The following is a 57,671-nucleotide window of genomic DNA, read 5'->3' as shown; positions in this document are numbered from 1 at the left end:
GAACCCGCGCCTACTGGGCGCCATGGGCAGGTATTTCCCGCGTACTCACGCCTTGGCGGCTGGAGTGGCAAGTTTCGCACTGGCTCTGGCACTGTTTGTCTCCCCGCCGGAAGTGGAAGCCAAGCGCACCGCGCTCCCGGTCACCTTGAGCCTGCCAGAATCCTCCGAACAGCCCCTGCCGGCGGCACCTGCCGAGACAGTAGCCGCGCCATCCGAGAGCCCTAGCGTGATGGAGGGGCTGCGCGTAGTTCAGGAGACTGTACGCAACGGCGACACACTTTCCGACCTATTCCAGCGCGCCGGTATAAGTAGCGCCGAAATGTATCAGCTGCTTGCCAGTGGCAAAGAGGCCAAACAGCTGGCCAAGCTGGTACCAGGGGAAGAGCTCACCTTTCAAATCGATGGCGACGGCAGCCTGCAAACCCTCGAACTCCACCGCGACCGCCTGAGCAAGGTCGAGTTCAGTCGCGACAGCTCCGATGAGTACAAGTACGCACTCCACCAGCGCGATCCAGAGCGCTACACCGCATTTCGCCAGGCGGAGATTCAGAGTTCCCTGTTTGTTGACGGCAGCAAGGCGGGCCTGAGCAACAACCTGATAATGGAGATGGCCGACATTTTCGGTTCGGATATCGATTTCGCACTGGATATTCGCAAGGGCGACAAGTTCAGCGTGATATTTGATGAGGAATTTCTCGACGGTGAAAAGATCGGTAACGGCGCCATCCAGGCAGTGACCTTCACCAATCAGGGGAAAACCTTCAGCGCGGTGCGCTATATCGACAGCAACGGCGATATCAATTACTACACGCCAGATGGCAAGAGCATGCGCAAGGCGTTTATCCGCACCCCTGTGGATATTGGCCGGATCAGCTCTCATTTCAATCCACGCCGCCTACACCCGATTTTCAAGACCCGACGCCCGCACAACGGCACCGATTACGCAGCTCCTCGAGGCACCCCGGTTTATTCCGCCGGTGACGGCCGTGTGATCAAGGCGGGCTACAGCAAGGCCAACGGCAATTATGTATTTATCCAGCACGGCGAGCGCTACATTACCCGCTACCTGCATCTGCACAAGCGCGCGGTCAAGCGTGGACAACGGGTCAAACAGCGCCAGGTGATCGGCACCGTGGGCTCCACCGGTTACGCTACCGGACCGCACTTGCACTATGAATTCCTTGTAGATGGTCATCACCGCAATCCGGCCACTATCGTGCGCAAGCTACCCAAAGCCAAAGCGGTGGCCGCTGCAGAAATGGATCGTTTCCTGGCACAGACTCAACCCCTGATCGCCCAGCTCGAGCGCTTTGAGCAGCCCGCGCTGGCACAGACCGACGAAGAAAAGGACTCCGTAAACTGAATGACGGACCTTTATATTGGCCTGATGTCCGGCACCAGCGTCGACTGTATCGATGCGGTGCTGGTGGAATTTACCCAGGCCGGAGACGGCCTGCAGTGCAATACCCGCGCCGCGATTGGGCATCCGATTTCCGCAGAAATGCGCGAAGCGATTCTGGCACTCTGCGCACCGGGCCCTTCGGAGCTGGACCGCGCCGGCCAGCTGGATCGGCAACTGGGTGAGGAGTTTGCCGCCGCGACCCTCGAGGTGCTGCGCGAAGCCAACGTCAAACCGGAGGCGGTGCGCGCCATTGGCAGCCACGGCCAGACCGTGCGTCACCGTCCGCCGGGCTCAGTCTCTACTCCATTCTCCCTCCAACTCGGTGATCCCAACACAATCGCAGCCATTACCGGAATCACGACCGTCGCGGATTTCCGCCGTCGCGATATGGCCCTCGGCGGACAGGGTGCTCCGCTGATGCCCGCATTTCACAATGCCGTGTTCCGCACCGATCGCGACCGAGCGGTGGTAAATATCGGCGGAATGGCGAATATCACCGAATTGGCCGCAGCAGGCGGCGTACGGGGATACGATACGGGGCCGGGAAATGCACTATTGGATTACTGGGTAAAGCTGCACAAGGGTGAAGCCTACGACGCCAATGGCGCCTGGGCCGCTAGCGGCAACCCTCAGCCGGAGCTGCTCAATCGCCTGCTGAACGATCCCTTTTTTACCGCGCCTGCCCCGAAGAGCACCGGCCGGGAGGCTTTCAACCCAAGCTGGCTGGAACGCGCCAGCGCCGGCCTCGAAGTAACTCCAGCGGATGTTCAGGCCACGCTCGCGGAAGTGACAGCGGCAACTATCGCCAACGGTGTGCACGAATTTGCCCGCGGCGGTGAACTGCTGGTCTGTGGCGGGGGAGCGCGCAATAGTGACCTCATGGATCGAATACGTCGGCGGCTACCCACCTGGACGGTATCACCAACGGATCACTACGGAATTGACGCGGACTGGGTGGAGGGAGCCGGCTTCGCCTGGCTGGCACACCAGACTATACAGGGCCTCACGGGGAACTGCCCCGCTGTGACCGGGGCAGCCAAAGAAACGATTCTCGGGGGTATATTCCCGGCCTGAGTAGCCTGGGAAGGGGTAACCGGCGATGACATCAAATGGAAAAAGAGGAGCCGCAGCCACAGGTGGATGATGCATTCGGATTCTGCACGACAAAGCGGGAACCGGACAGCCCCTCTTCGTAATCCACGCTGGCCCCCACCAGATACGGGTAGCTCATGGCGTCGACCAGTACCTGAATCCCGTCTTTCTCGACGATCGCGTCGTCTTCCGCCACCAGCTCGTCAAAGGTAAAACCGTACTGGAAGCCAGAACAGCCGCCACCGGTCACGAATACCCGTAGCTTCAGTTCCGGATTGCCTTCCTCTTCCAGCAGCCCCTTGACCTTGGCAACGGCCTGCTCGGTCACCTGGATAGGTTCGGGTGAAAAGGAAACAGCTTCAGACATAGACTTTCTCGACACAGTTTGCAGCACCTACCCTATTGTGGGCGCTGACGGAGCGCATTATGGATAAAACCCAGCAAATGGGTCAAGTATTGTCCCAATTCCCGGGCTTCACCAGCAGGGCCGCTCAGGTCACTCTGCGTCAGTAATCACTTCGTCCGAATTGTAACCCAGCATGCGGGTCTCGCCGGCAGTGTCCACTTCGACGTTGGATACCAGAGAGCCATTCACTTGGGCACCCTTGACCATTTCAATCAGTTTGTAATGCACGTTGCCCTCTACCATTGCCTTGGAGGCCAGCTCCAGATGACCACTGGCATGGACATCGCCTTTCACGTTGCCGTTGACCACTACGTTGGGAACTCGGATTTCACCCTCGATGGTGCCGCCATCCACGATCTGCAGGCGCGCGTCGGTGTCACTGTGCGCACTGATATTGCCCTTCACCTTGCCTTCAACCACCAGGTTGCCGCGAAAATGCAGGTCGCCGGTCACCTCAGTGTGACGGGCGATCAGAGTTGTGCTGTTGCCACCAGTGCTAGCCATAGTTTTCTCTTTCTTTTTCAACATAATTCAACCGAAACCTCATGAATTGGATGGAGGCTGGTACCTCCACCAGCGCCAGAGCGCCATCAGCAAATCAACTTTGCTGCACCAGCCAGCCATAGCGCTGATCAATACTGAAACCTTTGCGCTTACTGGATTTGAGCGACAATTCCACACCTTCCGGCACAAAGCCCTCCGGCAACTGTAGCTCTCCCTCAATGTTCTGGAAATATTTGAATCGCAGCGGAATCGATTCGCTTTCCACTTGCGGTGAAAGATCTGCCAGGGCGTAGCGCCGGGCTTCCCCTCCCACCTGTCCGACAATGGTGAAACGCACCGCCCCGGTGACCAACTGGTGGCGGGCAGCGGACTGCTGAACCAGCAGCTTATACTGATAGCGACGATCACCGGATTCAGAGATGCTGAAGCGGCCGATGGACACTCCGTCACTCCCCTCAGTGGGAGCCATGATGCCGCGATAGAACGAAATTTCCTGCCGCAGCTCCGCGATCTGGTTATCTTTCGCCACCAACTCAGCGCGCACCGATTCACTGGCCTGTTCACCGATGGCTACCGACTGCTCCGCGGTTGTGGCGCGCACGCGCAGGGTCTCATTTTCCGCACGCAGGCGATCCACCTCGTCGAGCACCCGAGCATGGGCCCGGGTCTTTTCATCCAGGCTTTTGCTCAGCTGATACTGGCCGGCGAAGAACGCGCCTGCACTGGTGGACAACACCAGCAGGCTCACCCCCAGCGCGGAAAAAACGCCGTGGATGGGCCGGTGAGGCACAACCTTCATGCGGTACTGCTTGCTGCCTTTAACTTTGCGGGCCATGGGTTCTATTCGTGTTTTCGCTATGTAGTATTCGCTGCTGTCGCGTGTTTTATTGTTTGTGCTCTGCCTTTGATTCTAAGGCAGCAGTGCCGGGCTCTCTAGCCCCTGGTTCTCATTTAAGCCAAACATGATATTCATGTTCTGAATCGCCTGTGCTGACGCCCCCTTGGCCAGGTTATCGATGACCGACAGCACCACTACGGTATCGCGCCCTTGAGGACGCATTACCGACATGCGGCACACATTGGTCCCCTTTACACTGCGGGTCTGCGGGTGACTGCCGGCAGGCATCACATCGACAAACGGCTCGGCAGCATAGCGCTGCTCAAACTGTGCCTGCAGCGCCTCCTGCGCGGAAGCGGCAGCAGAGGCATCCTTGAGCCTTGCGTAAAGCGTGGCGTGAATACCCCGCACCATGGGTAACAGGTGGGGCACAAAGGTCAGCTCCACTGGACCACCCGCTGCCCGCCCGAGCCCCTGCTCGATTTCCGGCAGGTGGCGGTGCCCCGCGGCCGCATAAGCCCGGAAGCTGTCATTATTCTCCGCAAAAAGCAGATCGGTTTTACCCTGCCGGCCCGCGCCACTGGCACCGCTGGCCGCATTGGCGATCAGACCCGTAGTCTCCACCAGCCCCTCTTCCAGCAACGGCAGGAAGCCGAGCTGGATCGCAGTGGGATAGCACCCGGGGCAGGCGATCAGTTGTGCTCCGACAATTTGCGCGCGGTTGGTTTCGGGCAATCCGTACACTGCCTCAGCCGCCAACTCGGGACAGGCATGCTGCTGTCCATACCACTTCTCCCAGGTGGGGATATCCTGTAGCCGAAAATCCGCGGAAAGGTCGATCACCCGCACTCCACGTGCGATCAGCTGGGGCACCTGAGCCTGGGCAACGCCGTGGGGGGTAGCAAAAAACACCACATCGCAGGCCGCAAGCTCCTCCACATCGGGGGCGGTGAACTTCAGGTCATAGTGACCGCGCAGGCTGGGAAACAGTTCCGCCACTGGCGTGCCCGACTCGGCTCGGGAGGTAATCGCTCTCACTTCCACCCCGTTATGGCCAGACAGCAGACGCAACAGCTCTACACCGGTATATCCAGTTCCGCCCACAATTGCCGCTTTGATGACACTCACAACTCCGCTCCTTTCTAGCTGCCTGCGGTTTTCTATCCTTGCGGAGACGCCTGTTGTCCACTGGCACCCCCTGTATACTGAGCCGTGCACTCTACCATAAGCCAACCAGATTAAAGGATTAACCGTGCGGCGCCGAACGCAGTCGAACGCTCCTGCCAGCCCATCCCCGTCACCGCTCCATCCCCGCCGCCCGCGACTGCTGGACCGACTGCAGCTGGACCTGTCTGCGCAAAAAGCCCTGTCGCTCCTGGTACTACTGGCACTGGTCATAGGAATCTGTGCAGGACTTGTGGTGATTGGCTTCCGGCAATTGAGTGAAGGGCCGGCGATTCTGTACCTGCCACGCCTGGAGGATTTCGAATCCCTGCCACCGCTTTGGCGATTCCTGCTGCCCTTCAGTGGCGCCATTCTGCTGGGACTCATTTTTCACTGGGTAACGCCTTCGGTGCGTTCGGTAGGGGTACTGCACGTGCTCGACCGGCTGCACAGCCACCAGGGCAGAATGCCGATGAAAAACGCGCTACTGCAGTTCTTCGCCGGCTCCCTGGCTCTGTTGAGCGGCCAGTCGATCGGTCGCGAAGGGCCATCGGTACACCTCGGGGCCGCCAGCGGCTCCTGGGTCGCACACCGTTTGCGATTGCCAAACAATGCATTGCGCACCCTCCTCGCCTGTGGTGTCGCTGCGGCGATTGCCGCCTCCTTCAATACCCCCCTGGCCGGCGTGATCTTCGCCATGGAGGTGGTCATGCTGGAGTACACGGTGGCCGGTTTCTTACCGGTGATGATCGCCGCGGTCAGTGGCAGCGCCGCCACCCGTCTGGCCTTTGGTCATCAGGCGGCATTCAGTGTACCCGCATCACAACTGCAATCTCTGGCGGAGCTGCCCATCCTGTTCGTGTGCGCGCTGGCGGTCGGGGCTCTCGCCGCCCTGTTTATTATCAGTCAGCGTCGGCTGCTGCCTCTGCAATTACGCTTTCACCCCCTGTTGCGCTTTGCACTCGCCGGCGCGGCCACCGGCATCCTGGCACTGTGGGTGCCACAGATATTGGGCACCGGTTACGACACTCTGGAAATGGCCATGCTCGGGCAACTGGGTATCGCCACCCTCTCGGCCATTGTGCTGGCAAAGCTCGTGGCAACGGCTCTGGCCACAGGCCTCGGCATCCCCGGCGGGGTGATTGGCCCCAGTCTGATACTCGGCGCCTGTATCGGCGGCGCCGCCGGCCATCTGGCCAATCTCTGGCTGGGGGCGGCCACTGCCAGCCCCGGGCTCTATGCCATGGTGGGGATGGCAGCCATGATGGCGGCTCTGTTGAACGCACCACTTGCTGCGCTGCTGGCCATTCTCGAGCTCACTTATAATCCGAACGTGCTGTTTCCCGCGATGATGACCATCGTGGTGGCCTGTCTGGTGAGCCGTCAACTGTTCTCGACCCAGGGAATTTACCAGGAATCCCTGCGCGCACTGGGGAAAAGCGGCACCCCGTCATGGCGAGCGCAAATGCTCAGCCGTGTGGGCGTCGCCGGCGCGATGGAGAGGGCAGTTGCTGTCGCCCCACAACAACTGGACGCAGCCCAGGCGCAGCGACTGATTGAGCAGCAGCCGGCCTGGCTGCTGGTGGAAGGGGAGAACGGCACCCAGGCCCTGCGCACCGCGGACCTGGCGAATTTTCTGCAGCGCCCAAAAAAAGAAGCCGACGGCGAAGAGGCGGAACCGGAAGACAGCGAGAAAATCGACCTGCTGAGGCTGCCGGGGGAACGCCTGCAGGTTGCCCCCTTGAGCTGGCGCGCCACCCTGCTGGAAGCGTATCAGGAGCTGGAGCAACACGGCGCAGACGCCCTGTATATCGGGCGAGATTACGATCAGGGCAACCCGGGTGTACTGAACAGCGATGTGGCGGGTATCATCCTGCCGCAGCACATAGAACATTATTATCGCCAGTGACCCTCTGCGAGGACCGCAGGCAGTAATTTGCACCACCGAATAAACCGGTTTTCCTCCGGATAAGGAGCTTCGATGCTTTGGGTAAAAGCCTTCCACATCATCTCAATGGTCTGCTGGTTTGCCGCATTGTTTTATCTGCCGCGACTGTTCGTCTATCACATCGACGCTACCGACTCGGTGAGTAAAGATCGATTCAAGATTATGGAGCGGCGTCTGTATCGGGGTATCGCCACGCCCTCCATGCTCGCCACTCTGATATTCGGTATCTGGCTGATCACCTTCAATCCCGAGTACTACAAATCCGCCGGCTGGCTGCATGCCAAACTGACCCTAGTGGTGCTGCTGATCGGCTACCACCATATCTGCGGCAGTTACGTGAAAAAGTTTGCCACCGGCACCGTCACCAAAAGCGGTCGCTATTTCCGAATTTTCAATGAGTTGCCGGTGCTGGCCCTGCTGGCCATTGTGATTCTCGCCGTGGTGAAGCCCTTCTAAACCAGTACGTCACCGGTCAATCCACCGCGACAGGGGCGCCCCAGGCCACCCGGTCGCGGTCGCCCCGGCTAGAATTAGGAAATCTGCGAGGAGTTCCCAAACGCCCATGGATACACGCCAACCGATTGTCCTCACCGTAACCCACCACGACCCCAGCGGGAGTGCCGGCATAGCGGCCGACACGGAAACTGCCGCCAGTCTCGGTTGCCATTGCGCTTCCGTGGTATCCGCAATCACCGTTGGCGACACCAGCGAACTGGCAGGTGTGGCACCGGTGGATGACAGTCTGCTGGTAGAGCAGGCCCGGGCGGTACTTGAGGACATGCCGATCGCCGCCATCAAAATCGGTTACCTGGGCTCGGTGGAGAACGTCCACGCGCTGCACAGCGTTCTGCGGGACTACCCGGATGTCCCGCTGATTATTGACCCGGATGCCACCCTCGCCGACAAGGAAAGCGTTCTCGCCCCCCCGCTGTGGAAGGCCATGACCGACCTGCTGTTGCCACTGGCCACACTGGTGGCGCCAAACCGCCGCGAAGCACGCGCCATGGCGGGCGAAGCGGACGTTCACGATGCCCAGGCTCAGGAGCTGCTGGAAACCGGTTGCCGCTACCTGCTACTGACCGGCGTACCCGCCTGTGAGCAGCAGCTGGAGAATCGGCTTTACGATGCGCGCGGCCTGGTGCGGGAATTCCGCTGGCAACGCCTGCCCCCGGCTGCTTACGGCGCCTGCGGCACCCTTACCACCGCCATTGCCTGCCATATCGCCCACGGGCTTACCATGCTCGAGGCGGTCAATCGCGGCCAGCAGTTCACCTGGAGCGCCATTGCCGGCAGTCGCCGCCTGGGGATGGGGCGGCCGGTTCCCAACCGCCTGTTCTGGACCTGTAAGGACTGAGCGCACATCACGCCCGGCCTCCGCCGCCGCAGATAAATCTGCCATCCGGTTTGCGACCGGTGGCGGTGCCGCCGATAATACCGCGCAATTTCCAATCCCGAATTCCCTTCACCCTCTCAAATCCGGTGTCCGTATCTCTATGAGCAAATCCGAATCCCTTTTTGCCGAAGCCCAGAAAGTCATCCCCGGCGGCGTCAATTCGCCGGTGCGCGCCTTCCGCGCGGTGGGCGGCACTCCGGTGTTTATCGAGCGCGCCGAGGGCGCCTACCTGTACGATGCCGACGAAAAACGCTACATCGATTACGTGCAGTCCTGGGGCCCGATGGTGCTGGGCCACGCGCACCCCGATGTGATTGATGCCGTTGTCGAACAGGCCCAGTCCGGTCTGAGTTTCGGCGCCCCCACCGAACTGGAAACCGAGCTGGCGGAAGAGCTGTGCCGCCTATGGCCGGACATGGACCTGGTGCGCTTCGTCAACTCCGGTACCGAGGCCACTATGAGCGCCATTCGCCTGGCCCGCGGCCACACCGGGCGCGACAAGATCGTGAAGTTTGAAGGTTGCTACCACGGCCACTCCGACTCGCTGCTGGTCAAAGCCGGCTCCGGCGCCCTCACCATGGGTGTGCCGTCCTCCCCCGGTGTCCCAGCAGCACTTGCCGACCACACCATCACCCTCACCTACAACGATATCGAGGGCGTGAAAAAGTGTTTCGCCGAAATTGGCGACCAGATTGCCTGCATCATCGTCGAGCCGGTGGCGGGCAACATGAACTGCATTCCGCCGCTGCCGGGCTTTCTGGAAACCCTGCGCGAGGTCTGCGACCAGTCCGGTGCGGTGCTGATTCTGGACGAGGTGATGACCGGTTTCCGCGTCAGCCTGACCGGTGCCCAGGGCCACTACGGTATCGAAGCCGACATCACCACCCTCGGCAAGGTGATCGGTGGCGGTATGCCGGTGGGCGCCTTCGGTGGCAAACGTGAAATCATGGAAAAGATTGCCCCGCTGGGGCCGGTGTATCAGGCGGGCACCCTGTCCGGGAACCCTATGGCCATGGTGGCGGGCCTCGAGACCCTGCAACTGATCCAGGAGGAGGGTCTCTACGACGCACTGAGCGCAAAAACCGACCGCCTGGTAGACGGCGTTCTGACCGCGGCCAGGGATGCCGGCATCCCGCTTACTGCAAACAAGGTCGGCAGCATGTTCGGGTTCTTCTTCACCGACGCAGAGCAGGTAAGCAATTACCAGCAGGTCATGGCCTGTAACACCGAGCGTTTCAACCGCTTCTTCCACGGTATGCTGGAAGAGGGCGTGTACCTGGCGCCGGCTTCCTACGAAGCCGGGTTTATGTCCGCCGCCCACAGCGATGAGGATATCGACAACACCATTGCCGCCGCGCGACGGGTGTTCGCCCGCCTCGACTGAACGCACTGCAACTCCGCCACCGGACTCCAGCGGTGGCGGTCAATCTAGGATCCCCCCCACAGGCCCCCATTGCGCCCGATCCTTACCTGGCTGAAAATGTATACATTTTTAGCCAGGTATACATTTTATGGAGCAGGTCGCACAGCGTTCTCTCAGTAGCGATACCACCCTGTCTGCCATCAGTGCGGGCTTTGCCGCGGTGCTGGTGGGTTTTGCCAGCTCGGTTGCGATCGTGCTGCAGGCAGCGGACGCCGCCGGCGCCAGTGAGGCGCAAATGGTCTCGTGGATCGGGGCCCTCGGCCTCGGCATGGGCCTCACCTGCATCGGCTTTTCCTGGTACTACCGCGCGCCGGTGGTTACCGCCTGGTCCACCCCCGGGGCCGCACTGCTGATCACCAGCCTGCACGGGGTTTCCCTGTCCGAAGCAGTCGGAGCTTTCCTGTTCAGCGCCCTGCTCACCCTGGTTCTGGGAGTCTCCGGCGCTTTCGAGCGGATTGCGGCGCGGGTGCCACTACCCCTGGCCAGTGCCATGCTCGCGGGCATTCTGCTGCAGTTTGGGCTCTCGATCTTCACCTCCCTACAGACCAGCCCCACACTGGTGGGCGCGATGCTGTTAACTTACCTGCTGGGGCGGCGCTGGCTGCCGCGCTACTGTATCCCGCTGGTGCTGGGGGTAGGCTTTGGCGCCAGCTGGCTGCTCGGGGCAGTCCACACAGAGCAGCTGGCCTGGTCCGTTGGCCGGCTGCAGTGGGTGGCGCCCGCGTTCAACCCGGCGGTACTGCTGGGTGTGGGCCTGCCGCTGTTTATCGTCACCATGACCTCACAGAACCTGCCTGGGGCTGCGATACTGCGCGCCAGCGGCTACGGCAAAGTGCCGATTTCGCCGGTGGTGGGCGGCACCGGGCTGGCCGGCCTCGCGCTGGCCCCTTTTGGCGGCTTTGCGTTTAACTTTGCGGCCATTTCCGCTGCTATATGCACGGGCCCTGAGGCCCACCCCGACCCCACACGGCGCTATATCGCCGGTATCGCCGCAGGTGTGTTTTATCTGCTGACGGGGCTGTTTGGGGCCAGCCTGGTGATGCTGTTTAAAGCGCTCCCCGAGGCCATGATTGCCGGCGTCGCCGGGCTGGCGCTGATCGGTGTGATCGGGACCAGCCTCGCCGGTGCCACCGCCGAGGCCGACAGCCGCGAGGCCGCACTCTTCACATTACTGATCACCGCCTCCGGGGTCAGCTTTTTTGGGATCGGCTCGGCTTTCTGGGGACTCACAGCGGGTCTGGCCTGCCACGGGCTGCTGCAACGGAGGTGATAATGGATCTCTACCACCAACTCAAGCTGGACCTGCAACGGGGACACTTTGCCCCGGGAACTCCTCTAAAGCAGGCTGAAATCGCCAAGCGCTACGGCGTCAGCCGCATTCCGGTGCGGGACGCCCTGGCGCGACTGAAAGCCGAGGGCTGGCTGTGCACTCACGGCAAACGGGGCCTGGCCGTGCCGGCTCTCGCACCCCAGGAAGCGGAAGACCTCTATCTGATGCGTATGCATCTGGAGCCACTGCTGCTAGAGCGCGCAGCACCAAACCTCAACGGCGAGATCATCGGGCGGGCGCGGGATATTCTCGATGCGATGGATAAGAACCCGGTGCTGGACGCGTCAGCCCTTGGCCAGCACAACTGGCAGTTCCACACCACCCTGTACCGGGCCGCCGAGAGGCCCGCGCTATTCCACACTGTTGAACAACTGCAGCGACAGTGCGAGCGCTACATTGGCTATCAGAATCGTACGCTCGACTATCAGAGCACCAGCCAGGAAGAGCATCACCGGCTGCTGGATCTTCTGCAACAGGGCGATTGTGCACCGGCGTGTGCACTGCTCGAGCAACATATCGCTGCCGCAGGGCGCCTGCTGGTGCAGCACCTGAGCGATCGGCAGGGGTAAAACCCGCGCTCCGGGGTTTGCTATCATGCGCGCCTGTCGAGCAGGCGCTCACCGAACCGTAGCCTGCCCATCCAATTTTCGGAGTGCCCACACCATGAGTTTCACTTCCCATCGCGGCCCATTCCCCCATTCCCGGCCACGCCGCCTGCGCGCCAGTGAGTTCTCCCGCCGCCTGGTGCGGGAAAATCGCCTGAGCACCGACGACCTGATCCTGCCGCTATTTGTGATTGAAGGCCGTAGTGAAATCCAGCAGGTCGCCTCTATGCCGGGGGTGGAACGGCTCACCGTGGACCTGCTCACCGCCAAGGTCAAAGAGCTGGTGAAGCTGGGTATTCCCGCGGTGGCGCTGTTCCCTGTGGTAGACCCGTCGGCAAAATCTGACGACGCACGTGCCGCCTACGACAAGGACGGATTGGCCCAACGCGCGGTGCGCGCGCTCAAAGATACCGCCCCGGAGCTCGGCGTCATCACCGACGTAGCCCTGGACCCGTTCACCAGTCACGGCCAGGACGGGCTGATGAACGACGCCGGCTACATCGTCAATGACGACACGGTGGAAGTGCTGGTGCAGCAGGCGCTGTCCCATGCGGAAGCGGGCGCCGATGTGGTGGCACCCTCCGACATGATGGACGGGCGCATCGGTGCGGTACGCGCCGCGCTGGAACGCGATGGTCATGTGAATACCCAGATCATGTCCTACGCCGCCAAGTACGCATCAAGCTATTACGGACCGTTTCGCGATGCGGTGGGTTCTGCGGGCAACCTGAAAGGCGCCAACAAGTTCAGCTACCAGATGGATCCTGCCAATGGTGAGGAGGCCCTGCACGAGTGCGCACTGGATCTGGCGGAAGGGGCAGACATGATCATGGTGAAGCCCGGGATGCCCTACCTGGACGTGGTCAGGCGGGTCAAAGACGAACTGAAGGTCCCCACCTTTGCCTACCAGGTGAGCGGAGAGTACGCCATGCACTGTGCGGCATTTGAGAACGGATGGCTCAACCGAGAGGGAGTCATTCTTGAATCCCTGCTCGCGTTCAAGCGCGCCGGGGCTGACGGAGTGCTGACCTACTTTGCGGAAGAAGCCGCGAAATTACTACAGCGCTGACGGGCTGAAGTGACAGAGGGCCGCCCGGTGCGGCGCCCTTCTCGCTGCAGCTGCCCCGTTTTAGGCGGATCAGATCAATCCAAGCGCTGCACAGCGGGAAACCAGCTGACCGGAGTTGCGGCAGCCGGCCTTGCGCAGAATGCTTTTACGGTGATTTTTTACCGTGTGGATGGAGATGTGCAATCGCTCGGCGATTTCCGCGCTGGTTGCTCCGGCGGCAACCTGCTCAAGCACCTGGCGCTCACGGCGACTGAAAGGCGCTCCACCACCGGACACCACCGTGTCAACGCGAGCCTCCACCGACGCCACTTCAACCTCAGCAGCATCAACCGTCACCGGCTGTCGCTTCTGCACCTGCGGTAACTCACTTTCAGCTTCCGCAGTCTTCAGTAGCGCCGCACCCAGTCCTGCCCCCAACATGACTCCCCCATTCAACAGTACCCGGAAGCCCGCTTTCGAATCCGGCTTCCCGCGTTCAACACCCCCCCGGGGTCGGTCTTGGCCAGTTAGCCCCACCCCACTGGGGTGGCTCCCGGGGATCAACGGAGCCAATGTAGCCAGTAGCGCGGCGCAAGGTCTTTGAAAGCTTGTGAATACTTGTGAAAGCCAGTGATAGCAGGAAATTCAGGGGCTCGGGACAAGAGAGGAAGAGAGGGGACACCCCAGAAAAGTCCCTGCCGAGGGGCTGTTCTGGCAGTCGTCTGAACCAATCAGGGGGGGCTGGAAGAAGCCGGGGACGACGCATTCTCAAACAGAGGCAGCACCATCCTGTAGAGCTCCTCTGGCGTCACTGCCACTCCGTTACCACCCCGTTGCACAACCAGCTGGCGCTGGGTTTCCGACGGCATGATGGTGTACAGGAAATAGGGGGTACGGTCACGCTTGCTGCGAATGCGCTCCATCAATTTGAAGCCCGCCAGGGGCTCGCCACCGCGCCCCATATCCGAGATCACCGCATCATAGCGGTACATGGACAGTAGGGTCATGGCATCTTCGGTATTGGTCGCCAGGTAAATCGCGATATTTTTCGATTCGAAGTGGCTGCGCTCACTGAGATTGTTATCCGGGTTGTCATCCACCCACAGGATGCGGCCGCGCACCCCCGGAGCCTCGCCGATGACCAGCGGAGCCCCGTCTCCGGGAATACGCCGTGCGGTTACCATGGAAACTACCAACCCAGTCACCACCACCGCCACGGCCACCGCCGAAAACAACCGCCAGAAACTGCGATCGCGGGTGTGCGAGAGCGGGTCCGGGGTATGTGCCGGGTCACTTCCCGGGGCGGTATCACGAGGGGGGAAGGAGTCAACCGAGTGTGGGTGAGTAGAGCCGGGGCTTACCGCAGACTCCGTCGCAGGTTCGACCCGCTGCAGCTTTTCTGCGACCTCGGGCGAGAGCCGGTAGCCGCGCCCATGCTGGGTCTGGATCAGCTCACCGGCATAGCCCAGCTCGCGAAACTGCTTGCGTGTATCAGAAACCAGCCGCCCCAGCGACCACTGGGAAACCACGGTGTTGGGCCAAAGCTGATCCAGTAGGGATTGACGGGTGACGCACTCCGGGTAGGCGGCAATCAGCAGCCCCAGCAATTGCAGCTGACGGGCATCAGAATCTACAACCTGGGCATTTGCCGCCAGGCGCAGGTGCGTCATATCCAGAAAAAAGCTGTCGAATCGATACTGCATCGTCTGACCGAATAAGAATCGCGATCGGCGGAAGATTATGAACGATCGTCAGTACAAAAGGCCAGCACGAAATCCTGCAGGTCACCAGTTTCAGGGGATCATATCGCCGGTATCATGGCCATTGGTCGTCCTCTTCCTGCGGTGGCCAGGGCTGTGCGTCCTCCACCGGAGCACCCCGGCGACGCTCCTGCTCCTGGATGCGCTGCTCGAGCTGACGCCGCTCTTCCTGTGCGCGACGCTCTTCCTCCAGGTAGCGCTGCTCCTGCTGGCGACCGGACTCTTCGAGACGCTGCAAACGCTCGGCTTCGGTCTGCGGGATACGCTGCTGCGGATACTGTTGCGGCTGCTGGGGCACCGGTTGCCCTTCAAGGTCCAGTTGCTCACGCAGTTGACGTTCCCGCTCCTGTTGTTCTTTCTGCTGGCGCTCGCGGCGCTGCTGTTCCGGGTCTATTCCCCAGCCAGGGGTCATATCCTCCCGCGGCGCAACATTTTCGTCGTCGCGGTCAAACCAGTTGCGGAACCAACCACGGCGCTCACAGCGCGGGTCGGTCACCAGCCGGCTCTCTGTGGAAATCGGCACCTCGCGCCCGCCCTGGCAGTAGCGCGGGTCCATGTACTCACCCTTTTCGTTGATGGGCTTCCACTCCACCCCCCTTGGCGCCTGAATACGGCCGTGGCGGTGGGGCAACTGTCGCATAATTTCGGTCCAGATACTCAGCGCACCGGTAGCGCCGGTGAGGCTGGTGCGTTCGTTGTCATCCCGGCCCAGCCATACCACCGCTGTCACTCCCGGGCTGAAGCCGGCAAACCAGCTGTCCCGATAGTTGTTGGTGGTACCGGTCTTGCCGGCGAAGGGCACACTGTTGGGCAGGCGGCGGTAGGCACTTTTGCCGGTTCCCTCACGCATGACCTGTTCCAGCCCGTAGCGCAGCAGGTAGATGGGCACCTCATCCACCCCCCGATTGGTCTTGGGGCGAAAACGTTGAACCTGGGCACCTTCGGCATCCGATACCGCCAACAGTGTGCGCGGCTCTACATGTTCACCGCCATTCGCCATGGTCTGGTACATGCCCGCCACTTCGTAGGGCGTCAATTCCACTGCACCCAGAAACAGGGAGGGCACCCGCGGAAGGTTCGCCTGCACGCCTAGTCGACGAATGGTCTGGCGCACACTCTCGATCCCGAGATCCAGCCCCAGGCGCGCCGTCGCCTGGTTGTAGGAACGGGACAGTGCCACGTACAGGGGCACCTGACCGTGGCTGCGGTTGTTGAAGTTGGCCGGCATCCACACCTGGCCATCCTCACTGACCTCGCGAATCGGCGCATCATCGATCAGGGTTCCCAGATTGTACTCATGGGCGCGCTCCAGGGCGGTCAGATACACCGCCGGCTTGATCAGAGAGCCGATCTGACGGCGCGCTTCCAGAGCGCGGTTAAAGCCCGGGTAGTGAGGGCGGCGGTCACCCACCATGGCGAGCACATTACCACTGTGGTTTTCCAGGATCACCGTGGCGCCCTGCAGGGAATCCGCCTTGATCCCGCGATCCTTCTCCAGCTTGGTCGCCCCATCGCTAATGGCATCTTCCGCGAGCTGTTGCACCGACGGCGCGAGGGTGGTGTAGACCCGCAGACCAGCGGTCCGCAGCTCCTCTACGGAGTAATAGGGGCGCAACTCCTCAAGCAGGCGCTCGGTAAACGCCGGGTAGGGATTCTGGGCCGCGGCACCGACGGTGGCCACCTCCAGCGGCTTTTTCTTCAGCCGCGCGAGATCTTCCTCACTAATCAACCCCTGCTCCTGCATCACATCCAGCACCGTGTTGCGACGTTCCAGCGCGCGCTTGGGATGCCGCCAGGGGTTGTAATAGGACGCGCCCTTGGCCAGCCCCACCAGCAGAGCGATCTGATGAGGCTCCAGTTGGTTCAGGGGTTTGTGGAAATAGAACTCGGCCGCGAGACCGAAGCCGTAGATAGCACGACTACCCTGCTGCCCCAACCAGACCTCGTTGATGTACTCCTGGAGGATGTAAGCCTTGTCGTAATGGATCTCCATCAGGATCGCCATCAACGCTTCGTTAAACTTCCGCCACAGGCTGGGCTTGTGATCGAAAAAGATGTTCTTTACCAGCTGCTGGGTGATAGTGGAGCCACCCTGTACCACGCCGCCGGCCTTGAAATTGGCGACCATGGCACGGGCAATCCCTCGGGGCGAAACGCCGAAGTGATGAGCAAAATCCTGGTCCTCCACCGCGATCAGGGTTGCCCCCAACAACGGCGGAATTTCTTCAATACGCACCGGAGTGCGGTCGTCTCCGCCGCCCAGCAATGTACCAATGGGGGCTGCGTCCAGACGGAACTCCTTGATCCCCGTACCGGCTTCATCACGCAGGCCGCTCAACTCATCGTTGCGCAGACGAAAGCGTACCTTGGCGGCCTGTTCGCGCTTGTCGGCGTGGATAAAGTCCCTTCGCCACACCAGATATTCCATGCCGTCCCGCTGCCACTGGCCCGGTTCATCGACCGCCGCTACCTTTTTGTAATTGAGTGCTGCAAATTCCGCCTCCAGCTCATCCGGGCGCATCACCATGCCTTCTTTCAGCACGAGCGGGCGCGCAAACACCCGCGCTGGCAGCTGATACTGGCGACTATCGAGACGCTCGCGCAACTGCATGTCCAGCCATACCATATAGCCCGCCAGCACCAGCACACCGAGCAGGGCAAGCAGGCTGAGGCGCTTGATCCAGCGACCGAGGCGCCCCTCGCTGCGATGGGAACGTTTGGTGGTAGAGCGGCGTTTTTTCGCTGGCATAGAAATCCGGATAACAATCAGAAAAAGAACTGGGTAACGGGTACATCGAGCCTGGGCAACTCCGCCCGTTTCGGGCACGCCTCAAGCTGTTATAGCGGGCATTTATAAGGTCGGCCGCGCACAAGTCAAACCCGGCGGGTCACGGCGCGCCAACCATAGTCCCGCCGTCGCCACCTCCCCTCCTCCCGACGGCAGGTGCCCAAAACTTGCACTGCACCGGTGGGCCGCCATAATGCGCCCATTCAAGAATACTCAGGCTCGTTTTACGGACGCACTACCCCATGCACAACCCCACACACAAATACGAACTCTACGGCATCGGCGCTGCCCTGCTCGACACGGAAATCGAAGTCACCGACAGCGACCTGCAGACTCTCGGGGTAGACAAGGGGGTAATGACCCTGGTGGATGACAGCCGCCAGCAGCAGCTGGTGGGCGACCTCAAAAACCACCTGGTCACCGCCAGCCACGCCTGCGGCGGCTCCGGCGCCAACACCATCATCGGCGCCAGCTATTTCGGTCTCAGGACTTTCTACTCCTGCAAGGTTGCCAATGACGACAATGGCGCCTTCTACCGCGACAACCTCGCCGCCGCCGGCGTCGCCTACCCACAGGTATTAAACAGTGCCGACAGCGGCACCACCGGCAAATGCCTCGTGCTCATCACCCCCGACGCCGAGCGCAGCATGAATACTTACCTCGGCATCAGTGCCGACCTATCAGTCAGCGAACTCGACTGCGAGGCCCTGGCACAATCCAAGTGGGCTTACATCGAAGGCTACCTCGTCTCCTCCCCCACCGGCCGCGCCGCCGCCATCGCCCTGCGTGAGCAGGCCGAAGCAGGGGGCGTAAAAACCGCCCTGAGCCTATCCGACCCCATGATGGTGCAACTGTTCCACGACGGCCTCAAAGAAATGATCGGCGGTGGCGTCGACCTGCTGTTCTGCAACCGCGAAGAAGCCCTCAAGTACTGCAACACCGATTCCCTGGAAGAGGCCGCCCAGGCCCTGCGCAACCACTGCGACGCCTTCGCCATCACCCTCGGCGCCGACGGCGCACTGCTGTGGGACGGCGAACAGGAAATTCGCGTCGCCAGCCCCAGGGTAAAAGCCATCGATACCAATGGCGCCGGCGACATGTTCGCAGGCGCCTTCCTGTTCGGGATCAACCGTGGAAAAAGTTTTGCCGAAGCCGGCGAACTGGCGTGCCGCGCGGCGGCCCAGGTGGTGAGCCAGTATGGACCGAGACTGCGCCCGGAGCAGCATCAGGAGCTGCTGGAACAGACGGCAAACGCGTAAAAGAAGAAAACGATCGGCGAACGAAGCAAAAAAAGCCGATGCGAAGGCCGAGTGCCGGGTGAGGGTTTTCAGGAGCGTCGCAAACAGGGCCGAAGGCGCCGCGCTGAAGCGGCCGGGTACTTTGCGACGCAGCGCCCAAGGATGGGTTAACAGGGGGGCGCCTAGCTCGGTCCTGAAAACCCTTACCCGGTGCTCGGCCGCCACCAGAGGAAATTCAAAACCACCCGAAGGCCCGAAGGAATCAATTCACAGAAGAAGGACGCGGCCCACTAATCTCAGGCAGGCAGGCAGCAGCGGCGATCCCGAACCCCTGCGCATAATCCACCCCCATCATCCGCAGCTTCTCCAAAAGCTCCGGCGTCTCCGCAAACTCTGCAATGGTACTGATCCCCATCCGCTTCGCCAGATGATCCACGGTACTCACCATCGCACTGTCGATCTCATCCTCCAGCATATTGCGCACAAAGGACCCATCGATTTTCAGATAATCCACCGGCAACTGACGCAGATACGCCAGCGAAGAGGCACCGCGACCAAAATCATCCAACGCAAAGCTGCAACCCGCCGCCCGCAGCTTGTGGATAAACATCAGCGCCCGATCGAGATTATTGATCGCACTCGTCTCGGTAATCTCAAACTGCACCCGGGACGGAGCCACGCCAGCCTCCGTCAACTCGCGCAGCACAAAATCCGCAAAGTACTCGTCCCCGAGACTGATCCCGGAAATATTGATCGCATAGTGGAAACCACCGGAACCACTGCTCTGCTCCAGCGCCATATAGTGGAAGATCTTGCGGATCACCCAGCGATCCACATCATCAATGATGCCGTAGCGCTCCGCCGCCGGTAAAAACAGTCCCGGAGAAATCACGTCACCATCGCGCCCGCGCATGCGCACCAGCACCTCGTAATGGTGCACCCGGTTTTTTTCCTGCAGCGCCACTACCGGCTGGCGGTACAGCATCAAGCGGTCCTCGCGAATCGCCGCGTGGATCTCCGCAAGCCAGGTACTCTCGCGACGCTTCTCCAGCGCCTTGCGGGAATCCCCGAAAAATTTTACCCGGTTGCGCCCCTGATCCCGCGCCGCGCTACAGGCATCATTGGCCGACGCCAGCAATTGGCTGGCAGGGGGCGCATGGGTATCCACGCTCACCGCTCCGATCGACAACGCCGGGCGGGTCTCACTGCTCTCCCACTCGAAGACAAACTCGTTCACCGCTTCCCGCAAGCGGGTCACGATACGTTTGGCCTCTTCCAGAGTGCAGTCGCGCAACAGCAGCGCAAACTCGTCACTCCCCACGCGCCCCAACAAATCTCCCTTACCCAGACAACGGGTCAGAATACCGGCAAGGGCAATCAGTAACGCATCTCCGGCGCTGTAACCGAGAGTGTCGTTGACCACCTTGAACTGGTACACATCGAGATACAGGAGGATATGATGCTGACGGGGACCAGCCTCGCTATTGAGCAGCTGTTGCAGTGAGTGCTCAAAGGTCTGCCGGTTGGGCAGGCGGGTTAGTGCATCGTGGCTGCTGTGCCAACTGAGGCGGGAAGATATTCGGCGAGCTTCCGATGTGTGGCGCAACACCAGCACATAGCCCTCGAGATTGACACCCTCTTTCAGGCTGTTCACCTGGATGCTGATTTCCACCAGCTCACCACCCGCACTGCGGTGCCCCTCCCGGTAAATGTATGCCTGAATCTCACGACGGCTGGGCACCTCTTCGCCATCAGCACAGGCCAATGACAGGTCGAGTGGCGCACCCGACGCATCCTGCAATGACAGGCTCTCGGCGAGCAGTTGCCCCGGCAGTAACCCCATCAGATTACCGCACAGCTCACCCGCCAGCGGGTTGCTGTAGCGGATACGGCCGTGGCGATCAGTGATCACCACGCCATCAGCCACCTCACCCAGCGCCAACTCCGCAGCGGCCGTCGTCAGCTGCCCTTCGGGTAGCGGGTCCGGCTCCACGTTATCCAGCTGGCCATGATAGCGAGCATTTTGGGGGTCGAATTCAGTCAAGGGACATCCAGTTCAATGGGCCTTCACAATCAAACGCCTAATCTGAGCATGACACTCACTCGTCTCAGCCAGCTTATCACAGGTGCTGACGGAGGAATGCTTTCAACTTTTCATCTTCGAATGCCCGCTGCAGGGTAGCGCTGAGCAGCTGATTGATGGTGCTCTCCACCTCTTCCTGGCTAGGCTTGATCAGATTGCGGTCTTTACCGCTGGTGCTGTAATTTCCAAAAAACGTTGCACCCTTGACGGTCACCTGCAACTGAATTGCCGCACCGGAATTTACTTTGGTGGTGTATAGCTTGTTTGGGCTGCTGTAAGTGAGCTCGGTCAGGTTCGCGACCACTTGTACATCGCCGCCACCCTCAACGCCGCGGAACGACCAGGATTCAAAGCCCTGATAAAGCGCATCAGACATGGCCCGCTCGATATTATTGGCCAGGGTCACATTGGAAGAATCGGCGTAGACGCCACCGAGCGAACCCAACCCCTCACCGCCCAACTGGTTAGTACCGCGTGCGGAGAGTGTGTACCCACTACCGATGGTGTCTGCTGCCACCGCAACCTGAGGCTTGATTTCTACCTGCACAGGACTGTGAGCACAGGCACCAAGCATGACTGCAAAACCTGTTACCAGAATTGCGGCCAGTAATTTCATAGCGTTCTCCATTTAATACATTGTGTGGCGTTCATCTGCAGTGCCGCCGACATCCCATGTTGACAGCCCGTTGGTTCGAGGGCCGGAGCTAAATGACAACAGAAAGATACGGGAAATTCCGTTACCACTTCACCTTTCTCAACCAACAGGCCCGATTTAATCGCCAGTGGGCTCAACCGTGTCCGTGGTGGTGATGGTGGTGGTGAGCGTCTTGTGGCTTGCCCGCGCGCATGCCCGCGGGAGGCGACTCAGTCAGTCCCAATACCGGCAGTTCCAGCTGCTGAATACCGCCGTCAGCGAAAACCAGCCTTAACGCAAGAGTGTCGCCCGCTTTCAGCCGAACACCGTGCACCATCAGGTGGGTCGCACCGGGGCCCATTTCAAGTACACCCTGCGCGGGAACCGCCAATTTTTCCACCGGCCGCATCCGGCTCACTCCATCCACCTGTTGAGTGGTGTGCAGCTCGATTTTCGCCGCGGGGTGGGCGGGCGCCTCGATACGCTTCAGCACCCGTGCGGCATTTGCGGGATTACGCAGCTGAAGATATGCAGCCCCCACCGGCGCGCCGGAGGGCATTTCCCGTGCATAACCAAGCGCATCCACCCTTTTACCGGCTTCGGGGTCCGGGGCTGGCTCATCCGCCGTGACTGCCAGGGGCAGACAAGCGGTTATGCACAGCGCAAACAGAACGTGAAGTTTGATCATTATCATTGTTTCCGTATTGCCACCGTTCACTGGCTCTTTTGTAACAGTAAACGGGGCGGATTGCCGAGCTTTATATCACCCCGAACGCGATAACCGGGCACTGCCTTACGCAGCTGCCCATATATCCAGCGACCCTCGCTGTCATCCCGGGCCACGATAACCACGCGCAACTGGTGCTGGCGGATACGCAAGGCAAGGTCACCCAGCATCTGCACCATGGTCGCGGAGCGCGCGGACAGCTCCGCGGGGGGCAGCGGCACCGTCTGCGCTCCGGGCCCCTCCAGGAGAACATCCTCGCGGGCACGCTGCTGCTCACGCTGAGCCTGCTTGCGAACCTCTGCCGACAGCGGGTTACCCGGCGCAATTTCATCGGCGGTATTCAGCAGGCTGTTCACCCGCCCGAACGAACGCTGTCGCAGCGCATCCCGGGCCTGATCCACCAAATGCATCACCAGTGTCTGGATACCGGCCGCGGCCTGGGCGTTGCCCGGATCTAACTGCAGTACCTGCAAATAGAAGTCGTAAGCGCTGCCCCCCGCGGGCATGGTGATAAACCCTTCTCGCTGTGCCTCTTCCGCGCGCCCAAGAAAATGGCGAACGGTGCGCTGGCGAATCTCTTCCGGGCTTGGCCCCGATGGCGGCGGTGGCTCAATCACCGGAGGAGGTGGCTCAGGCGGCGGCGTGGTACATCCCGAGAGCAAAGCGAGCGCAAAGTACGCCGGGATTGGAGACAGCACAGGCAAACGGCGAGCGCGGCTAATCCGCCGGACTGGTCCATCCGGAGCTCGAAATGCGACCGAAATCAACTTTCTGATAACCACCTCCATGCAGCAGCGGCCACGACAGCCACTGTTGTTTTTTTGTACCAAGACCACCGTTATACTGCCCGCACACCTACCCAACACTGCGAGCGTTGCTGCGGATGGCACCAGCCACACTTTAGGCCGCCCCGCTTTGCAGGGAACACCAGCTGACCACGACAGTCCTATTCAGCTCGACTATAAAGAATTTTATTGCCAATGACTGCGAAGACATACAACGCGGGAGAATACTTCCCGCACCAAAGACCGGACCGGCCATACCTGCCATCTAGCCTGCTGGCCGCAGCCACCGCCATGCTCATGGCAACCCTGCTGGGCCTGCTCCTGCCGGCCTCCGCGCGGGCTCAGTCCGACAGTCCTTTTGCAGCCCTGAGCAGTGGCCAGGATGAATTCCTGCCGGTAGATCAGGCCTATCAACTGGACTTCCTTATCTCCGACGACAGCGCCAGTGCAATGTTCCAGATCGCACCGGAATACTATCTCTATAGAGATAAGCTCTCGGTGTACTTGGTAGACGGCGACAACAAGAGCCCTCTGCCACTCAACCTTGAGGCTGGCGAAGTCATCTGGGATGACTATTTCGAAAAAGAAACCGAGGTGTATCGATGGCAGCTGGAGGTCCCCCTCGCACTGAAGAACGATACCAGCAAAGCCCGGATACAGGTGCATTATCAGGGCTGTGCCGATGCCGGGCTCTGTTATCCGCCCCAAATTCGCAACTTCGAACTGGACCTGGCGCAGAAGACTGCGGCACTCATTGAAGGCGACGGCGGATTTGGCTCCGGTGGCAGCACGGAGACAATCGTCTCTCCGCCCGGGCCGCTGCAAAGTGGCGGCGCCAGTGACGGCAGCCTGCTGCTGGCCATGGCCCTGGCGTTCGGTGGCGGCCTACTGCTCAACCTGATGCCTTGCGTTTTTCCGGTGCTGTCCATCAAGGCGCTGGCCATCACCCACAGCGGTGACCGCCAGCATCTCCACGGCTGGTCCTATACCGCCGGCGTGGTGGCCACCTTCCTGCTGATTGCGGCACTGATGCTGGCCCTGCGCACCGCCGGTGAAGCGGTAGGCTGGGGCTTCCAGCTGCAGTCGCCGGTGGTGGTCGCGGCGCTGGCGTACCTGTTCTTCGCCATGGGTCTCAGCCTGTCCGGGCTGACCGAATTCGGCGGCCGCCTGATGGGCCTTGGGGCCGGCAGTGAAAGCAGGGGCCTCGGCGGCTCCTTTTCCACCGGCGCACTGGCCACCGTGGTTGCAAGCCCATGCACCGCCCCGCTGATGGGCTCCGCCCTGGGGTTTGCGGTTACCCAACCAGCCCCCATCGCACTGGCGGTATTTGCAGCATTGGGCTTTGGCATGGCCGCGCCCTTCCTGCTGCTGACCTACGTTCCCACCCTGGCCCAACGCCTGCCGCGCCCCGGCCCCTGGATGGACACCCTGAAGCAGCTGCTGGCCTTCCCCATGTACCTGACCGCCGTTTGGCTGCTGTGGGTACTCGGGCGACAGACCGGCAGCGACGGTGTCGCACTGGTGCTCGCCGGCGCCGTGGCCATCGCTTTCGCCCTGTGGCTGTGGCCCGCAGCCACCTTTAATGGTAACCGCTGGCTGCGCAGCGGGTTTGCCATTGCGGCAATTGCCGGCGCGGTGTGGGTGCTGCCCAATCTGAGCAGCGCACCCGGCCAGATGGCCCAGAGCAAAAGTGATTACTGGCAACCCTACTCACCGGAAGCGCTGGAAAGCGCCCGCAGCGAAGGGCGCCCGGTATTGATCAATATGACCGCCGCCTGGTGCATCACCTGCCTTGCCAACGAGAAGGTTGTGCTGTCCAGCGACGCCATCAAGGCTGCCGTTGGCGATATGGGCTTCACTGCACTAAAAGGCGACTGGACCAACCAGGACCCGCAGATCACCGATTTACTGGCCCGCTATGGCCGCTCCAGCGTACCGCTCTATCTGCTGTTCCCCGCCGGCGGCGGCGAGCCCCAGATATTGCCGCAGATTCTCACTCGCGAAGGTCTGCTGACCGCCATGCGCACCGCAACTGGCCGTGAGGCGGTGGCGGAAACCCCCGCGCTGGACTGACCTCCATTGCCCGGCGGCCGACACGGCCCGCCGGGCACGCCCCTCACACTCTGTCCTTTCGATATCGCGGACCCACCAACGCCATTCCAGCCATTCGAGTAGGCGAAGCAGCCACCCCAACCGAAACTTTGCACGTATTAGGGCGCGAATTTCGGCGAACTGCGCGCAACGTCTCTATTTGAGCATTTGAGGCATGGACAGAGGGTCACTTTTGCGGCAAACTCCCGCGCAATTTCGGTAAATCTGCCGTTTGACGTTGTTTTCCGGGCAGTTGCATGACTTTTTCCGGATTTTAGTCACAATTTCTCGCGCCCCTCCATCCCGTCGGGCGAGGCATAGAGTGAGGCACTGAATGGCGAAGCTGCTGTTGCTACATGGCCCCAATCTGAACCTACTGGGCACCCGTGAGCCGGCCATCTACGGCTCCACCACCCTTGCCCAGATTGATAAAGCCGCCCGCGCTCAGTGCGCCGCCGCAGGCTGTGCGTTCGACAGCCTGCAGAGCAATCACGAGGGTGAGCTCGTGGACCGCATCCAGAAGGCATCTGCCGAAAAGGTCGATTTCATCGTTATCAACCCCGCCGCTTTCACGCACACCAGCGTTGCCCTGCGCGATGCCCTGGCGGGGGTATCAATCCCGTTTATTGAGGTGCACCTGTCCAACCCCCATGCCCGGGAAGCCTTCCGCCACCATTCGTATTTATCGGATCTGGCGCAGGGCGTGATCTGTGGGTTTGGAGCAGATAGCTACACTCTGGCCCTTGAGGCGGCACTCAAGCGCCTCAACTAATCATCGGACAGGTAGCAGCAAATACATTTTTCATTCCCTGACTGCGCGTCGGGGAACCAGCAATCAAGAAATCGAGAGTGAACGTTATGGATATCCGCAAAATCAAAAAGCTGATCGAACTGCTCGAAGAGTCCGATATCGGCGAACTGGAAATTAAAGAGGGCGAAGAGTCCGTTCGCATCAGCCGTGGCACCAGCGGTGCCAGCATGCAGATGCCGCAGATGGCCATGCCGATGGCCGCCGCTCCGGTAGCTCCTCAGGCGCCTGCCGCTCCGGCCCCAGCCGCCGCACCAGCCGAACCCGCTGCCGAATCCGTTCCCGCGCTGACTGGCCACCCGGTAAAATCCCCGATGGTGGGCACCTTCTACGCGGCATCCAGCCCCGGCGCCGACCCCTTCGTCAAAGTCGGCCAGCAGGTAAAAGTGGGTGACGTCATCTGTATCGTCGAAGCCATGAAGATGATGAATCAGATCGAAGCGGACAAGGCCGGCACCATTGAATCCATTCTGGTGGAAGACGGTCAACCGGTAGAGTTTGACCAGCCGCTCGTCGTCATTTCCTGAGCGGGGGCGTTTACGCATGTTTGAAAAAATCCTGATTGCCAACCGCGGTGAGATCGCCCTGCGGGTGCTGCGCGCGTGTAAGGAAATGGGCATTGCCACCGTGGCGGTGCACTCCCAGATCGACCGCGACCTGAAGCACGTACGCCTGGCGGACGAGGCCGTGTGTATCGGCCCGAACCCGTCACCACAGAGCTACCTGAATATTCCTGCCATTATCGCGGCGATGGAAATTACCGACTCGGTGGCGGTACACCCGGGATACGGTTTCCTTGCTGAAAATGCTGACTTCGCCGAGCAGGTGCAGAAAAGCGGTTTCACCTTTATCGGCCCGGACGCAGACACCATCCGCCTGATGGGCGATAAGGTATCCGCCATTGCCGCAATGAAGAAAGCCGGCGTCCCCACGGTGCCGGGCTCCGACGGCCCGCTGCCGGACGACGGTGAAAAGTGCCTGGAAATCGCCCGCCGTATCGGTCTGCCGGTGATCATCAAGGCTGCTGCCGGTGGCGGTGGTCGCGGCATGCGAGTGGTGCACAGCGAGGGCGCCCTGCTGAATGCCATTTCGGTAACAAAATCCGAAGCCGGTGCCGCCTTTGGTGACAGCACCGTGTACATGGAGAAGTTCCTGCAGAACCCGCGCCACGTGGAAATCCAGGTGATGTCCGACGGTCAGGGCAACGCGGTCAACTTCGGCGACCGCGACTGCTCCCTGCAGCGCCGCCACCAGAAGGTTCTGGAAGAAGCGCCGGCGCCGGGCATCCCGGACAAGGTGCGCAAAGACGTTCAGGACGCCTGTGTGCAGGCGTGTATTGATATCGGCTACCGCGGTGCCGGTACTTTCGAGTTCCTGTACGAGGACGAGCGCTTCTACTTCATCGAGATGAACACCCGTATTCAGGTGGAGCATCCGGTATCCGAGATGGTCACCGGCGTGGACCTGATCAAGGAGCAGATCCGGGTTTGTGCGGGTGAAAAGCTGTCTTTCAAGCAGGAAGACATCAAGATCACCGGCCACTCTTTCGAGTGCCGCATCAACGCGGAAGACCCCAAGACCTTCTTCCCCAGCCCTGGCAAGGTGGAAAACTTCCACGCACCGGGCGGCCTGGGCGTACGGGTGGATTCTCACCTGTATTCCGGCTACACCGTACCGCCCAACTACGATTCCATGATCGCCAAGATCATCACCCACGCCGAGGATCGAGAAACCGCCCTGGCACGGATGCGGGTTGCCCTGAGTGAAATGATCGTCACCGGCATCAAGACCAATATCCCCTTACAGGAAGACCTGGTGCGCGATGCGGAATTTGCCAAAGGTGGGGTGAATATCCACTACCTCGAGAAGAAACTGGGGCTTGAATAAGCCTCTCTGCCTTCTATTAGCCCGGTGGTAGTGCTTCTTTTGCTAGCACCGGGCGGCAAAGCACCGGGTGGGTGTTTTTGAAACCGCTGTGAATACATCCCTGTACGCTGCGTCGCAAACGTCCCTGTTTGCGACGCTTTCAAAAACACCCACCCGGCACTTTGCCTTCAGTCGTCCCCTTCCTACCCTGTAAGCTTCCCCGATCGAATAGAATGTCCCGATGCCCGATTCGAAGGCTCCGCTGCCGGTATGGCTTTGCGAGACCTTCTAAAACAGGGACGTTTTAGAAGAGCCCCCATGGATGGGTTCACGGCGTGTCTCGCAAAGCCATACCGGCAGTGGAGCCGCCACATACGACCCAAGCACAGACCACACTACCCGGAAACCCAAAGACAAATGCCCTGGCTCCAACTTAGAGTGAACACCAACCGCGAACAGGCCGAGAAGATCGAAAATGCCATGCTGTTCGCCGGCGCCGTCTCCGTCACCCTGCAAGACAACGCCGACCAACCCATCCTCGAACCCGGCCTCGGCGAAACGCCCCTCTGGGACGAAACCCTCGTCACTGGTCTGTTCGACGCCGAAGTAGACACCAGCGTCACCGAAGCCAAGGCAGCCTCCTATCTTTGCGAACTCCTCCCCAACGCCCGCTGGGAGCAACTCGAAGACAAAGACTGGGAACGGGAGTGGATGAGTCACTACAAACCCATCCAGTGTGCCGACAACCTGTGGATCTGTCCCAGCTGGTGCGAACCGCCGGCGCCGCAAGCCGTCAACATCATGCTCGACCCTGGCCTCGCCTTCGGCACCGGTACGCACCCCACCACCTTCCTGTGCCTGCAATGGCTTGCCGGCGAGCCGGTGCAGGGCAAAACCGCGGTCGACTTCGGCTGCGGCTCCGGCATCCTGGGTATTGGCGCTCTACTGCTCGGTGCCGAATCCGCCATGGGCACCGACATCGACCCCCAGGCGCTGCTCGCCAGCCGTGACAACGCCGTGCGCAACGGCCTGGACCCCGAGCGCTTCCCGGTTTACCTGCCGGAAAAGGCCCCCAAACCGGAAGAGTCCAGCGCCGACATCATGCTCGCCAATATCCTCGCCGGGCCGCTGGTAGAACTGGCCCCCCAGCTGGTCGAGCGCACCAAGGTCGGCGGTCGCATCTGCCTGTCCGGTATTCTCATCAGTCAAGCAGAAAAGGTGAAAGCGGCGTACAGCCAGTGGATCGACTTTGACCAGAATGGCGAGAAGGAAGAGTGGGTACGCCTGAGCGGAACAAGGGCTAGGTAGCCCACGAAAGCCAAATGCGAAGGCGCTGATGGCGATACTCTTTCGCGGGACCGTCTGCGGCCAGGACGGCCGCAGACGAGCCCCCAGGGATGGGGTTACGGCATGTCCCGCGAAAGAGTATCGGTAGCTGCGCCGCCCGGGCCCCAGCTTACGAAGCACCCAAACCGCCTGCGGACTACGCGCCAAGCCCTCCGGCTGATAAACTCCCCCGCTAAAGCAATAATCGTCGAATTCCATGTCGCAACTGGTCACCCGCTGCCCCCACTGCAGCACCTCATTTCACGTCAGCGAACAACAGCTGCGCGCCGCCCGTGGCGCCGTGCGCTGCGGCTCCTGCCTGCAGGTATTCCGCGCCGACGAAAATATCGTCTTCAACGAGGGTGACCCGCAGCCAGCATCCAAGAAAGCCATCGAAGAACTGCTCGAAGACGACGACTTCCTCATTCACGACGATATTGACCTCGACGGCGACGACGAAGACCTGCCCCGGCCGAAAAAAACCTCACAACCGCCCGGCAAGGCCCCACCGGAAGATCAAAAGCCCGGCCAGAACCCCGTCATCGACGATGCCTTTGGTGAGCAACAGTGGCAGGACCTTGACCGCGAAACGGAAGAGAGCGCGGAAGAACAGCTGGACATTGAAGCGGAGATCGACCAGCTCGGTGTCATCTCCGAAGACCCTTGGGCGGAAGAGATCGCGCGTGAAGAATCCAGCAGAACCGATAGCAGGCCGCCGGCGCTGAAACCGGAAGAGGACCTTTTCGCCGAGCAATACGCAAGCCCCAAGGACACCATCACGCCCGCCGAGGAGCACGACTTCTTCTCTACAGAAGAAGCGCAGACAAGCGAATCCGCTCCCGCCGATGAAGAGCCCTTCAGCGCTCTTCCGGACGACCACCTCAATGCCGCCGAAATGAGCGAGAGGCACCTGGATACAGGACAGCTTGAGGCCGCGCCCCTGCTGCCCAAAGACCAGCTGATCTCCGCCATCGGCCCTGCCCCCATCGAGGTGACCTGGCAACCCAAACGTCACAATCGGGTACCCACATGGCTGTGGGCCGTGGGATCGGTCATTCTGTTACTCGGGCTGATAGCACAGACCGCCTACTTCCAGTTCGACGCCCTTAGCAAGCGAGACCCCTGGCGCAACCTCTATGCCCAGGTCTGCCCGATTGTCGGCTGCAAACTGCCACCTCAAGTAGACATCAACGCCATCCACACCGCCAACCTGGTGGTGCGCAGCCACCCCCAGATTCCGGGCGCGCTTGCAGTCGAAGCGGTACTGCTGAATCGAGCCCCTTTCGACCAGCCCTTCCCGACATTACAGCTGCGCTTTACCGATCTCAAGAATGCGCCGGTGGCCAGCCGCCGCTTCAACCCACGGGACTACCTGCGCGGGGAACTGTCCGGACGCCAGCTGATGCCTGCAGGCAACCCGGTACATATCGCCCTCGACATCGTCGACCCCGGGTCAGACGCCGTGAATTACGAGCTGCGCATTTCACCGCAGTAACCCATTCATTCGTCGATTGCAGCTCACATGCCCCCTATCCAATGGGGCATGCTGACGCCCTTTACCACAAAATCTTGCACAAAGATCGCCCTAAACGGCCAGCCATCGAACAATTTGCGCGCTTTTTCGCTTTTCCAGCTGGCGGGCAGCCGCTATCATAGGCCGCTCTTTGACACCGAATGAGACCAGACCTGCGGGAGGGCAAGTTGCCCACGGAATTGCCAAGCAACTTCGCCATAGGCCCATACACAATAACGGCACCAGTGATTCTGGCGCCAATGGCCGGCGTAACTGATCGCCCCTTCCGCAGACTGTGCCGTGAGCTCGGCGCCGGTCTCGTGGTCTCCGAGATGGTCACCTCCGACACCAGCCTGTGGAACAGTCGCAAATCGCGGATGCGCCTGGATCATGCCGGTGAGACGGGTCCTATTTCGGTGCAGATAGCCGGCGGCGACCCAGAGATGATGGCAGAGGCCGCGCGGGCAAACGTCGAGCGCGGTGCCCAGATCATCGATATCAATATGGGTTGCCCGGCAAAAAAGGTGTGCAAAAAAGCAGCGGGCTCTGCCCTGCTGCGTGACGAAAAGCTGGTCGCCGACATACTTGAAGCGGTGGTTCGATCCGTCCCAGTTCCAGTGACGCTGAAAATTCGCACTGGCTGGTGCCCGGATAGCCGCAACGGTGTGACGGTGGCCAAAATGGCCGAGGATCTCGGAATTTCTGCCCTGGCAGTCCATGGACGCACCCGCGCCTGTGGCTACCATGGCCAAGCCGAATTCGATACCATTGCCGAGATTGCGTCTGCGGTAAAGATACCTGTCTTTGCCAACGGCGACATTACCGGCGCGGAGAAGGCCCGCAAGGTGTTGGACTACACCGGCGCCACAGCGGTCATGATTGGCCGTGCGGCTCAGGGACGTCCATGGATTTTCCGGGAGATTGCCCACTACCTGGCAACAGGGGAGCAACTGCCGGAGCCCTCACTGGAAGAAGTCAGGGACATATTAAGCACTCACCTGAGTGAACTGCACCGTTTTTACGGTGAGGTTATGGGGGTACGTATCGCACGCAAGCACGTGGGCTGGTACGTGAAAACACTCGCGGACAGCGAGGACTTTCGAAAAACCTTTAACCGATTGGATAGCGCAGAAGCACAACATGCCAGCGTTCGTGAGTGGTTTGAACGCCGAATAACTAGAGGGGCAAAAGCGGCATGAATAACGAAGCACTGATTCCGGATACCAGCGATGTGGTATCCACTGGGGGCCAGACTCAACTACAACAACCGCAGGCCTTGCGCGATGCGGTTGAACAGGCGATGGAAAACTACTTCCGTCACCTGGACGGTCAGATGGTGACCGATGTGTACGATATGGTGCTGTCCGAGATTGAAGCGCCGATGCTGGAAGTGGTAATGAAACACACCCGCCACAACCAGACGCGCGCCGCACAGCTGCTGGGCCTCAACCGGGGTACCCTGCGCAAGAAGCTCAAGCGCTACGGTCTGCTGTAAGGCGGCCAACCGCTACCGGCAGGCACAGGCCGGAGCGGTAAAAATTCGACGAGGGGGGATGGGCCAGGCTCATCCCCCCTCGCTATTTGCTAATGATGCAATTTGCCCGCTCAGCACTTGAGATCCGGTGCAGTGGCGCCAAACCACTGGGTACGGAATTTCAAAATCGCATAAATACATCCATGTAGCTCCGGCGGTTTCGAAATTCCGTACCCAGCACTTTGGCTTCGATTCTGACTTAGCGACTTCGTGAACAATTACCCTTTTCAGAAACTACGACGGACCAACAGCTATGACTGACAAGGTGGCCATTCGCCGCGCGCTGATCAGCGTTTCCGACAAAACCGGCATTGTGGAATTTGCCCGTGAACTCTCCTCCATGGGCGTGGAGATCCTCTCCACCGGCGGCACCTACCGCCAGCTGGGCGAAGCCGGTATCCCGGTAGTGGAAGTCTCCGACTACACCGGCTTTCCGGAAATGATGGACGGCCGCGTAAAAACCCTGCACCCGAAAGTGCACGGCGGCATCCTCGGCCGTCGCGGCAAAGACGATGCGGTAATGGACGAACACGGCATCAAGCCCATCGACATGGTCGTGGTCAACCTCTATCCCTTCAAGGCCACCGTCGCCGATCCTGACTGCGACCTGCCGACTGCGATCGAGAATATCGACATCGGCGGCCCTACCATGGTCCGCTCTGCCGCCAAGAATCACAAGGACGTCGCCATCGTGGTCAACGCCCACAGCTACGACACCGTGATCGAGGAGATGAAAGCCAACGACGGTCAGCTGGGCTACGAAACCCGCTACGACCTGATGGTGCAGGCGTTCGAGCATACCGCCCAGTATGACGGCATGATCGCCAACCACTTCGGTGCGCGTAACACCAGCAACGAAGCCCGCGAGTTCCCCAACACCTTCAACGTCCAGTTCGAAAAAGCCCAGGACATGCGCTACGGCGAGAACCCGCACCAGAAAGCGGCGTTCTACGTGGAAGCCGACGCGGAAGAGGCCTCCGTCTCCACCGCCAGCCAGCTGCAGGGCAAGGAACTCTCCTTCAACAACGTCGCCGACACCGACGCCGCACTGGAAACCGTCAAACTGTTCGACGAACCCGCCTGCGTCATCGTCAAACACGCCAACCCCTGTGGCGTCGCCGTAGCCGCCGACATCAAGACCGCCTACGAACTGGCCTTCGCCACCGACCCGGAATCCGCTTTCGGCGGCATCATCGCCTTCAACCGCGAACTGGACGCCGACACCGCCCAGCTGATCGTCGACAAACAGTTCTCCGAAGTCATCATCGCCCCCAAGGTCAGCGCCGAAGCCGCCCAGGCCGTGTCCGCGAAAAAGAACGTACGCCTGCTGGAATGCGGCGAGTGGGACAGCGTCCGCCCGGCCGCCTTCGACTACAAGCGCGTCACCGGTGGTTTGTTAGTACAGGAAAAAGACAACGGCATGGTTGCGAAAGATGACCTCAAAGTGGTCACCAAGGTACAGCCCTCTGACGAACAACTGGACGAGCTGCTGTTCGCCTGGAAAGTCGCCAAAATGGTCAAATCCAACGCCATCATCTACGCCAAAGACGGCCGCACCATCGGCGTCGGCGCCGGCCAGATGAGCCGCGTCAACTCCGCCCGCATCGCCGCCATCAAAGCCGAACACGCCGGCCTCGAAGTGAAGGGCGCCGTCATGGCCTCCGACGCCTTCTTCCCCTTCCGCGACGGCATCGACAACGCCGCGAAGGTAGGCATCAGCGCCGTCATCCAGCCCGGCGGTTCCATGCGCGATGAAGAAGTCATCGCCGCAGCGGACGAGCACGGTATGGCGATGGTGTTTACCGGTATGCGTCACTTCCGTCACTAAGCAACTACGACACCTTCCGGGTTGCACACAGCCCGGATGCGAAGGGCCAAGTGCCGAGGCCCGTTTGCGAGACCTTCACCGCCATGGATGGCGGTGCAGAGCCCCCAGGGATGGGTTCACGGCGTGTCTCGCAAACGGGCATCGGCACTTGGCCCGCCACGGAGCTGGCAAACCACCACCCTGCCATCACTCCGTCACCTGTCCGACAAGTTAAGAATGCTAAACTAGCCCACCTAAAACACAGGCACGGGGAAACTCAAGAATGAACATCCTGGTAATCGGCTCTGGTGGCCGCGAACACGCACTGGCCTGGAAGGCCGCCCAAAACCCCGCCGTAGACACCGTCTTCGTCGCACCGGGCAACGCCGGCACCGCCCGCGAACCCAAACTCCAGAACGTCAACATCGGCGTCGACAACTTCTCCGCCCTGTCCGACCTCGTCGAAGAAAAAGGCATCGACCTCACCATCGTCGGCCCCGAAGCCCCGCTGGTTGACGGCATTGTCGACTTCTTCAACAGCCGCGGCCACAACATCTTCGGCCCCGAAAAAGCCGCCGCCCAGCTCGAAGGCTCCAAAGCCTTCACCAAAGATTTCCTGGAACGCCACGCCATCCCCACCGCCGACTACCAGAACTTCACCGAAGTCGAACCGGCGATTGAATACATCCGCGAAAAAGGCGCCCCCATCGTCGTCAAAGCCGACGGCCTCGCCGCCGGTAAAGGTGTCATCGTCGCCGAAAGCACCGAACAGGCCGAACTGGCCGTACGCGACATGCTGAGCGGCAACGCCTTCGGCGACGCCGGCTGCCGCGTGGTGATCGAAGAATTCCTCACCGGCGAAGAAGCCAGCTTCATCGTCATGGTCGACGGCGAAAACATCCTGCCCATGGCCACCAGCCAGGACCACAAACGTGTCGGCGACGGCGACACCGGCCCCAACACCGGCGGCATGGGCGCCTACTCCCCGGCTCCGGTAGTGACCCAGGATGTGTACGAGCGCGTGATGAAAGAAGTCATCGAGCCCACCGTCCAGGGCCTTGCTTCCGAAGGCATGCCCTACACCGGCTTCCTGTACGCCGGTCTGATGATCAACGAAGAGGGCGCGCCCAAGGTCATCGAGTACAACTGCCGCTTCGGCGATCCGGAAACCCAGCCGATCATGATGCGCCTCAAGTCCGACCTGGTTGAGCTGTGCATGGCCGCGGTGGAGAAACGCCTGGACCAGGTGACCGTCGAGTGGGACGCCCGCCCGGCGCTCGGCGTAGTACTCGCCGCCCACGGCTACCCCGGCAGCTACCGCAAGGGCGACGCCATCTCTGGTCTCGACAAGGCAGACAGTGAAAACGCCAAGGTCTTCCAGGCCGGTACCGCACTGGACGGCGAGCGTGTCGTCACCAGCGGCGGCCGCGTTCTGTGCGCAACCGCCCTCGGCGATACCGTGGCGGAAGCCCAGGCCAACGCCTACGAGTGCGCGCGCAAGATCTACTGGGAAGGTTCCTTCTATCGCAAGGACATCGGTTACCGCGCGGTAGAACGGGAAGAAGCCGAGAAAGCGTAAGTATTGTTTCGAGCATATCGAGGAACACATCAGTGAGCAGCCATCGCCAACTGACCGGACTCGACCGCCTGCTGCTGCAGGCGGACCGCGCCCTGCGCACCCTGAGCCCCGGCTCGCCCTGTCACGAGCGCCCGTCACCGTCGAAGTCTGTGGATGAAGCGGAACTTGCCGACAGCGAGCGCCGCCACGCAGCGGGCTTGATGCGGGTCAACCACAGCGGCGAAGTCTGCGCCCAAGCCCTGTACCAGGGCCAGGCACTCACCGCGAAGTTGCCCCAGGTACGCGCGGAAATGGAACACGCCGCGGACGAAGAAATCGACCACCTGGCCTGGTGCGAACAGCGCCTGGACGAACTCGGCAGCCGCCCCAGCGTGCTCAACCCACTCTGGTACGGGCTTTCCTTTGGCATTGGCGCTGCGGCGGGCAAGATCAGTGACAAGGTCAGCCTGGGCTTTGTTGCCGCTACCGAAGAGCAGGTGTGCAAACATCTGGAAAGCCACCTGCAGGAACTGCCCCCGCAGGACGAGAAAAGTCGCGCGGTGGTTGAGCAGATGTTGGTGGATGAGGCCAAGCATCAGCATGCGGCACTGGATGCTGGGGGGGCTCGCTTTCCCGGTCCCGTCAAAGGGCTGATGACCCTCGTATCCAAGGCGATGACCTCGGCTAGCTATCGCCTTTAACGCCTCCTTGGCGGTTGTGCTGCCGGATGGGGACTTGCGAGACACGAGCTAGGCGCCCCCCCTTAACCCATCCCTGGGGCCTCTTCTAAAACATCCCTGTTTTAGAAGGTCTCGCAAGTCCCCATCCGGCAGCACAACCTTCGTACCGACCTTCATCACTACGAAGTAATTGGTACGAATCAAAGCTGGAGTGCCGGGTGATAGGTTTCAAAAGCGTCGGCGACAGGGACGTCGCCGACGCAGCGTACATGGATGTATTCACAGCGGTTTTGAAACCTATCACCCGGCGCTCCAGCGCCACCCAAATAGCAAAAAGACCTATACCACCAAACTCTCACACCGCAACCAATCCTCTTCCAACCCCATAACCACCCGATCCCCAACCTGCAACTCCCCTACCCCGGCAGGTGTGCCAGTCAAAACCACATCCCCCGGCAACAGCGTGAAGTAACTGCTGATATAGGCCACTAAATCTAGAATTGGCGTCAGCATATGAATGGATTTACCCCGCTGGCGGATCTCATCGTTCAGCCACAGGGTGTAGGTGAGATTGTCCCAATCCGGCAACCAGTCCAGCTTCACAAAGGGTGAAAGCGGGCAGGCGCCGTCAAACCCTTTGGCCTTCTCCCAGGGCTGCCCCTGGTTTTTCAGGTCCGACTGCAGCTCACGCAAGGTCAGGTCCAGGGCCAGGCCCAAACCCGCAATCGCTCCGGGAACATCCGCAGGATTGGCGTCCGTCAGCCGCTCGCCAATCAACAGCGCCAGCTCCCCCTCAAAATGACAGCTCCCCCGGCCCCGCGGTAAATGGATCGGCTCCGCCATGGGCACCGCCGCCGTAGACGGCTTGATAAACAGCAGCGGTTCCTCCGGAATCGGGTTGTTCAACTCCTCCGCATGGGCCGCATAGTTGCGACCGACACACAGAATCTTCCCCGGGGGAAGGTCGACTGGAGAGTTACAGGTGAAAGTGTGCTTATACATAACCAGATTCGATAACTAGGATAAAAATTGCGTATAAAGCTTTGCAAAGCCCTTGTGGTATGATGCCGCCCTCGCCGGGACCCCGGCGATATCCAACTGGCTTTCGCCCCTTGTTTGCAATCATGCCGCGATGAAATCATCACCGCGCACGGCCAAGAGACTCGATATGGCTCCTCAGATTTCTCTTCAAAAAGACAAAATCCGAATCCTGCTGCTGGAAGGCGTACACCAGTCCGCCGTAGACCTGCTGAGTTCCCGCGGCTACACCAACGTCGAGTACATCAAAACCGCCCTGCCGGAAGACCAGCTGATCGAGAAGATTGCCGATGCCCACTTTATCGGTATTCGCTCGCGCACCCAACTGACCCGCAAAGTGCTGGAAAGCGCGAATAAACTGATTGCGGTTGGCTGTTTCTGTATCGGCACCAACCAGGTCGACCTGGAAGCGGCCACCGAGCTGGGCATCGCGGTATTCAATGCCCCTTACTCCAACACCCGTAGCGTAGCCGAACTGGTGATTGCCGAAGCCATCATGCTGCTGCGCGGGATTCCCGAGAAGAACATGGTCTGCCACCGCGGTGGCTGGCAGAAATCTGCGGTGGGCTCCTATGAAGCCCGCGGCAAGACCCTGGGTATTGTCGGCTACGGTGCCATCGGCTCGCAGACTTCGGTACTGGCGGAAGGTATCGGCATGCGTGTGATTTTCTTCGATGTGGTGACCAAGTTGCCACTGGGTAACGCGAGCCAGGTAAACAGCCTGGATGAACTGCTGGCGCAGTCCGATGTAGTTTCCCTGCACGTACCGGAACTGCCCTCCACCAAATGGATGATTGGCGCCGAGCAGATCGCCAAGATGAATAAGGGCGCGATTCTACTCAATGCCTCCCGCGGCACCGTGGTAGAAATCGAACCACTGGCAGAAGCGCTGAAAAGTGGCCACCTGGCCGGTACCGCCATCGACGTATTCCCGGTAGAACCCCGCGGTAACGACGATGAATTCCAGTCGCCCCTGCGCGGCCTCGACAATGCCCTGCTGACCCCACACGTGGGCGGCTCCACCGTGGAGGCCCAGGAAAATATCGGTGTGGAAGTGTCCGATAAGCTGGCGCTTTACTCCGACAACGGCACCACCACCAGTTCCGTGAACTTCCCGGAGGTGGCGCTACCCGGCCACGCCGGTGCCCACCGCCTGCTGCATATTCACAAGAACGTGCCGGGTGTGCTCGGCGCGATAAACCAGGTGTTCTCCGACAACGGCATCAACATCTCCGCGCAGTTCCTGCAGACCAACGAATCCGTCGGTTATGTGGTGATTGATGTGGACGCAGAGTACTCCGACTTGGCGCTGGAAAAGCTGAAAAATATTCCCGGCACCCTGCGCTGCCGCGTGCTTTTCTAATTTCAGCGCGCACATCTGACAGGCCTCGCTGAGGTCTGTTACACTTTCTGAAACCCGGACCTGCGCATTCGCGCTGTCCGGGTTTCTTTTTTCTCGCTGTTTCATGTCGCCCGCAAACAGGCAGATCAACCCGTGCGCAACCAGGCTTTAAAGAACCAAAGTTCAGATTCCGCCACCGCAGGTTTGCTGGCCGGCCTCGGCGCCTACCTCCTGTGGGGGTTCGCACCGCTGTACTTCAAACTGCTCGAGCACCTGTCCGCACCGGAAATTCTGGCACACCGCAGCATCTGGTCACTGCTGTTGGCGATGGCACTGTTAACGGTACTGGGAAAACTGCATGGCGTGCGCGCTGTATTGCGCTCGCGTAAAACCCTGCTGGCACTGCTGATTTCCACCGCACTGATCAGCACCAACTGGCTGATTTTTATCTGGTCGGTCACCAACAATCACCTGCTCGACGCCAGCCTCGGTTATTACATCAACCCACTGATCAGTGTATTGCTGGGTGTATTGGTGCTCGGGGAAAAGCTGCGGCCACTGCAGTGGTTGGCGGTAATGCTGGCGGCGGTGGGCATAGGCTATGAGCTCTGGCAGTTCGGGCGCCTGCCGCTGGTAGCCCTTGGTGTCGCCATCACCTTCGGATTTTACGGTCTGGTGCGCAAACAGACGCCGGTTGACAGCCTGACCGGTCTCACCGTGGAGACACTGTTTATGCTGCCACTTGCGCTGGGTTTCCTGTTCTGGACCAACAGCCCCACCAGCAACCTGCTGAACAATTCCTGGCAGTTGAACGGCTTGCTGCTGTTGGCCGGCCCGGTAACCCTGACCCCGCTGCTGCTGTTCAATATCGCAGCGCGCAGACTCAACCTGTCCACACTGGGCTTTCTGCAGTATCTCGGCCCCACAATGATGTTTTTCTTTGCCGTGCTGCTCTATCAGGAGCCCTTTGATCAGGCAAAACTGGTGACCTTTATCTTCGTGTGGACCGCACTGGCATTTTACTCGGCAGATGCGCTGGTACAGCGGCGCAAGCGCCGGCAAATACGCAAAGGTCATTTTTAAGAGTGGATTAAAACGCCGGGATGGAGGAGTAGCGCCTATTGGGATAGCCACTCGTCAAGAGCGGCGATAATCCGCTGTCGGTAGGGCTGGGTCTCGTTGATCATCTGGTGGCGTGCACCGCGCACGATAACGCGCTTGCTGTTGGGGAAGCGGTCGCCGATCACACCCATGTTGTAGCGCCAATCCACGGTTTTATCGTCGGTACCCTGCACCACCAGTATGGTCTTGGTATTGCGCCGGGTTTTCGGAAACAGCGTCAGCCAGTCCACCATTGCCCCTAGCCAGCGAATTGACATTACCGGTGACTGCAGCGGATCGCGGTGGGCCTGACGGCGGGCGAACTCTGCATCGTGGGTATTGATGTTGAAACCCCGACTGGGGTGCGGCAACAGGAAGCGCCCCAGGTAAAACATCCACTTGCGCAAATGCCAGTTTGCCGGCCGCACCAGTGGCGCCAGTAGCATTACCTTGTCGAACGGCTGCCACTGACTGAACTGTAGATAGGCAAGCAGGGTGGCACCACCGGTGCTCTGCCCCATGGCGTGCCAGGGACCCGGCATCTTGTCTCTGGCACGGCTCAGCAGCGCCTCCAAGACCTCGCGGTACTGCATAAACGTATCAATGGCCACCGGCTCACCGCTGGACAGGCCATGACCCGGAAAATCCACCGCCACCACGTTGTAGCCGCGCTCAAGACCAAAGCGAATAGCAGAGCCGTATATACCGGTGTGGTCAAAGTACCCGTGACAGATAAACAAGGTGCCCTTGGGGCTGGCTACCCGCCAGTACTGGGCAACCAGTTCAAAACCGGCGGATGCGAAGGTGCCAATACCGGTCCCGCTGGCTCCGGCAAAATTCAGACGATAGAAATTGCGGTAAGAAATTACCGACTCAGGCAGGGGTTGGCCACAGGAAAAGTCCAGCGCCGGCAGCTGAGTGCGCAGTGCGGAATAGTCCGGCCGGTGAATGACCGGACTGGTATCTACGGCATTGAAATCTTTCAGCAGATCCATGACTCAATGGTACTGCATTTCCCCACTTGCGCCATCCCCAGACTGCGACTGGGTCCCTTGAGACTGCGAGAAGATTCTGGGAGCATCCTGTAAGACGAACTGACACTCTCCTGTTATGACAAATACACGCCTGACATCCGCCTTTGCCCTGACAATCCTTCTCGCTGCCTGCGGTGGCGGTGGCAGCGGCTCCGACAGCCATGGCGCCGATACAGGGAGCTCGTCAGGGGGCGCAGGCAGCAGTTCATCCGGTTCCTCAGGTAGCTCCTCTGGAAGCTCTTCGGGCAGTACGTCCAGTGGTGGTAATTCAGGGTTTTTTACCCTGAGCGGCCACATCCAGGCCCGCCCCTTTTCCGGCAGTGACGCCGATACCAATGACGCACAAGCCAGCGCGACGCCGAACAACCAGTCGGGCGATGCCCAAGCGGTGACGGTACCCGCCCTGGTTGGGGGCTTTGTCACCGCCTCCGCTACCAGCGAGCCCAGCGGCCGTTTTCGGGAGCAGGCCGATAGCGATGACTGGTTCGCCTTTTCCGCGCCCGCAGGCACCCAGGTCCTGCTGCAGATCCATCGCCACCAGACCCTGCTGCCATTGCAGAATGATCTGGATCTGTTTCTCTACGACAAGGAAAACCCCGACGAGCCCATTGCATCCAGTACCGATATCGACGAATTCGAATCGCTGACGGTTCCCCAGACCGGCAACTTTCTGCTGCGGGTAAATGCCGCGCGCGGTTACAGCAACTACACCCTGCGGCTGGATCGGCAGAACCAGTCTCACACTCAGGCCAGCCCATCCGTTGCCGACCCCATGGTGGCCGGTGAGCTGCTGGTTCAACGAAGTGGCAGCACCCCGCAACACTGGCAACGCCAGTTACTGCCGGCAACGGACCTGGACGACGCGCTCGGCGCGGCGCTGTCAATTCATCCCGCAGTCAGTGGCACCACCCTGCAACGCCTGCAACTGCTCTACGCGCGCAAATCACTGCTGGCACAGGGCGACGCTATACAGGTCGAGCCCAATTTCATTTACCAAGCCAGCGCCACACCAAACGACCCGCTGTACCTGCGCCAGTGGCACTACCGGAATATCCAGCTGCCTGCGGCCTGGAGCCTGAGCCAGAGCAACAGCGACACCGTGATTGCGGTGCTCGACACCGGCATTTTCAGTGCACATCCGGACCTCGTGAACAAACTTCGGGACGGTTACGACCTGATCAGCGACCCGCAGCGGGCCAGGGATGGGGACGGCCCGGACCCCGACCCGGAAGATCCGGGCGACTTATCCAGCAATCCGCGCAGCTCCTGGCACGGCACCCATGTTGCCGGCACTGCCGCCGCGGACACCGACAATACCGACGGGGTCAGCGGCAGCGGTTGGGATACCGCGATCATGCCACTGCGAGTACTAGGGGTCGGCGGTGGCACCAGCTACGACACCGCGCAAGCGGTGCTGTATGCCGCAGGGCTTGCCAATGGGGCCGGCGCTCTGCCCACCCGCCGCGCCGATATTATCAATATGAGTTTTGGCGGCAGTGGCTACTCACAGATCATGCAGGATGCCATTGACGCCGCGCGCAGCGCCGGCGTCATCGCGGTGGCCGCGGCCGGGAATGACGGTGCAGAGGCTCCCTCCTACCCCGCCGCCTTGCGCGGAGTAATTGCGGTCAGCGCTACCAATACCGCGGACGCTCGCGCCTATTACAGTAACTTCGGCAACTGGATCGATATAGCGGCCCCGGGGGGAGACATGCGCCTCAGTGCTGAAGATGGAATTTTCAGCACCTATGTCACCGAAGCCGCGACCAACACCGCCAGTTACGGCAACCTGCAGGGCACCTCGATGGCGGCGCCCCATGTCGCCGGTGCCCTCGCACTGATGAAATCACTCAACCCCGCACTATCCCCCGACGATGTGGATGCACTGCTGGCGGAAGGAAAGCTGACCCGGGATATCGGCGAAACAGGAAAAGACCAAGACTATGGTTACGGCTTGATTGACGCAGAGTCCGCCGCCCTCTCCGCCAACCAGACCCCGCAACAGAGCGTCCGCGCGGAACCCGGCCACCTGGATTTCGCCGGCAGCTACCGCAGGCTGACGGTGGAGATTTCCGATACCAGTGGTGGCGACAATGCCATTGACGGGGCTCCCGCCGGCGACCAGCCGTGGATTGTTCGGGTAGATACCGAGTCGGTGGATGCACGCGGCTTCGGTCAATACACCGTGTGGGTAGACCGCACTGCACTGCCCTATGGCGACCACACCGGCACCGTCTTATTCCCGCTCTCCGGCGCCCGTCAGTTTTTACTGCCAGTACAGCTCCACCACGCCGAACCTGTGGCCGGCTCTGTCAGTGCCGGTCAACAGTACCTGCAACTGCTCGTTGCAGACGGCTCTGGGAATTACGCTCTTGTGGAACAGGTTACTCTGGATACCGAAAATGGCGCTTACCCATTTCAGTTTGTGGATGTGCCGGCGGGCAATTACCGCCTAGTCAGCGGCTCGGATCACAACGGCAATGGTATTTTGTGTGAGGCGGGCGAGTCCTGTGGATACTATCCCGGTGCGGAGACCACGTTTACCGTGGATGCCAGCCATAGCGATCTGATTTTTTTTTCGGACTACCTGAACCCCGCCGCGGAACCACAGCCGAAAGCACAATAGTCTCGTGCAGTGTCCCTGACATAAAACACAGGCACAAAAAAAGCGGGCGCAATGCCCGCTTTTTTTGGCTGAACCGATCTCAGTTGATCTTCGGTACCAGCTCGCCTTTCTCGTAACGCTGGAACATGGTTTCCAGGCTGACCGGCTTGATCTTGCTGCCATTACCCGCCGCGTTGAACGCTTCGTAACGGGCCACGCAGATTTCTTTCATGGCCTGGGTAGTGACCTTGAGGAACTTGCGCGGATCGAATTCGGACGGGTTCTGGGCCAGGAAGCGACGCACCGCACCGGTACTGGCGAGGCGCAGATCGGTGTCGATATTCACCTTGCGCACACCGTGCTTGATGCCTTCGCAGATCTGCTCCACCGGCACGCCGTAGGTTTCCGGAATCTCACCGCCAAACTCATTGATCACCTTCAACCACTCTTGGGGCACCGAGGAAGAACCGTGCATTACCAGGTGGGTATCGGGGATGCGCGCATGGATTTCCTTGATGCGATCGATCGCCAGAATATCGCCGGTGGGCGGGCGAGTGAACTTGTAGGCACCGTGGCTGGTACCGCAGGCAATGGCCAGCGCATCCACCTGGGTTTTCTTGACGAAGTCTGCGGCTTCTTCCGGGTCGGTCAGCAGCTGGTCGTGGGACAGTTTACCCTCTGCACCAACGCCGTCCTCTTCACCGGCCATACCGGTTTCCAGAGAGCCCAGGCAGCCCAGTTCACCTTCCACGGAAACACCACAGGCGTGGGCCATTTCCACCGCGCGCCTGGTCACGTCCACGTTGTACTCGTAGGACGCCGGTGTTTTACCGTCGTCCATCAGAGAGCCGTCCATCATCACCGAGCTGAAACCCAGCTGGATAGAGCGCTGACACACTGCCGGGCTGGTGCCATGGTCCTGATGCATTACTACTGGAATATGTGGAAATTCTTCCACAGCGGCCAGAATCAGGTGGCGCAGGAAGGGAGCGCCTGCGTATTTACGCGCGCCGGCGGAGGCCTGCACGATCACCGGAGAATCGGTCTCGTCGGCCGCCTCCATGATTGCGCGCATCTGCTCCAGGTTGTTTACGTTGAACGCAGGAATGCCGTATCCAAATTCGGCAGCGTGGTCCAACATTTGACGCAAGCTGATTAAAGCCATGAAAAAACCCTTTCTCGTCGAAATTTAGCTGGTATTGGGTGCGTGGGTTTCCTGTGAAATCCCCACTTTGTCGTGCGATTCCTGAAGCGGGGCTCCGGTCGCATCTCTTTTTAATTCGGGTCTCGACCACGACGATTGATTGTCGTGAGCGTAAATTTGAGTCGGGCGGTCTGTGACCGACCGCCCACCTTGCCCCCGCGCGCCGCGAGGTAGGTTGCTCGCGGTTATCTATTCCGCCAAGCGGCTATTCATTCCGCTGCACGGCTCTCCAGCATCGCCACTGCCGGCAGCACCTTGCCTTCCACGTATTCGAGGAAAGCACCACCCCCAGTAGAAATATAGGAAACTTGCCCGGCAATGCCGTACTTGTCGACCGCCGCCAGGGTGTCACCACCACCGGCAATGGAGAAGGCATCACTGTCAGCAATGGCCTTGGACAGACGTTCGGTACCGCCACCAAACTGGTCGAACTCAAACACACCGACCGGGCCATTCCAGATAATGGTCTTGGCGTTCTTGAGAATATCCGCCAGCGCCGCAGAGGAGTCCGGACCGATATCGAAGATCATGTCGTCTTCAGTCACCGCATCGGCGGGCTTGGTTTCCGCCTCCGCGGATTCACTGAACTCCTTGCCGGTCACCACGTCGGTGGGCACCGGAATATCGCACTTCGCCATCAGCCCCTTGGCGGTATCCAGCAGGTCGTGCTCACACAGGGACTTACCTACAGGCTTGCCACTGGCTGCGAGGAAGGTGTTGGCGATTCCACCACCGACGATCAGCTGATCCACCTTGTCCGACAGGCTCTCGAGCACGGTCAGTTTTGTGGAAACCTTGGAGCCACCGACAATCGCCACCATCGGGCGCGCCGGGTTGGCGAGGGCTTTTTCCAGCGCATCCAGCTCCGCCGCCAGCAGCGGGCCGGCGCAAGCAATGGGGGCAAACTTAGCCACACCGTGGGTAGAGGCCTGGGCACGGTGCGCGGTACCAAAGGCGTCCATTACAAACACGTCGCACAGGGCCGCGTACTGCTGGGCCAGTGTTTCGTCGTCTTTCTTCTCGCCCTTGTTGAAGCGCACGTTCTCCAGCAGAGCGACTTCACCATCTGCCAGTTCAATGCCACCCTGCCAGTCTTTGACGACCGGCACATCTTTGCCCAGCAGCTTGCCCAGGTGTGCCGCCACCGGCGCCAGGGAAAACTCTTCCGCAAATTCACCTTCGGTAGGGCGGCCCAGGTGGGACATCAGCAGGACCTTGGCCCCGGCATCTACAGCGGCCTTGATAGTGGGCAGTGCCGCGCGAATACGCGCATCGGAGGTCACTACGCCGTCCTTTACCGGCACATTCAGGTCTTCGCGGATCAGAACGCGCTTACCCGCCAGATCCTGGTCCTTCATCAATTTAACCGCCATTACCAATCCTCTATTGCTGGTTGCTGAAGGGCACGACTACAAATCGACTGCGCGTGCGCCTGGCGGCGTCCGGCGGTGCTCGGCATGCTCATGTATCGCCATACACTCCGCTGCCTCTTCTCCGGCGGCCACCACCAGGCACCCGCTCGCTGCGATTTCTAGAGGCGCCCTGAATACTTACTCACCGCTCCCCCATTGTTCTAGCGGGGAAAGCGGGCGCGGATTATACGCTTTTGCGCCGCCGGCGGTCACCGCCCAGGGTCGCGCTGCTGCAGCTATCCCGGGCCGGCTCGGTCAGGCGCGAGTATATCAATCCGTTTTGTAAATGAATTACCGCACACTATGGATAGCGAAGTGACACCGCTGTCATTTTTACAAGAAGGCAAAAAAAGTTCGGCGCCCTGGGTCTTCGGCCCGTCTGCCCCGCAGAGCCCGGTCACTTCGGAGCTATAGTTGGTGAACCCCGGCGAAAGAATGGAGAAACAGATGAGGGCCCAAGTGGAAGAGTTTCACGGCCAGTGTCCCTATTGCGGTGAAACCATCCTGATGCTGATCGATACCTCCGCCGGCAGCCGGCACTATATCGAGGACTGCGCCGTATGCTGCCGACCAATTCAGGTACTGGTCAGTATCGATCTGAGCGGGGATTGGCAGGTCCAGCTCAAGCACGAGAACGATACCTAGCACCCACAACCCGATTCCGTTTCCGCCTTTCCGCCTTTCCGAGAGGATGGAACCACACCGGACTTGATCCAGATCAATTCCACAGCCCACCCCCGCACATAAGATCCCGGCCCGCGCTGCCTGTCGCGGAATATTGAGCATCGCCGACGACAGAGGCACCGCGCACTAAACGTGGTCAGGGGGGTAAACATGGAAAATACCGATAGCGACACCGTTTTTCAGAGCTATGGACGCTGCTGCAACAACGAACGTTTCTTTATCGATTTCTACGATCGTTTTATGGGCAGCTCTGCCGAGATCCGCGCACTCTTCGTCGATACGGACATGGCCGCGCAACGGCATCTTTTACGCAATGGCATCATGCAGCTGGTGCTCCACGCAAGAGGCATGCCGGACACCAAGCTGCGTGCCCTGGGCTGCAGCCATTCACGCAGCGGCTTCAATATCCGTCCGGAGTGGTATCTACTGTGGCTAGACGCCCTGATCGCCACATTGTGGCAGCACGACCCATACTTCAGCGATGATATTGCGCGGGCCTGGCGTCGTACCATCAGTCCCGGAATTGACATCATCCGCAGCGCCTACTGAAAAATAAAAGAAAAGGCTTGCCGAAGGTACGGCAAGCCTTTTCTTTTTCCTTCCCTGCCCGCTCAGGTGCCATCACCCGAGCAAACAGCGCAATGAATCCACATTACTGCAGATCATTGATGCAGCGGTTGTACTCGTTAAGGTATACCGAGCTGCCCCGATTAGGTACAGCATTGGATTTATCCGCCGCAACATTACGACAACCTTCGATCTGGTCAGCAGTCACACCCGGGCCAGGCTGGGTTACCACAGACTGGTGCGTGGTAGTCTGACGATCCATCACATGAGGCGGATTGGTTTCATAAAAGTAACCACCCTGTTCGTTAAAACGATAGAAGGTGTCGCCACTTTTGTAATAGGTATTACCCATGATCTGCACTTCCTGTGCACCGGACGGCAGCTGAGTCATTGTGCTGTCGGCCTGGGCAAAACCAGCGATTGAACAAAACAGAACTACAGGTAACAGGTAACGCATGATGATCTCCTCATCTCCAATGTGCCCGGTAGTCTACTCACGGCATTTGGTCATCCCAACGAATTTAAAAAAATAAAACCGTTGAAATGACCTGAAGACTCAGCGAGGTCATGAATTAATTTGGACCCTGTAAATCCGCTTTCTGCTGGGCTCTCAGCTCCTCCAGTCGCTCACTGGTTTCCTCAGCATCTGCGGTTTTAGGAGCAAAATTTTCTACGGGCTTTGGGCCGGTTTGCAAAACACTTTCACGGAATCGCTGCTCATCGCTGTAATCCGGTGCCAGCACCAGTTTCGGCGCATTGCTGTTAAAACCGATCAGAACCCAGATAAAAAACAGAAGACACAGCAGGCGAATCACCACCGAGCGGTCCAGCAACCAGTGCAAACCCTCGCCACGCTGACGCAAAAACTGCACGCGCAGAACAATATTCAGCGCCAGCAGCACACAGGCGGCGATCACGATCCAGCTGGCGAGGCCCCCTAGGGCGCTCATCAACCAGTTGGCGATCTGTGAATTGAACTCCATTGAAGAACCCCACTCAGCGCTTGCGCGCAACCTGCTTCATCTGCTCGGAAAACACCGCCTGCTGCAGCCCAATGGTGCCCAGAGCCTCTACCGGCACGAACACTTTATTGTTGGATTCCGCCATGGTTTCCAGCACTTCCAGGGTGCGGTAAGAGAGGTATTTATCCGTTACCGACTTAGCCAGTAGATCATTGACCTCTTTCTGACCCATGGCTTTTTCGCGGGCGATGGCACGGTTCATTTTTTCCCGTTCCAGGTCGCGCTCCATCTGGATTTTCTGGATCTCGAACTGGGCCTTCTCCTGCTCGATCAGCTCGCGCCGTTCCGCTGCGCGCTCTTTCGCTTCGGTAATCACTTTGGGAAACTGCACATCGGCGATACCCAGGCGCTTGATCTTGATCGGTGTGCCATCGAGGGAAGAGGCCACTGCGGTAAAAAGTTCCTGGCTCAGCATCTCGCGGCTGGAGGCGATTTCATTGATGGAGTATTTGGCAATCACCCGGCGTACCACGTCGCGGATCACCGGCTGCGCATACGTGTTGTACACCTGATTTACAGAAATGTTGCCATTGTGGGGTGGCATGCGGTCGAAAATATTGTCGATGTATTTCTCGTTGACCGCACCAGTCATACGGATATCAAAGCTCATGTTGAGCTGATCCCTGGGCATGAACAGCTTGAACTTTTCCATATGGCCGAAATCGGCAATGGCCAGGGTGACCAGTTTGTCGCAATAGTACAGGCACATATCCAGACGAAACTTGGATGGCGGCACCGTATTGGGCTTGTACCCGTTTTTGGTGAGGATTTTCCCTACGTGGGCCGGCGGCACCTCAACCCGGTCGGCGCAGGCGGAGAGCCCCAGAACCAGCCCTGCCAATGGCAGCAGCATCAGTGGTCGTGTCAGTTTGGACAGCTTTGGCATTCCTTTTTATTTCCTCTCATTTCCGGATGACCTATCAAAGGAGGGAATACCATAAAGAGCTATGGGGCAGGGAGCAAGCAGAGGAAAAAGCGCTGCCGTTGTGATCTAATTGGCCGCCTTATCTGACGAGATGGATCTACCAAGTGCAATCCGAATTCCTTACCGCCACTCTGTTCAATCTGGGACTCAATCTGCTCTACACCCTGCTTGCCCTGTTGATTGGCATGGTGGCGTTGCTGATTATTGACAAGAAGCTCCTCAAGCATGTGGATATCGAAGGGGAGTTGAAAAACGGCAATATCGCCGTGGCCATTTTTGCCTCGACGATCCTGATATTCGTCGCGCTGATTATCTCCTTCGGGCTGAAAGGTTAACAGCACCCATGCGGCAATTGCTTGCTGGTACCCTGCTTGGTATGTCGCTCATGCTGCCGGAGCTGATACAGCAGTGGCAGGCTTTACCGGCAGAGCAGTCACTGGGTGAAAACCGCCTGACGGCCATACACAATGAAGTGGCTGATGTACAGGTAAAAGATAGCCAGCGCGGTAGCGTGGTCATCAGCGGCAGCAGCTCGCCACTGACCGAAGCCATGGTTCAGCAGGCCGTCGCCAAGCGCTCGGAACACGAAAGCAGCTATATCTCCATCTGGAACTGGCAGGGCCTGGAGTCGGTCACCGCGTCTGCACGCGGTCTCGATAAGCTGCACCACTTTGCCAATAGCTATCTTGTGGGTTTCCAACCCTTTGAAACGAAATCCCTGTGGGTTCCTCTATACACCCTGGCAATCCGCAAGGAATATCAATACGACCATTTGCAGTACGCCGGTCTAGCGGATATCTGGCAGACCTCCCGCCAGGCCTATTATCAGAAGCGCGGCGACTGCGAAGACCACGCGATACTGCTTGCCGACTGGCTGATCAATCTCGGTGTGGATGCACGGGTGGCTCTGGGCACCCATCAGGGCGAGGGCCACGCCTGGGTGGTGGCCATTGTGGATAACACCGAATACTTACTGGAGGCCACCAGCAAACGTCGACAGTCCAGCTGGCAGGCAATGCCACTGGCAGCGCTGGCAGAGGGTTACGAGGTGGAGTTTCAGTTCAACCGCGACTACTTCTGGGCCAAAACCTCTTCCGCCCCCACACGCCGCTATCGCGGTAATCACTGGATCCGTAAATCCCAGTTTATCCGCGGCTGAGCAGCGCCCTGTAACTCTGTCGCGACTATCTTGTCCCGTTTCCGGGCCATTCCCGGTTACGACTTTATTGGCGACACCGCCGTGGCCAACGATGGCGACGGCCGCGACGCAGACCCCGGCGACTGGCTCAGGGCGTGGGAGTGTGGATTCTTCAATCCCTCGCAACCACGCAACAGTAGTTAGCACGGCACGCACGTTGCGGGCACCATCGCTGCGGTGACGGACAATAACCGGGGCGTTGCCGGCGTCGCCCACGGCGCCAGAGTTCTGGTAGCACGGGTGCTGGGTAAATGTGGCGGCTACACCTCGGATATCATTGATGCCATCGTATGGACAAGTGGCGGCAGCGTGTCCGGGGTGCCAACAAATACCAATCCCGCCCAGGTCATCAACCTGAGTCTCGGCGGACAGGGCAGTTGCAGCGCAGCCATACAGAGTGCGATTGATACCGCCCGGGGCAACGACGCTACGGTGGTCATTTCCGCAGGTAACAGCAACACCAATGCCGCCGATTTCTCACCCGCCAACTGCGCGGGCGTGGTCACCGTAGCTGCCACTGATCGCCAGGGCAATCGCGCCGCATATTCAAATTACGGGGGAACGGTGGAAATCAGTGCACCCGGTGGAGAAACCAATGTCAGTGGTAACGGGATTCTCTCTACCCTGAATAGTGGCACTCAGGGTCCAACGTCAGAAAGCTACCGCTTCTATCAGGGCACCAGCATGGCGGCGCCTCATGTTGCGGGCGTCGCCGCACTGCTCTATCAGGCGAATCCCGCAATCACGCCGGATCAGGTCGCCAGTGCGCTTCAGACGACTGCTCGCGCCCTGCCCGGTAGCTGCAGTGGCGGTTGTGGCGCCGGCATTGTGGATGCGCGCGCGGCACTGAATGCAGTCAGCGGTGGCAACCAACCACCTGTTGCCGCATTCAGATGTAGTGATGATGCGCTTACCATCGACTGCCAGGACCAGAGCAGCGACGCCGACGGCAATATCACCGACTGGGCCTGGGATTTCGGCGACGGCAACAGCAGCAATACGCAGAGCCCGAGCCATACCTACACCACAGCCGGCACCTATTCCGTTTCCCTCACGGTGACGGATGACCAGGGCACCAGCGCCAGCAGTAGCCAGAGCGTAACGGTCACCGATCCAGATAGCGTTGGGCCCAACCAGCCACCGGTTGCGGATTTCACATTTTCCGTGGCCCGCGCCACCGCCAACTTCAGTGACGCCAGTAGCGACAGCGACGGCAGCAGTTCCACGGCCCGGAACCCCAGCCACGAATACGCCGACGACGGCACCTACAGCGTGACCCTGACAGTGACCGACGACGCGGGCGCGAGCCACTCGGTGAGCAAAAATGTGAATGCCACCTGTCGCTTCCGTTGGGGTGGCCGCTGTTACTTCTAATCGCGAAAAATACACAGCCAAAAACGAAAAGAGCCGCGTAATTTACGCGGCTCTTTTGCGATTGTCGGATTGATGAAAAGGGGCAGTACATCGGCCCCAGAATCAGATTGGTGATCCCGGCGGCATGGGTTTCAGGTCACCCTTGTCCACTTTCAGATCCCCGTTCATAAACACTGCGATACGGTTGGCCTCATAAAAATAATGGGCGTTGTATCCCTGGGGATCATCACCAAACAATTTCATTTCACCGATCGCGTGCTGGAATTTGGCCAGTTCGAAGTTGGCGCGGGCGCGGGCGGACTCCGGCGCGCTCTTGTCACCGGCCAGTAACATCAACTGATGGATATACACGTGATTGACCCGCTGGTGGATCGCTGCCTGCAGCCCCTGGTACTTATCCTTATCCAGTGACTGCTCGGTAAGTTGCGCGAGCAGGGTATTGAACCCCGGGCCGTCGCCGCGGCGCGCCTGCTGTTGCTGCAACCGCGCGGCACGTTCCGGATGTAGCAGGATGGAATAGGTATGCCCAGCAGCCGCTTCCACCATGGCAATCGCGTCAAAGGCCACGCCGGTATAGGCGGGGAAGCTTTCATTGCTGCGGCTGTAACCGAATGCCTTGGGCGGCAACAGTTTCAGTACCTTTTCCGGCAGGGTAAGGAATTCCGGCTGCAGGGTAAGTAACAGAGCATCGATGGCCTGCTGCTGCCGGTCGGCATCGACCATGCGATAACTTTCCGAGCCGGCATCGTTGTACAGGTAATCGTAATCCAGTCCACCGATAAGTTTACCCACGGCTTCCGCCTGATAGCGATGCCCGTAGTAGACCGGCACCAGGGTTTCATCCAGAGACGAGCGTGCGGCATCTGGCCTATTTGCGGCGGGGCCGAAATTCTCCAGGGCGTGCTTGCGCAGCTCCGTCATACGCTGGAATTCTTCCAGTGGCTCGCTGCCGTTATCCCACAGGTGGGATTCTGCATGGGCATTGTTGATGGTGCGGGAATCGCGGTCGGTAATAAAACGCAGCTTCTGTTTCCTCGCGTCCTCCAGCACACGTTCGAGATATTCCGACTCATCCCCTTCGGCAATTCCGTAGCCGTAACGGATCGCCAGTTTGTCCCAGGCGCCAATGCCACTGTCGTAAGCTTCGTGCACGTTCAGGCGCTTGCCGTTCATGGTCACCAGCGGTGCCGGGTAGTCCATCACCGAGGCGCGATCTTCCGCGCTGGCAATAAAATTGTGCGCAAGGCCGATGGTGTGACCCACTTCGTGGGCGGACAGCTGACGAATACGGGCCAGCGCCATGGCTTTCAGTTTTTCCGTATCCGCATTTTCATCGCCGTATGGCTGCAGCAGACCCTGGGCGATCAGAAAGTCCTGACGCACGCGCAGGGACCCCAGGGTAACGTTGCCCTTCAGAATTTCACCGGTGCGCGGATCGTAAATGGAGTAGCCGTAGGACCAGCCGCGGGTGGAGCGGTGCACCCAGTTGATCACGTTATAACGCACATCCAGTGGGTCGGCGCCCTCGGGCAACAGTTTTACCTGGAAGGCATTGTCAAAACCGGCGGCTTCAAAGGCCTCGTTCCACCAGCTGGCGCCATCGATCAGCGCACTGCGCACCGGCTCGGGTACACCCGGGTCGATATAGTAGACAATCGGCTCCACCGGCTCATTACTGCCAGGACGTTTTTCCAGACGGTGACGGAAGATCAGACGCTGATCCATGGGCTGATCAATGGCAGTGGCGTAATCCCGGTAGATCAGCGGAAAGTAGCCGGAATTGGCGTGGAAGCGGCGGGGCGTGTAGCCCTCCTCCGGCAGTTCCACCAGGGAGAGGTGCTGACGCAGGGTCACCAGCTCCGGCGTTGGCACTACCTCTTTAAGATACTGGCCCGGTTCACTGCCGGCAAATGTCAGCTGCGCCTCAAACTCGCTGTTCTTTGGAAAGCTTTTACTGCGCGGTAGATAAATTGCAGACCGACTCGGGTCCAGACTGTAGCTGCCCTGGCCAGCTTGTTTAAGACGGTCGGCTATACCGTGCTGATCGCTGAGTACAAACGGGGTGAAGTCCAAAAGAACGGCCTTACCCTCCTCACCGATCACCTCAAATCCCCAGATCACTGAGGTGGCAAAGGCTTCGGATACGGCGCGGCGCTCGGCCGGGTTATCGGAAATGGCCCGGAACTTGAGGTTAATCTGATGCAATAGGACCTTGTTGCCCACACGCTCGAATTTGACGACCCGACTTTCCCCCACCTGATTGCGATCCAGCCCCACAGGGTTAGATCCCAGCCCCTGGGCGAGCCCAGTAAGCAGCAAAAGCTCGCGGTCAAAGGTATCCACTTCCAGCAATAACCGACCCTCCTGTTGATCCCAGTAAAAATCGAACAGTCCTTGCTGCTTTTGCATTCCGGCGGTCATCGCCGCAATGGACTCCCCATAAGCAACCGCACTGAATAGAAGCAATAATGCTATAGATAGCCGGTGAAACATGAATCCCCCAGGTTATTGTTGCTGATATTGTCAGATTTTTATTAATCGAAAGCCGAAGACTATCACTCGAGCAATGGCAGTCCACTGCCGCAGTGTACTGTTTTATTGGCTACCGTCAGATAATTCGTCTGATCGTACAAAACGTTCGCTTTATCCTCCGTCGAATTGATTCCCCCTCACCGCATTTGCCGTTGGCACGGTTAATGCTTTTTAGAACCTGTTCAATGACGAACAACCGGGGGAACCAATGAGCGTTGAGGAAGTGTCTCTGTTTATCCTGCTGCTTTGTGCCGCAGGTCTGATTGCGGGGATCACCGCAGGATTGTTTGGTAACGGCGGAGGCTTTGTGGTGGTCCCCGCGCTACTCGCCGTCTTTCCCTTTCTGCACAGTGCCAGTGATGAAATGATGCGTGTGGCCGTGGGCACATCTCTCGCCTCCATCGTAATTTCTTCGGCGCGCTCGGTGCAGGCACACCACAAACGGGGAGCGGTGGACTTCAAGGTGTTGCGGGACTGGTCGATCTGGATAGTACTTGGCGTTGGCGGCGGCCTTTATATAGCTTCGTTTACCGACAGTAAAAGCCTGGTCTACGTATTTGCTGCCGGCGTTCTGCTCTACTCCATCTATTTTCTATTTCCCAATTTATTCGATGGCCTAAAAGGAAAGCTGGAAATGCCCACCGGGATCGCCCGCGCAGGACTGGCCAGCTTTCTTGGTGGCTTCTCATCGCTGCTGGGTATCGGCGGCGGCACCATTACGGTAATGACCATGGTGCTGTGTAATCGACCAGCGCACCAGGCGGTAGCAACCGCGTCGGGTATTGGCTTTCTGATCGGACTGCCTGGCGCCATCGGCTTCCTCATTATGGGGCTGGGCGCACCGAATCTGCCCATGGGGTCCATCGGTTACATCAATATTCCCGCGCTGATCGCAATTTCAATTTTTTCAGTCATTTCCGCCCCGATTGGCGCGCGATGGGCTCACAGCCTGAACGAGCTGCACCTGAAACGCCTGTTCGGGGTTTATCTGATCGCTGTGTCTGTTGCCATGTTCGCCAAAGCCTGAATCCAGGCATCACGCTGCGCGGCGAGTTGCAGCAAATAACCCGATAAACAACTCACAACTACGACCTGACCGGGAGGGACAATAATGCATAAATCACTCAGCAGGAGGTTATTTCTTCAGGGGACCACTGCCACAGTTTCAGCTGCCCTTGCTACCGCAAGTGCCACCAGCCTGGCAGCAGCCACGAAAGAAATGACGCGCCCAGCCCCGCTTTATGGACCGCCGCCAGGCGTGGCCAAGCTCAACGCAAATGAAAACCCGTATGGCCCCAGCCCCGCCGCACTGAAAGCGATGATGGAAGCGAGCCAGAAGGGGGCCTATTACGTCTACGATAGCGTTACGCGCCTGAAAGCCATGATCGCGGAGCGGCATGGTGTTACGCCAGACCACGTCACCCTGGGGTCGGGATCCAGTGCGGGCCTTGCGGCGGCAGCCGTTACCGCTGCACAGACCGGCAACATTCTCGGCCCCGATCTGTTCTGGGACACCACTTCCCGGGTCGTCGAAATCCAGAACATCGGCGAAATCAAGCGCCTGCCAAAACTGGAATCCCTCGCCATTGACCTCGACGCGATGTACCGCGCGATTGATGACAGTATTTCAATGGTGCAGGTAACCAATCCGAACAACCCCACTGGCATGCTGATCGATCCGATAGCAATGCGTAACTTCTGCATCAAGGCTTCCAAAAAGTGCACCGTGCTCGCCGATGAGGCTTACAACGAACTCACAGACAATAGCGATGCAAATACTGTGATACCACTTATCAAGGATGGCCACGACATTATCGTTGCGCGTACTTTTTCCAAGATCTATGGTCTCGCCGGAATGCGCGTGGGTTATCTGATTGCCCAACCAGAAAAAATAGAACAGATGGAAAAATTCGGGCTCGGCTGGTACGGCCTTAATCAGGCTGGCCTCGCCGCCGCCATTGCCTGCTATGAAGATCATCGCTTTATGGATTACTGCCGATCGAAAGTGGTTGAAGCACGGGAGATGGTGGGTGCAGCGATCAAGGAGAATGGCCTTAGCGCACTTCCCTCAGTAACCAACTTCATGTTCGTCAATCTCGGTGATCTGAACGCGGAAACCTTCCGTGCGGAAATGGCCAAGGAAAATGTACTGATTCGCGGCATTTATCGTGACTACAATAACTGGTCACGGGTCAGTATGGGGCACTTGGAAGATGTACAGAAATATACATCTGCGCTACCTAAAGTTCTACACCGCATGACCTGACAACCGGTTTACAATCGCTCCAATGTTCAGGCCAGCTTTGCTGGCCTTTTTTGTGCCCGACAATCGATGCAAAACCCTGGACAAAAAAATCCCCGCGGAGCGGGGATAAGGTCTTGTAGAAGACACGTCAAATAACGATAAAAACGTAGCGAGCGCGTATCTGGTGGTGACCGCCGGAACGGAGGCTTCGGAGCGTACATCCAGTACAAGAGCATAGCGACCGGGCTGGCGCACCAGTACCGCCGGGCGCCGCCAGACACGTGCGCAGAAGTTTTTATTAGAAATTGTGGCTTAGGCTCATGTAGTAGAAACTTCCCTGCCAGTCGACAACAGTATCGGCTGCATAAAGCGCACCACAGCAATAGTCGCCGAGAGCATCTTTCTCAGGATACTCATCAAATATATTACGCCCGCCCAAACTGACATTGGTGTTATCCGTGATATGGTATTTCCCTTCCAGATCAACCTGTACGATAGGATCGTAAGTCTGGAAAACCAGACCATCATCAGTTCCCTGGGAGTTTTTATAGCTGCCGTACCAGTTGGCCCGAGCCATAAAAGAGAGAGCGCCGAAATCGTGCGTAGCGGTCAGTGCACCGCGCAACGTCGGGTCAAAATTCTCAAAGTCGTACATATCCTCTTCGTTTAGATACGCAGAGGGATCCGAAGCAAATTCGGACTTATTGTAATTGACCGAAGCGGTGACATTGGTAGTGCTGTCATTGCTCCAGGTGAGCGGGTAAGTTGCAACCAAATCCACCCCCTGAGTTCGGGTGTCAAACGCATTGGTGAAGTAGAAAACCCCTCCGATGGATTCGGCCCCTACAACACCGGCATCCACCAGTGCAAGATAATTCGCATAGGCGGAACCACTGCCTGCATCGGCAGATACATCCAGCGTGGAAATCGCATAGGTACGATCATCCACATCAATGCGATAGAAATCGATCGTCAAGCTGAGATTGTCGAAGTCCGCGGTCATACCGAAGGTAAAGTTGGTAGAGGTTTCGGGCTTC

The 57,671-nt window shown here is 59.5% G+C and carries 52 protein-coding genes and 1 pseudogene (1 of these 53 running past the window's edge); 33 read left to right on the top strand and 20 right to left on the bottom strand.

Annotated features, from left to right (window positions below; translation table 11 throughout):
* Window positions 1–64 precede the first annotated feature (64 nt).
* A complete protein-coding gene (locus AAFH99_RS04760; RefSeq protein ID WP_231492003.1) occupies window positions 65–1,363 on the top strand; it encodes a peptidoglycan DD-metalloendopeptidase family protein in 1,299 nt (432 codons plus the stop codon).
* Entirely contained in the window at window positions 1,364–2,476 is a 1,113-nt protein-coding gene (locus AAFH99_RS04755; protein WP_406828800.1) for an anhydro-N-acetylmuramic acid kinase, read from the top strand.
* Window positions 2,477–2,507: 31 nt separating this feature from the next.
* Here AAFH99_RS04755 and erpA read toward each other — a convergent pair whose 3' ends face one another.
* The 4 genes from erpA to argC all read right to left on the bottom strand — a co-directional run bounded on the left by erpA (window position 2,508) and on the right by argC (window position 5,370).
* The gene (gene erpA, locus AAFH99_RS04750) at window positions 2,508–2,861 is read right to left on the bottom strand and encodes an iron-sulfur cluster insertion protein ErpA (protein ID WP_043320216.1); all 354 of its coding nucleotides are present in this window, start codon (window positions 2,859–2,861) and stop codon (window positions 2,508–2,510) included.
* Between the two features lie 129 nt (window positions 2,862–2,990).
* Window positions 2,991–3,404 carry a polymer-forming cytoskeletal protein gene (locus AAFH99_RS04745; RefSeq protein WP_231492000.1) on the bottom strand — a complete coding sequence of 138 codons (414 nt, stop codon included), beginning with the start codon at window positions 3,402–3,404 and terminating at the stop codon, window positions 2,991–2,993.
* A 94-nt stretch (window positions 3,405–3,498) separates the two neighbouring features.
* The gene (locus AAFH99_RS04740; RefSeq protein ID WP_043320214.1) at window positions 3,499–4,239 is read right to left on the bottom strand and encodes a DUF6776 family protein; all 741 of its coding nucleotides are present in this window, start codon (window positions 4,237–4,239) and stop codon (window positions 3,499–3,501) included.
* 75 nt (window positions 4,240–4,314) lie between these two features.
* Entirely contained in the window at window positions 4,315–5,370 is a 1,056-nt protein-coding gene (gene argC / locus AAFH99_RS04735) for an N-acetyl-gamma-glutamyl-phosphate reductase (protein WP_406828799.1), read from the bottom strand.
* A gap of 124 nt (window positions 5,371–5,494) precedes the next feature.
* Here argC and AAFH99_RS04730 point away from each other — a divergent pair, with 124 nt between their 5' ends.
* The 7 genes from AAFH99_RS04730 (at window position 5,495) to hemB (ending at window position 13,174) form a co-directional block, all read left to right on the top strand.
* Complete coding sequence (locus AAFH99_RS04730; protein ID WP_406828798.1) at window positions 5,495–7,315, top strand: chloride channel protein; 1,821 nt, start codon at window positions 5,495–5,497, stop codon at window positions 7,313–7,315.
* 72 nt (window positions 7,316–7,387) lie between these two features.
* Entirely contained in the window at window positions 7,388–7,810 is a 423-nt protein-coding gene (gene hemJ / locus AAFH99_RS04725) for a protoporphyrinogen oxidase HemJ (RefSeq protein ID WP_043320210.1), read from the top strand.
* 106 nt (window positions 7,811–7,916) lie between these two features.
* Window positions 7,917–8,708, top strand: coding sequence for a hydroxymethylpyrimidine/phosphomethylpyrimidine kinase (locus AAFH99_RS04720; RefSeq protein ID WP_043320209.1), 792 nt, complete (start codon window positions 7,917–7,919; stop codon window positions 8,706–8,708).
* 139 nt (window positions 8,709–8,847) lie between these two features.
* Window positions 8,848–10,131 carry a glutamate-1-semialdehyde 2,1-aminomutase gene (gene hemL, locus AAFH99_RS04715; protein WP_043320208.1) on the top strand — a complete coding sequence of 428 codons (1,284 nt, stop codon included), beginning with the start codon at window positions 8,848–8,850 and terminating at the stop codon, window positions 10,129–10,131.
* A 127-nt stretch (window positions 10,132–10,258) separates the two neighbouring features.
* The gene (locus tag AAFH99_RS04710) at window positions 10,259–11,440 is read left to right on the top strand and encodes a benzoate/H(+) symporter BenE family transporter (RefSeq protein WP_406828797.1); all 1,182 of its coding nucleotides are present in this window, start codon (window positions 10,259–10,261) and stop codon (window positions 11,438–11,440) included.
* Between the two features lie 2 nt (window positions 11,441–11,442).
* Window positions 11,443–12,069, top strand: coding sequence for a GntR family transcriptional regulator (locus tag AAFH99_RS04705; RefSeq protein ID WP_043320206.1), 627 nt, complete (start codon window positions 11,443–11,445; stop codon window positions 12,067–12,069).
* Window positions 12,070–12,163: 94 nt separating this feature from the next.
* Window positions 12,164–13,174, top strand: a complete 1,011-nt coding sequence (gene hemB, locus AAFH99_RS04700; RefSeq protein WP_043320205.1) for a porphobilinogen synthase — start codon at window positions 12,164–12,166, stop codon at window positions 13,172–13,174.
* Between the two features lie 69 nt (window positions 13,175–13,243).
* Here the strand turns inward: hemB and AAFH99_RS04695 are convergent, their stop codons facing one another.
* The 3 genes from AAFH99_RS04695 to mrcB form a co-directional block, all read right to left on the bottom strand.
* Complete coding sequence (locus tag AAFH99_RS04695) at window positions 13,244–13,594, bottom strand: response regulator transcription factor (protein ID WP_406828796.1); 351 nt, start codon at window positions 13,592–13,594, stop codon at window positions 13,244–13,246.
* Between the two features lie 290 nt (window positions 13,595–13,884).
* Entirely contained in the window at window positions 13,885–14,856 is a 972-nt protein-coding gene (locus AAFH99_RS04690) for a winged helix-turn-helix domain-containing protein (protein WP_051687313.1), read from the bottom strand.
* A gap of 112 nt (window positions 14,857–14,968) precedes the next feature.
* Window positions 14,969–17,662: a penicillin-binding protein 1B gene (gene mrcB / locus AAFH99_RS04685; RefSeq protein ID WP_043320204.1), complete on the bottom strand. Its 2,694-nt coding sequence runs from the start codon at window positions 17,660–17,662 to the stop codon at window positions 14,969–14,971.
* A 281-nt stretch (window positions 17,663–17,943) separates the two neighbouring features.
* Between mrcB and AAFH99_RS04680 the strand changes: the two genes are divergently transcribed.
* Entirely contained in the window at window positions 17,944–18,960 is a 1,017-nt protein-coding gene (locus AAFH99_RS04680; RefSeq protein ID WP_406828795.1) for an adenosine kinase, read from the top strand.
* Window positions 18,961–19,201: 241 nt separating this feature from the next.
* On the opposite strand, the gene AAFH99_RS04675 is transcribed toward AAFH99_RS04680, so the two are convergent.
* The 4 genes from AAFH99_RS04675 to AAFH99_RS04660 all read right to left on the bottom strand — a co-directional run bounded on the left by AAFH99_RS04675 (window position 19,202) and on the right by AAFH99_RS04660 (window position 23,000).
* Window positions 19,202–20,983 carry an EAL domain-containing protein gene (locus AAFH99_RS04675; protein WP_043320202.1) on the bottom strand — a complete coding sequence of 594 codons (1,782 nt, stop codon included), beginning with the start codon at window positions 20,981–20,983 and terminating at the stop codon, window positions 19,202–19,204.
* 76 nt (window positions 20,984–21,059) lie between these two features.
* Window positions 21,060–21,638, bottom strand: coding sequence for a YajG family lipoprotein (locus tag AAFH99_RS04670; protein WP_043320201.1), 579 nt, complete (start codon window positions 21,636–21,638; stop codon window positions 21,060–21,062).
* A 172-nt stretch (window positions 21,639–21,810) separates the two neighbouring features.
* Window positions 21,811–22,344: a copper chaperone PCu(A)C gene (locus AAFH99_RS04665; RefSeq protein WP_051687312.1), complete on the bottom strand. Its 534-nt coding sequence runs from the start codon at window positions 22,342–22,344 to the stop codon at window positions 21,811–21,813.
* Between the two features lie 26 nt (window positions 22,345–22,370).
* Complete coding sequence (locus tag AAFH99_RS04660; protein WP_406828794.1) at window positions 22,371–23,000, bottom strand: N-acetylglucosaminyltransferase; 630 nt, start codon at window positions 22,998–23,000, stop codon at window positions 22,371–22,373.
* A 363-nt stretch (window positions 23,001–23,363) separates the two neighbouring features.
* On the opposite strand from AAFH99_RS04660, the gene AAFH99_RS04655 reads away from it, so the two are divergent.
* From AAFH99_RS04655 to coq7, 11 genes are all read left to right on the top strand, one after another.
* Complete coding sequence (locus AAFH99_RS04655; protein ID WP_051687310.1) at window positions 23,364–25,241, top strand: protein-disulfide reductase DsbD; 1,878 nt, start codon at window positions 23,364–23,366, stop codon at window positions 25,239–25,241.
* 352 nt (window positions 25,242–25,593) lie between these two features.
* Complete coding sequence (aroQ, locus tag AAFH99_RS04650; protein ID WP_406828793.1) at window positions 25,594–26,031, top strand: type II 3-dehydroquinate dehydratase; 438 nt, start codon at window positions 25,594–25,596, stop codon at window positions 26,029–26,031.
* A gap of 86 nt (window positions 26,032–26,117) precedes the next feature.
* A complete protein-coding gene (gene accB / locus AAFH99_RS04645) occupies window positions 26,118–26,594 on the top strand; it encodes an acetyl-CoA carboxylase biotin carboxyl carrier protein (RefSeq protein ID WP_406828792.1) in 477 nt (158 codons plus the stop codon).
* Between the two features lie 16 nt (window positions 26,595–26,610).
* Window positions 26,611–27,954, top strand: a complete 1,344-nt coding sequence (gene accC / locus AAFH99_RS04640; protein ID WP_043320198.1) for an acetyl-CoA carboxylase biotin carboxylase subunit — start codon at window positions 26,611–26,613, stop codon at window positions 27,952–27,954.
* Window positions 27,955–28,350: 396 nt separating this feature from the next.
* Entirely contained in the window at window positions 28,351–29,241 is an 891-nt protein-coding gene (gene prmA / locus AAFH99_RS04635; protein WP_406828791.1) for a 50S ribosomal protein L11 methyltransferase, read from the top strand.
* A 235-nt stretch (window positions 29,242–29,476) separates the two neighbouring features.
* A complete protein-coding gene (locus AAFH99_RS04630; protein ID WP_406828790.1) occupies window positions 29,477–30,754 on the top strand; it encodes a DUF3426 domain-containing protein in 1,278 nt (425 codons plus the stop codon).
* A gap of 179 nt (window positions 30,755–30,933) precedes the next feature.
* Window positions 30,934–31,971: a tRNA dihydrouridine synthase DusB gene (gene dusB / locus AAFH99_RS04625; RefSeq protein ID WP_406828789.1), complete on the top strand. Its 1,038-nt coding sequence runs from the start codon at window positions 30,934–30,936 to the stop codon at window positions 31,969–31,971.
* A complete protein-coding gene (fis, locus tag AAFH99_RS04620; RefSeq protein WP_051687308.1) occupies window positions 31,968–32,267 on the top strand; it encodes a DNA-binding transcriptional regulator Fis in 300 nt (99 codons plus the stop codon). Before dusB ends, fis begins: the two co-directional genes overlap by 4 nt.
* A gap of 292 nt (window positions 32,268–32,559) precedes the next feature.
* Window positions 32,560–34,134 carry a bifunctional phosphoribosylaminoimidazolecarboxamide formyltransferase/IMP cyclohydrolase gene (purH, locus tag AAFH99_RS04615; RefSeq protein ID WP_043320195.1) on the top strand — a complete coding sequence of 525 codons (1,575 nt, stop codon included), beginning with the start codon at window positions 32,560–32,562 and terminating at the stop codon, window positions 34,132–34,134.
* Between the two features lie 262 nt (window positions 34,135–34,396).
* Window positions 34,397–35,692, top strand: a complete 1,296-nt coding sequence (purD, locus tag AAFH99_RS04610) for a phosphoribosylamine--glycine ligase (RefSeq protein WP_406828788.1) — start codon at window positions 34,397–34,399, stop codon at window positions 35,690–35,692.
* A gap of 32 nt (window positions 35,693–35,724) precedes the next feature.
* On the top strand, window positions 35,725–36,372 hold the full coding sequence (gene coq7 / locus AAFH99_RS04605) for a 2-polyprenyl-3-methyl-6-methoxy-1,4-benzoquinone monooxygenase (protein WP_043320193.1): 648 nt from the start codon (window positions 35,725–35,727) through the stop codon (window positions 36,370–36,372).
* Window positions 36,373–36,690: 318 nt separating this feature from the next.
* On the opposite strand, the gene AAFH99_RS04600 is transcribed toward coq7, so the two are convergent.
* Window positions 36,691–37,353, bottom strand: a complete 663-nt coding sequence (locus tag AAFH99_RS04600) for a fumarylacetoacetate hydrolase family protein (RefSeq protein WP_043320192.1) — start codon at window positions 37,351–37,353, stop codon at window positions 36,691–36,693.
* Window positions 37,354–37,519: 166 nt separating this feature from the next.
* Between AAFH99_RS04600 and serA the strand changes: the two genes are divergently transcribed.
* On the top strand, window positions 37,520–38,752 hold the full coding sequence (serA, locus tag AAFH99_RS04595; RefSeq protein WP_406828787.1) for a phosphoglycerate dehydrogenase: 1,233 nt from the start codon (window positions 37,520–37,522) through the stop codon (window positions 38,750–38,752).
* 132 nt (window positions 38,753–38,884) lie between these two features.
* A complete protein-coding gene (rarD, locus tag AAFH99_RS04590) occupies window positions 38,885–39,814 on the top strand; it encodes an EamA family transporter RarD (protein ID WP_406828786.1) in 930 nt (309 codons plus the stop codon).
* Between the two features lie 35 nt (window positions 39,815–39,849).
* Here rarD and AAFH99_RS04585 read toward each other — a convergent pair whose 3' ends face one another.
* Window positions 39,850–40,827: an alpha/beta hydrolase gene (locus tag AAFH99_RS04585; RefSeq protein ID WP_043320190.1), complete on the bottom strand. Its 978-nt coding sequence runs from the start codon at window positions 40,825–40,827 to the stop codon at window positions 39,850–39,852.
* 115 nt (window positions 40,828–40,942) lie between these two features.
* On the opposite strand from AAFH99_RS04585, the gene AAFH99_RS04580 reads away from it, so the two are divergent.
* On the top strand, window positions 40,943–43,492 hold the full coding sequence (locus tag AAFH99_RS04580) for a S8 family serine peptidase (RefSeq protein ID WP_406828785.1): 2,550 nt from the start codon (window positions 40,943–40,945) through the stop codon (window positions 43,490–43,492).
* Between the two features lie 79 nt (window positions 43,493–43,571).
* Here AAFH99_RS04580 and fba read toward each other — a convergent pair whose 3' ends face one another.
* A complete protein-coding gene (gene fba / locus AAFH99_RS04575) occupies window positions 43,572–44,636 on the bottom strand; it encodes a class II fructose-bisphosphate aldolase (protein ID WP_043320188.1) in 1,065 nt (354 codons plus the stop codon).
* 248 nt (window positions 44,637–44,884) lie between these two features.
* Window positions 44,885–46,048: a phosphoglycerate kinase gene (locus AAFH99_RS04570; RefSeq protein ID WP_043320187.1), complete on the bottom strand. Its 1,164-nt coding sequence runs from the start codon at window positions 46,046–46,048 to the stop codon at window positions 44,885–44,887.
* A gap of 486 nt (window positions 46,049–46,534) precedes the next feature.
* On the opposite strand from AAFH99_RS04570, the gene AAFH99_RS04565 reads away from it, so the two are divergent.
* The gene (locus tag AAFH99_RS04565) at window positions 46,535–46,732 is read left to right on the top strand and encodes a CPXCG motif-containing cysteine-rich protein (RefSeq protein ID WP_043320629.1); all 198 of its coding nucleotides are present in this window, start codon (window positions 46,535–46,537) and stop codon (window positions 46,730–46,732) included.
* A 189-nt stretch (window positions 46,733–46,921) separates the two neighbouring features.
* Window positions 46,922–47,320 carry a globin gene (locus tag AAFH99_RS04560; protein WP_043320186.1) on the top strand — a complete coding sequence of 133 codons (399 nt, stop codon included), beginning with the start codon at window positions 46,922–46,924 and terminating at the stop codon, window positions 47,318–47,320.
* A 103-nt stretch (window positions 47,321–47,423) separates the two neighbouring features.
* Here the strand turns inward: AAFH99_RS04560 and AAFH99_RS04555 are convergent, their stop codons facing one another.
* The 3 genes from AAFH99_RS04555 to AAFH99_RS04545 form a co-directional block, all read right to left on the bottom strand.
* Complete coding sequence (locus AAFH99_RS04555) at window positions 47,424–47,795, bottom strand: hypothetical protein (protein WP_043320185.1); 372 nt, start codon at window positions 47,793–47,795, stop codon at window positions 47,424–47,426.
* A 115-nt stretch (window positions 47,796–47,910) separates the two neighbouring features.
* On the bottom strand, window positions 47,911–48,321 hold the full coding sequence (locus AAFH99_RS04550; RefSeq protein ID WP_043320184.1) for a hypothetical protein: 411 nt from the start codon (window positions 48,319–48,321) through the stop codon (window positions 47,911–47,913).
* A gap of 13 nt (window positions 48,322–48,334) precedes the next feature.
* Entirely contained in the window at window positions 48,335–49,246 is a 912-nt protein-coding gene (locus tag AAFH99_RS04545) for an SPFH domain-containing protein (RefSeq protein ID WP_051687306.1), read from the bottom strand.
* Window positions 49,247–49,389: 143 nt separating this feature from the next.
* Between AAFH99_RS04545 and AAFH99_RS04540 the strand changes: the two genes are divergently transcribed.
* The 5 genes and pseudogenes from AAFH99_RS04540 to AAFH99_RS04520 all read left to right on the top strand — a co-directional run bounded on the left by AAFH99_RS04540 (window position 49,390) and on the right by AAFH99_RS04520 (window position 51,857).
* Window positions 49,390–49,620, top strand: a complete 231-nt coding sequence (locus AAFH99_RS04540) for a DUF350 domain-containing protein (RefSeq protein ID WP_043320183.1) — start codon at window positions 49,390–49,392, stop codon at window positions 49,618–49,620.
* A gap of 8 nt (window positions 49,621–49,628) precedes the next feature.
* On the top strand, window positions 49,629–50,444 hold the full coding sequence (locus AAFH99_RS04535; RefSeq protein WP_406828784.1) for a transglutaminase domain-containing protein: 816 nt from the start codon (window positions 49,629–49,631) through the stop codon (window positions 50,442–50,444).
* A gap of 30 nt (window positions 50,445–50,474) precedes the next feature.
* Entirely contained in the window at window positions 50,475–50,627 is a 153-nt protein-coding gene (locus AAFH99_RS04530; RefSeq protein WP_406828783.1) for a hypothetical protein, read from the top strand.
* Between the two features lie 12 nt (window positions 50,628–50,639).
* Window positions 50,640–51,296: pseudogene (locus AAFH99_RS04525) on the top strand (S8 family serine peptidase); the annotation flags it as partial.
* Between the two features lie 15 nt (window positions 51,297–51,311).
* Window positions 51,312–51,857: a PKD domain-containing protein gene (locus AAFH99_RS04520; RefSeq protein WP_406829164.1), complete on the top strand. Its 546-nt coding sequence runs from the start codon at window positions 51,312–51,314 to the stop codon at window positions 51,855–51,857.
* A gap of 102 nt (window positions 51,858–51,959) precedes the next feature.
* Here AAFH99_RS04520 and AAFH99_RS04515 read toward each other — a convergent pair whose 3' ends face one another.
* Window positions 51,960–54,266 carry a zinc-dependent metalloprotease gene (locus AAFH99_RS04515; protein WP_406828782.1) on the bottom strand — a complete coding sequence of 769 codons (2,307 nt, stop codon included), beginning with the start codon at window positions 54,264–54,266 and terminating at the stop codon, window positions 51,960–51,962.
* 331 nt (window positions 54,267–54,597) lie between these two features.
* On the opposite strand from AAFH99_RS04515, the gene AAFH99_RS04510 reads away from it, so the two are divergent.
* Complete coding sequence (locus AAFH99_RS04510; RefSeq protein ID WP_043320180.1) at window positions 54,598–55,416, top strand: sulfite exporter TauE/SafE family protein; 819 nt, start codon at window positions 54,598–54,600, stop codon at window positions 55,414–55,416.
* A gap of 231 nt (window positions 55,417–55,647) precedes the next feature.
* Entirely contained in the window at window positions 55,648–56,655 is a 1,008-nt protein-coding gene (locus tag AAFH99_RS04505) for a histidinol-phosphate transaminase (protein ID WP_231491979.1), read from the top strand.
* 277 nt (window positions 56,656–56,932) lie between these two features.
* Here the strand turns inward: AAFH99_RS04505 and AAFH99_RS04500 are convergent, their stop codons facing one another.
* A protein-coding gene (locus AAFH99_RS04500) for a TonB-dependent receptor plug domain-containing protein (protein WP_406828781.1) crosses the window boundary here: on the bottom strand, window positions 56,933–57,671 show its final stretch. The gene runs 1,829 nt beyond the window's last position; 739 of the gene's 2,568 nt are visible here — the last part of the coding sequence; its start codon lies beyond the right edge, outside the window; it ends in the stop codon at window positions 56,933–56,935.

The sequence above is a fragment of the Microbulbifer sp. ARAS458-1 genome (assembly GCF_045348205.1).
GTDB lineage: Bacteria > Pseudomonadota > Gammaproteobacteria > Pseudomonadales > Cellvibrionaceae > Microbulbifer.
The sequence above is the reverse complement of the archived record's forward strand: the minus strand, read 5'-3'. Positions and strand labels throughout refer to the sequence as shown.

Bases quoted from the DNA above. Each gene is read 5' to 3' on its own strand.
- hemB (WP_043320205.1), top strand. From the start codon at position 12,164: ATGAGTTTCACTTCCCATCGCGGCCCATTCCCCCATTCCCGGCCACGC.
- AAFH99_RS04545 (WP_051687306.1), bottom strand. From the start codon at position 49,246: ATGCCAAAGCTGTCCAAACTGACACGACCACTGATGCTGCTGCCATTG.
- erpA (WP_043320216.1), bottom strand. From the start codon at position 2,861: ATGTCTGAAGCTGTTTCCTTTTCACCCGAACCTATCCAGGTGACCGAG.
- AAFH99_RS04565 (WP_043320629.1), top strand. From the start codon at position 46,535: ATGAGGGCCCAAGTGGAAGAGTTTCACGGCCAGTGTCCCTATTGCGGT.
- mrcB (WP_043320204.1), bottom strand. From the start codon at position 17,662: ATGCCAGCGAAAAAACGCCGCTCTACCACCAAACGTTCCCATCGCAGC.
- purD (WP_406828788.1), top strand. From the start codon at position 34,397: ATGAACATCCTGGTAATCGGCTCTGGTGGCCGCGAACACGCACTGGCC.
- AAFH99_RS04560 (WP_043320186.1), top strand. From the start codon at position 46,922: ATGGAAAATACCGATAGCGACACCGTTTTTCAGAGCTATGGACGCTGC.
- AAFH99_RS04670 (WP_043320201.1), bottom strand. From the start codon at position 21,638: ATGAAATTACTGGCCGCAATTCTGGTAACAGGTTTTGCAGTCATGCTT.
- accC (WP_043320198.1), top strand. From the start codon at position 26,611: ATGTTTGAAAAAATCCTGATTGCCAACCGCGGTGAGATCGCCCTGCGG.
- AAFH99_RS04585 (WP_043320190.1), bottom strand. From the start codon at position 40,827: ATGGATCTGCTGAAAGATTTCAATGCCGTAGATACCAGTCCGGTCATT.
- AAFH99_RS04720 (WP_043320209.1), top strand. From the start codon at position 7,917: ATGGATACACGCCAACCGATTGTCCTCACCGTAACCCACCACGACCCC.
- prmA (WP_406828791.1), top strand. From the start codon at position 28,351: ATGCCCTGGCTCCAACTTAGAGTGAACACCAACCGCGAACAGGCCGAG.
- AAFH99_RS04515 (WP_406828782.1), bottom strand. From the start codon at position 54,266: ATGCAAAAGCAGCAAGGACTGTTCGATTTTTACTGGGATCAACAGGAG.
- AAFH99_RS04550 (WP_043320184.1), bottom strand. From the start codon at position 48,321: ATGGAGTTCAATTCACAGATCGCCAACTGGTTGATGAGCGCCCTAGGG.
- AAFH99_RS04680 (WP_406828795.1), top strand. From the start codon at position 17,944: ATGCACAACCCCACACACAAATACGAACTCTACGGCATCGGCGCTGCC.
- AAFH99_RS04745 (WP_231492000.1), bottom strand. From the start codon at position 3,404: ATGGCTAGCACTGGTGGCAACAGCACAACTCTGATCGCCCGTCACACT.
- AAFH99_RS04535 (WP_406828784.1), top strand. From the start codon at position 49,629: ATGCGGCAATTGCTTGCTGGTACCCTGCTTGGTATGTCGCTCATGCTG.
- AAFH99_RS04695 (WP_406828796.1), bottom strand. From the start codon at position 13,594: ATGTTGGGGGCAGGACTGGGTGCGGCGCTACTGAAGACTGCGGAAGCT.
- AAFH99_RS04740 (WP_043320214.1), bottom strand. From the start codon at position 4,239: ATGGCCCGCAAAGTTAAAGGCAGCAAGCAGTACCGCATGAAGGTTGTG.
- fis (WP_051687308.1), top strand. From the start codon at position 31,968: ATGAATAACGAAGCACTGATTCCGGATACCAGCGATGTGGTATCCACT.
- serA (WP_406828787.1), top strand. From the start codon at position 37,520: ATGGCTCCTCAGATTTCTCTTCAAAAAGACAAAATCCGAATCCTGCTG.
- AAFH99_RS04665 (WP_051687312.1), bottom strand. From the start codon at position 22,344: ATGATCAAACTTCACGTTCTGTTTGCGCTGTGCATAACCGCTTGTCTG.
- hemJ (WP_043320210.1), top strand. From the start codon at position 7,388: ATGCTTTGGGTAAAAGCCTTCCACATCATCTCAATGGTCTGCTGGTTT.
- AAFH99_RS04570 (WP_043320187.1), bottom strand. From the start codon at position 46,048: ATGGCGGTTAAATTGATGAAGGACCAGGATCTGGCGGGTAAGCGCGTT.
- hemL (WP_043320208.1), top strand. From the start codon at position 8,848: ATGAGCAAATCCGAATCCCTTTTTGCCGAAGCCCAGAAAGTCATCCCC.
- AAFH99_RS04555 (WP_043320185.1), bottom strand. From the start codon at position 47,795: ATGCGTTACCTGTTACCTGTAGTTCTGTTTTGTTCAATCGCTGGTTTT.
- AAFH99_RS04510 (WP_043320180.1), top strand. From the start codon at position 54,598: ATGAGCGTTGAGGAAGTGTCTCTGTTTATCCTGCTGCTTTGTGCCGCA.
- AAFH99_RS04600 (WP_043320192.1), bottom strand. From the start codon at position 37,353: ATGTATAAGCACACTTTCACCTGTAACTCTCCAGTCGACCTTCCCCCG.
- AAFH99_RS04705 (WP_043320206.1), top strand. From the start codon at position 11,443: ATGGATCTCTACCACCAACTCAAGCTGGACCTGCAACGGGGACACTTT.
- AAFH99_RS04755 (WP_406828800.1), top strand. From the start codon at position 1,364: ATGACGGACCTTTATATTGGCCTGATGTCCGGCACCAGCGTCGACTGT.
- AAFH99_RS04580 (WP_406828785.1), top strand. From the start codon at position 40,943: ATGACAAATACACGCCTGACATCCGCCTTTGCCCTGACAATCCTTCTC.
- AAFH99_RS04655 (WP_051687310.1), top strand. From the start codon at position 23,364: ATGACTGCGAAGACATACAACGCGGGAGAATACTTCCCGCACCAAAGA.
- fba (WP_043320188.1), bottom strand. From the start codon at position 44,636: ATGGCTTTAATCAGCTTGCGTCAAATGTTGGACCACGCTGCCGAATTT.
- aroQ (WP_406828793.1), top strand. From the start codon at position 25,594: ATGGCGAAGCTGCTGTTGCTACATGGCCCCAATCTGAACCTACTGGGC.
- AAFH99_RS04630 (WP_406828790.1), top strand. From the start codon at position 29,477: ATGTCGCAACTGGTCACCCGCTGCCCCCACTGCAGCACCTCATTTCAC.
- AAFH99_RS04710 (WP_406828797.1), top strand. From the start codon at position 10,259: ATGGAGCAGGTCGCACAGCGTTCTCTCAGTAGCGATACCACCCTGTCT.
- accB (WP_406828792.1), top strand. From the start codon at position 26,118: ATGGATATCCGCAAAATCAAAAAGCTGATCGAACTGCTCGAAGAGTCC.
- purH (WP_043320195.1), top strand. From the start codon at position 32,560: ATGACTGACAAGGTGGCCATTCGCCGCGCGCTGATCAGCGTTTCCGAC.
- dusB (WP_406828789.1), top strand. From the start codon at position 30,934: ATGAGACCAGACCTGCGGGAGGGCAAGTTGCCCACGGAATTGCCAAGC.
- AAFH99_RS04690 (WP_051687313.1), bottom strand. From the start codon at position 14,856: ATGCAGTATCGATTCGACAGCTTTTTTCTGGATATGACGCACCTGCGC.